The 57,671-nt window shown below is 38.4% G+C and carries 54 protein-coding genes and 1 tRNA gene (2 of these 55 running past the window's edge); 35 read left to right on the forward strand and 20 right to left on the reverse strand.

Annotated features, from left to right (window positions below; all coding sequences use genetic code 11):
• From BHR79_RS08335 to BHR79_RS08345, 3 genes are all read left to right on the forward strand, one after another.
• A protein-coding gene (locus BHR79_RS08335; RefSeq protein ID WP_072561895.1) for a PAS domain S-box protein crosses the window boundary here: on the forward strand, positions 1–973 show its end. Its footprint begins 3,140 nt before the window's first position; only the last 973 of its 4,113 coding nucleotides appear in the window; its start codon lies off the left edge, out of view; it ends in the stop codon at positions 971–973.
• A 289-nt stretch (positions 974–1,262) separates the two neighbouring features.
• Positions 1,263–4,028, forward strand: coding sequence for a PAS domain S-box protein (locus BHR79_RS08340; RefSeq protein WP_072561896.1), 2,766 nt, complete (start codon positions 1,263–1,265; stop codon positions 4,026–4,028).
• Positions 4,029–4,348: 320 nt separating this feature from the next.
• Complete coding sequence (locus tag BHR79_RS08345; protein WP_072561897.1) at positions 4,349–4,624, forward strand: hypothetical protein; 276 nt, start codon at positions 4,349–4,351, stop codon at positions 4,622–4,624.
• Positions 4,625–4,755: 131 nt separating this feature from the next.
• Here BHR79_RS08345 and BHR79_RS08350 read toward each other — a convergent pair whose 3' ends face one another.
• The 7 genes from BHR79_RS08350 to BHR79_RS10565 all read right to left on the reverse strand — a co-directional run bounded on the left by BHR79_RS08350 (position 4,756) and on the right by BHR79_RS10565 (position 10,247).
• Positions 4,756–5,424, reverse strand: a complete 669-nt coding sequence (locus tag BHR79_RS08350) for a VPXXXP-CTERM sorting domain-containing protein (RefSeq protein ID WP_072561898.1) — start codon at positions 5,422–5,424, stop codon at positions 4,756–4,758.
• A 964-nt stretch (positions 5,425–6,388) separates the two neighbouring features.
• Positions 6,389–7,975 carry a NosD domain-containing protein gene (locus tag BHR79_RS08355; protein WP_072561899.1) on the reverse strand — a complete coding sequence of 529 codons (1,587 nt, stop codon included), beginning with the start codon at positions 7,973–7,975 and terminating at the stop codon, positions 6,389–6,391.
• Positions 7,976–8,228: 253 nt separating this feature from the next.
• Positions 8,229–8,396: a hypothetical protein gene (locus BHR79_RS10560; protein WP_157198650.1), complete on the reverse strand. Its 168-nt coding sequence runs from the start codon at positions 8,394–8,396 to the stop codon at positions 8,229–8,231.
• Between the two features lie 174 nt (positions 8,397–8,570).
• Positions 8,571–9,392: a CRISPR-associated endonuclease Cas1 gene (cas1, locus tag BHR79_RS08360; protein ID WP_083433068.1), complete on the reverse strand. Its 822-nt coding sequence runs from the start codon at positions 9,390–9,392 to the stop codon at positions 8,571–8,573.
• The gene (locus BHR79_RS08365) at positions 9,389–9,751 is read right to left on the reverse strand and encodes a HepT-like ribonuclease domain-containing protein (RefSeq protein ID WP_240632182.1); all 363 of its coding nucleotides are present in this window, start codon (positions 9,749–9,751) and stop codon (positions 9,389–9,391) included. Before BHR79_RS08365 ends, cas1 (BHR79_RS08360) begins: the two co-directional genes overlap by 4 nt.
• Positions 9,738–10,037 carry a nucleotidyltransferase family protein gene (locus BHR79_RS08370; protein ID WP_072561900.1) on the reverse strand — a complete coding sequence of 100 codons (300 nt, stop codon included), beginning with the start codon at positions 10,035–10,037 and terminating at the stop codon, positions 9,738–9,740. Before BHR79_RS08370 ends, BHR79_RS08365 begins: the two co-directional genes overlap by 14 nt.
• A 51-nt stretch (positions 10,038–10,088) precedes the next feature.
• Entirely contained in the window at positions 10,089–10,247 is a 159-nt protein-coding gene (locus BHR79_RS10565; protein WP_157198651.1) for a hypothetical protein, read from the reverse strand.
• A gap of 188 nt (positions 10,248–10,435) precedes the next feature.
• On the opposite strand from BHR79_RS10565, the gene BHR79_RS08380 reads away from it, so the two are divergent.
• Both BHR79_RS08380 and BHR79_RS08385 read left to right on the forward strand, forming a co-directional pair.
• Entirely contained in the window at positions 10,436–11,083 is a 648-nt protein-coding gene (locus BHR79_RS08380) for a CRISPR-associated endonuclease Cas1 (RefSeq protein ID WP_083433069.1), read from the forward strand.
• A gap of 166 nt (positions 11,084–11,249) precedes the next feature.
• Positions 11,250–11,912, forward strand: coding sequence for a hypothetical protein (locus BHR79_RS08385; protein ID WP_072561902.1), 663 nt, complete (start codon positions 11,250–11,252; stop codon positions 11,910–11,912).
• Positions 11,913–12,007: 95 nt separating this feature from the next.
• On the opposite strand, the gene BHR79_RS08390 is transcribed toward BHR79_RS08385, so the two are convergent.
• On the reverse strand, positions 12,008–12,721 hold the full coding sequence (locus BHR79_RS08390) for a phospholipase D family protein (protein ID WP_072561903.1): 714 nt from the start codon (positions 12,719–12,721) through the stop codon (positions 12,008–12,010).
• Between the two features lie 630 nt (positions 12,722–13,351).
• Between BHR79_RS08390 and BHR79_RS08395 the strand changes: the two genes are divergently transcribed.
• The 3 genes from BHR79_RS08395 (at position 13,352) to BHR79_RS08405 (ending at position 15,210) form a co-directional block, all read left to right on the forward strand.
• The gene (locus BHR79_RS08395) at positions 13,352–14,254 is read left to right on the forward strand and encodes a hypothetical protein (protein ID WP_072561904.1); all 903 of its coding nucleotides are present in this window, start codon (positions 13,352–13,354) and stop codon (positions 14,252–14,254) included.
• Positions 14,255–14,372: 118 nt separating this feature from the next.
• Entirely contained in the window at positions 14,373–14,951 is a 579-nt protein-coding gene (locus tag BHR79_RS08400) for a hypothetical protein (RefSeq protein ID WP_123130992.1), read from the forward strand.
• Positions 14,929–15,210: a hypothetical protein gene (locus BHR79_RS08405; RefSeq protein ID WP_143743547.1), complete on the forward strand. Its 282-nt coding sequence runs from the start codon at positions 14,929–14,931 to the stop codon at positions 15,208–15,210. Before BHR79_RS08400 ends, BHR79_RS08405 begins: the two co-directional genes overlap by 23 nt.
• Before the next feature lie 75 nt (positions 15,211–15,285).
• On the opposite strand, the gene BHR79_RS08410 is transcribed toward BHR79_RS08405, so the two are convergent.
• On the reverse strand, positions 15,286–16,062 hold the full coding sequence (locus BHR79_RS08410; protein WP_072561907.1) for a DUF2971 domain-containing protein: 777 nt from the start codon (positions 16,060–16,062) through the stop codon (positions 15,286–15,288).
• A 273-nt stretch (positions 16,063–16,335) separates the two neighbouring features.
• A complete protein-coding gene (locus BHR79_RS10570; RefSeq protein WP_091828960.1) occupies positions 16,336–16,524 on the reverse strand; it encodes a hypothetical protein in 189 nt (62 codons plus the stop codon).
• A 265-nt stretch (positions 16,525–16,789) separates the two neighbouring features.
• On the opposite strand from BHR79_RS10570, the gene BHR79_RS08415 reads away from it, so the two are divergent.
• From BHR79_RS08415 to BHR79_RS08445, 7 genes are all read left to right on the forward strand, one after another.
• Positions 16,790–18,148, forward strand: a complete 1,359-nt coding sequence (locus tag BHR79_RS08415; RefSeq protein ID WP_072561908.1) for an FxLYD domain-containing protein — start codon at positions 16,790–16,792, stop codon at positions 18,146–18,148.
• 338 nt (positions 18,149–18,486) lie between these two features.
• Complete coding sequence (locus BHR79_RS08420; protein ID WP_072561909.1) at positions 18,487–20,283, forward strand: right-handed parallel beta-helix repeat-containing protein; 1,797 nt, start codon at positions 18,487–18,489, stop codon at positions 20,281–20,283.
• Between the two features lie 319 nt (positions 20,284–20,602).
• On the forward strand, positions 20,603–21,955 hold the full coding sequence (locus tag BHR79_RS08425) for a hypothetical protein (protein ID WP_072561910.1): 1,353 nt from the start codon (positions 20,603–20,605) through the stop codon (positions 21,953–21,955).
• 211 nt (positions 21,956–22,166) lie between these two features.
• On the forward strand, positions 22,167–24,527 hold the full coding sequence (locus BHR79_RS08430) for a DEAD/DEAH box helicase family protein (protein ID WP_072561911.1): 2,361 nt from the start codon (positions 22,167–22,169) through the stop codon (positions 24,525–24,527).
• A 96-nt stretch (positions 24,528–24,623) separates the two neighbouring features.
• Entirely contained in the window at positions 24,624–25,847 is a 1,224-nt protein-coding gene (locus BHR79_RS08435) for a restriction endonuclease subunit S (protein ID WP_072561912.1), read from the forward strand.
• 44 nt (positions 25,848–25,891) lie between these two features.
• Complete coding sequence (locus BHR79_RS08440; protein WP_244888350.1) at positions 25,892–27,394, forward strand: class I SAM-dependent DNA methyltransferase; 1,503 nt, start codon at positions 25,892–25,894, stop codon at positions 27,392–27,394.
• Positions 27,395–27,464: 70 nt separating this feature from the next.
• The gene (locus BHR79_RS08445; protein WP_072561913.1) at positions 27,465–27,785 is read left to right on the forward strand and encodes a hypothetical protein; all 321 of its coding nucleotides are present in this window, start codon (positions 27,465–27,467) and stop codon (positions 27,783–27,785) included.
• Positions 27,786–27,808: 23 nt separating this feature from the next.
• Here BHR79_RS08445 and cas1 (BHR79_RS08450) read toward each other — a convergent pair whose 3' ends face one another.
• Positions 27,809–28,513: a CRISPR-associated endonuclease Cas1 gene (gene cas1, locus BHR79_RS08450; protein WP_234970400.1), complete on the reverse strand. Its 705-nt coding sequence runs from the start codon at positions 28,511–28,513 to the stop codon at positions 27,809–27,811.
• 151 nt (positions 28,514–28,664) lie between these two features.
• Here cas1 (BHR79_RS08450) and BHR79_RS08455 point away from each other — a divergent pair, with 151 nt between their 5' ends.
• The 3 genes from BHR79_RS08455 to BHR79_RS08465 all read left to right on the forward strand — a co-directional run bounded on the left by BHR79_RS08455 (position 28,665) and on the right by BHR79_RS08465 (position 31,925).
• Positions 28,665–29,219, forward strand: coding sequence for a hypothetical protein (locus BHR79_RS08455; RefSeq protein WP_072561915.1), 555 nt, complete (start codon positions 28,665–28,667; stop codon positions 29,217–29,219).
• 277 nt (positions 29,220–29,496) lie between these two features.
• Positions 29,497–31,113: a hypothetical protein gene (locus BHR79_RS08460; protein WP_072561916.1), complete on the forward strand. Its 1,617-nt coding sequence runs from the start codon at positions 29,497–29,499 to the stop codon at positions 31,111–31,113.
• Between the two features lie 14 nt (positions 31,114–31,127).
• Positions 31,128–31,925, forward strand: a complete 798-nt coding sequence (locus BHR79_RS08465) for an S-layer protein domain-containing protein (protein WP_268765993.1) — start codon at positions 31,128–31,130, stop codon at positions 31,923–31,925.
• Between the two features lie 171 nt (positions 31,926–32,096).
• Here BHR79_RS08465 and BHR79_RS08470 read toward each other — a convergent pair.
• A tRNA-Leu gene (locus tag BHR79_RS08470) sits at positions 32,097–32,184 on the reverse strand.
• 99 nt (positions 32,185–32,283) lie between these two features.
• Between BHR79_RS08470 and BHR79_RS08475 the strand changes: the two genes are divergently transcribed.
• Complete coding sequence (locus tag BHR79_RS08475; RefSeq protein ID WP_083433072.1) at positions 32,284–33,045, forward strand: MBL fold metallo-hydrolase; 762 nt, start codon at positions 32,284–32,286, stop codon at positions 33,043–33,045.
• A gap of 3 nt (positions 33,046–33,048) precedes the next feature.
• Here BHR79_RS08475 and BHR79_RS08480 read toward each other — a convergent pair whose 3' ends face one another.
• Entirely contained in the window at positions 33,049–33,699 is a 651-nt protein-coding gene (locus BHR79_RS08480) for a metallophosphoesterase family protein (RefSeq protein ID WP_200796361.1), read from the reverse strand.
• 9 nt (positions 33,700–33,708) lie between these two features.
• Positions 33,709–34,467: a TIGR00266 family protein gene (locus BHR79_RS08485; protein ID WP_072561919.1), complete on the reverse strand. Its 759-nt coding sequence runs from the start codon at positions 34,465–34,467 to the stop codon at positions 33,709–33,711.
• A gap of 138 nt (positions 34,468–34,605) precedes the next feature.
• Between BHR79_RS08485 and trmY the strand changes: the two genes are divergently transcribed.
• The 12 genes from trmY (at position 34,606) to BHR79_RS08545 (ending at position 43,760) form a co-directional block, all read left to right on the forward strand.
• A complete protein-coding gene (gene trmY / locus BHR79_RS08490) occupies positions 34,606–35,208 on the forward strand; it encodes a tRNA (pseudouridine(54)-N(1))-methyltransferase TrmY (protein ID WP_072561920.1) in 603 nt (200 codons plus the stop codon).
• A 25-nt stretch (positions 35,209–35,233) separates the two neighbouring features.
• On the forward strand, positions 35,234–36,526 hold the full coding sequence (locus BHR79_RS08495) for a tRNA pseudouridine(54/55) synthase Pus10 (protein WP_072561921.1): 1,293 nt from the start codon (positions 35,234–35,236) through the stop codon (positions 36,524–36,526).
• 42 nt (positions 36,527–36,568) lie between these two features.
• Entirely contained in the window at positions 36,569–36,862 is a 294-nt protein-coding gene (locus BHR79_RS08500) for a 50S ribosomal protein L21e (protein WP_072561922.1), read from the forward strand.
• A gap of 135 nt (positions 36,863–36,997) precedes the next feature.
• The gene (locus BHR79_RS08505) at positions 36,998–37,351 is read left to right on the forward strand and encodes an RNA polymerase Rpb4 family protein (protein ID WP_072561923.1); all 354 of its coding nucleotides are present in this window, start codon (positions 36,998–37,000) and stop codon (positions 37,349–37,351) included.
• Positions 37,352–37,421: 70 nt separating this feature from the next.
• Entirely contained in the window at positions 37,422–38,018 is a 597-nt protein-coding gene (locus BHR79_RS08510) for a DUF655 domain-containing protein (protein WP_072561924.1), read from the forward strand.
• A gap of 11 nt (positions 38,019–38,029) precedes the next feature.
• Entirely contained in the window at positions 38,030–38,833 is an 804-nt protein-coding gene (gene rsmA, locus BHR79_RS08515) for a 16S rRNA (adenine(1518)-N(6)/adenine(1519)-N(6))-dimethyltransferase RsmA (RefSeq protein WP_072561925.1), read from the forward strand.
• On the forward strand, positions 38,833–39,426 hold the full coding sequence (locus tag BHR79_RS08520) for a HemK2/MTQ2 family protein methyltransferase (protein WP_072561926.1): 594 nt from the start codon (positions 38,833–38,835) through the stop codon (positions 39,424–39,426). The genes rsmA and BHR79_RS08520 overlap by 1 nt, the downstream gene beginning before the upstream one ends.
• A 191-nt stretch (positions 39,427–39,617) precedes the next feature.
• Positions 39,618–41,567, forward strand: coding sequence for a hydantoinase/oxoprolinase N-terminal domain-containing protein (locus BHR79_RS08525; protein ID WP_072561927.1), 1,950 nt, complete (start codon positions 39,618–39,620; stop codon positions 41,565–41,567).
• A 58-nt stretch (positions 41,568–41,625) separates the two neighbouring features.
• Positions 41,626–42,171, forward strand: a complete 546-nt coding sequence (locus BHR79_RS08530; protein ID WP_072561928.1) for a hypothetical protein — start codon at positions 41,626–41,628, stop codon at positions 42,169–42,171.
• Positions 42,172–42,189: 18 nt separating this feature from the next.
• Entirely contained in the window at positions 42,190–43,047 is an 858-nt protein-coding gene (locus tag BHR79_RS08535; RefSeq protein WP_072561929.1) for a shikimate kinase, read from the forward strand.
• Between the two features lie 21 nt (positions 43,048–43,068).
• On the forward strand, positions 43,069–43,353 hold the full coding sequence (locus BHR79_RS08540) for a chorismate mutase (protein WP_072561930.1): 285 nt from the start codon (positions 43,069–43,071) through the stop codon (positions 43,351–43,353).
• Between the two features lie 14 nt (positions 43,354–43,367).
• A complete protein-coding gene (locus tag BHR79_RS08545) occupies positions 43,368–43,760 on the forward strand; it encodes a 5-(carboxyamino)imidazole ribonucleotide mutase (RefSeq protein ID WP_072561931.1) in 393 nt (130 codons plus the stop codon).
• A 4-nt stretch (positions 43,761–43,764) separates the two neighbouring features.
• Here BHR79_RS08545 and BHR79_RS08550 read toward each other — a convergent pair whose 3' ends face one another.
• Together BHR79_RS08550 and BHR79_RS08555 are read right to left on the reverse strand one after the other, a co-directional pair.
• Positions 43,765–44,622 (reverse strand): methanogen output domain 1-containing protein, encoded by an 858-nt coding sequence (locus BHR79_RS08550; RefSeq protein WP_072561932.1) that lies wholly within the window; start codon positions 44,620–44,622, stop codon positions 43,765–43,767.
• 58 nt (positions 44,623–44,680) lie between these two features.
• Entirely contained in the window at positions 44,681–45,394 is a 714-nt protein-coding gene (locus tag BHR79_RS08555; RefSeq protein WP_072561933.1) for an ATPase domain-containing protein, read from the reverse strand.
• A 288-nt stretch (positions 45,395–45,682) separates the two neighbouring features.
• On the opposite strand from BHR79_RS08555, the gene lonB reads away from it, so the two are divergent.
• From lonB to BHR79_RS08575, 4 genes are all read left to right on the forward strand, one after another.
• A complete protein-coding gene (lonB, locus tag BHR79_RS08560) occupies positions 45,683–47,575 on the forward strand; it encodes an ATP-dependent protease LonB (RefSeq protein ID WP_072561934.1) in 1,893 nt (630 codons plus the stop codon).
• A gap of 25 nt (positions 47,576–47,600) precedes the next feature.
• Positions 47,601–48,935 carry a TldD/PmbA family protein gene (locus tag BHR79_RS08565; protein WP_072561935.1) on the forward strand — a complete coding sequence of 445 codons (1,335 nt, stop codon included), beginning with the start codon at positions 47,601–47,603 and terminating at the stop codon, positions 48,933–48,935.
• Entirely contained in the window at positions 48,935–50,251 is a 1,317-nt protein-coding gene (locus BHR79_RS08570) for a TldD/PmbA family protein (RefSeq protein WP_072561936.1), read from the forward strand. Before BHR79_RS08565 ends, BHR79_RS08570 begins: the two co-directional genes overlap by 1 nt.
• A gap of 132 nt (positions 50,252–50,383) precedes the next feature.
• Complete coding sequence (locus BHR79_RS08575) at positions 50,384–51,208, forward strand: ATP-binding response regulator (protein ID WP_072561937.1); 825 nt, start codon at positions 50,384–50,386, stop codon at positions 51,206–51,208.
• Positions 51,209–51,235: 27 nt separating this feature from the next.
• Here BHR79_RS08575 and BHR79_RS08580 read toward each other — a convergent pair whose 3' ends face one another.
• The 4 genes from BHR79_RS08580 to BHR79_RS08595 all read right to left on the reverse strand — a co-directional run.
• Complete coding sequence (locus BHR79_RS08580) at positions 51,236–54,940, reverse strand: S8 family serine peptidase (RefSeq protein ID WP_072561938.1); 3,705 nt, start codon at positions 54,938–54,940, stop codon at positions 51,236–51,238.
• 137 nt (positions 54,941–55,077) lie between these two features.
• Positions 55,078–55,494 (reverse strand): GNAT family N-acetyltransferase, encoded by a 417-nt coding sequence (locus tag BHR79_RS08585; RefSeq protein WP_169818162.1) that lies wholly within the window; start codon positions 55,492–55,494, stop codon positions 55,078–55,080.
• 206 nt (positions 55,495–55,700) lie between these two features.
• Positions 55,701–56,513 (reverse strand): hypothetical protein, encoded by an 813-nt coding sequence (locus BHR79_RS08590; RefSeq protein WP_072561940.1) that lies wholly within the window; start codon positions 56,511–56,513, stop codon positions 55,701–55,703.
• Positions 56,514–56,521: 8 nt separating this feature from the next.
• Positions 56,522–57,671, reverse strand: the 3' portion of a protein-coding gene (locus BHR79_RS08595) for a 2-oxoacid:acceptor oxidoreductase family protein (protein ID WP_072561941.1). 275 nt of this gene lie beyond the right edge of the window; 1,150 of the gene's 1,425 nt are visible here — the last part of the coding sequence; its start codon lies off the right edge, out of view — the gene reads right to left on this strand; the stop codon is at positions 56,522–56,524.

A 57,671-nucleotide genomic window follows, 5' to 3' on the forward strand; every position in this document is an offset into this window, starting at 1 on the left:
CACACCTTCAGAAAAATGTACTGCTTGTCTTGTGGAAGATAAATGTAAACAATCCATAAGATTTGTATCAAAGTTTGAATACGCCAATAAAACCTATGGTATTATTTCAGCTGCAGTGCCTTACAAATATGCTTATGATGAAGAAGTAATGAGTTTATTTAAAGAGGTTGTTGGAGATATATCATTTGCTTTGTATAGTCTCGAGCTGGAAGCAAATCGGCAAAAGGCAGAAGAAGCATTATTGGAGAGTAAAATTGTGGCTGAAGAGGCCAATCGTACTAAATCAGAATTCCTTGCTAATATGAGTCATGAATTACGTACTCCACTCAATTCGGTTCTTGGTTTTTCCCAGATATTGGAAAAGAATCCATCTAATCATCTGGATGATAATGAATTAAAATATATAGGAAATGTTTATAGAAGTGGGAAGCATTTGTTGGGTTTGATCAATAATATTCTTGATATTTCAAAAGTTGAATCCGGTAATATGGATTATGTACCTGAAAATGTAAATTTTGCAGGAATAATTGATGATACTGTAGTATTGATTGAACCGATGGCAAACAAAAAAGAGATTTATTTAAATTACAATAACGAGTCTGGTAATATAAATCTACAAATAGACAGAATGAAATTCAAGGAAATTCTGTATAATTTGCTGAGCAATGCAATTAAATTCACACCTGCAAAAGGTGAAGTATTCATTAAATCCAAAATTATAGATGACCATATTCAGGTCTCGGTTTCAGATACCGGAGTAGGTATACCGGAAGAAGAGTACCAGAGCATATTTGACCCCTTCAAACAGGCAGATTCTTCTTCAACACGAAAGTATGGCGGAACTGGCCTGGGGCTTGCTCTTGTGAAAAAATATGTGGAAATGCATGGTGGAGATATTTGGATTGAAAGTGAAGTTGGAAAGGGTAGTACCTTTACTTTTACAATCCCTCTAAAAGGAGATGAGCAGGAATAATCCTGCTTATTTTCATGTATTCAGTATTTTTTGATATAATCAACTGGTATCAACCAGATCTCCATTTGCATCATAAAGACTTGCAGTATCTCCATCTTTTAGTGTCTATCTGCAACTTCACGGCAATGAACACTACATTTATAAAATATTAAATTATATATAAGAGGTGTATAATAATTTATAGTGGCAATTACGTCCATTGATATGGTATAAATTATGCCTAATTTGGATAGATGTGGCTGTTATCGCTGGAACTACGAATCATGGTCAAAAAGAGTGATGATAAATTATGCCAAATACCGCAGATGAAACCTTTAAAGAATCACATTTTGGCTACGCCCGTCATAAAATCATCCTTGATGAAAACGGCAACGCGGTGAATTACCTGTTTCTGGATGTAAATGCTGCATTTGAGGATATGACCGGCCTGAAAAAAGAAAATATTATTAATAAAACAGTTACCGAAGTAATTCCAGAAATTGTTGAAGATGATTTTGACTGGATTTCACTTTATGGACATGTAGCATTAACAGGAGAAGATATAAGTTTCACTCATTATTCTCTAGCGTTAGGACAATGGTACCAGGTATATACTCAATCATCTGAAAAAGGATATTTTGTCACTCTTTTTTCAGTCCTGTCACAAAGTGAAGCCAAATTTTACGAGTTTGCAGAACGCTCTTCTGAACCAATCTATCGTTATGATCTTGTTCCCAAGCCCGGTTATACCTATGTAAACAAAGCTACAACTCAAATGGACGGATACACACCCGAAGAACATTATCTGGACCAACAACTGGCTATAAAAATAGTCCATCCTGATGATAAACAAATGTTTTTGGATTATTTTGAGGGTAAAATTCCAATAGACAAGCGCATCCAATTGCGTTGGGTCCATAAAAAGGGACAGACGATATGGTTTGAATTTGTGAATAAACCTGTCTATGACAGCAACGGCAACCTTGTTGCACTGGAAGGTATTGGCAGGGATATAACGGAAATGAAAAACGCACAGGAACGTGAACAGCATATCAAAGATGTTCTTCTTGCAATCCGGAATGTCAATCAGATGATTGTAAAAGAACATGATCCGTCCCGAGTCATCCAGAAAGCCTGCAACAATCTGACAGAAACACTGGGCTACTACAGTGCATGGATTGCACTTGTTGATGATGAGAAAAATGTTATATCAACAGCATTTTCTTATTCAGATTTTGCCAGTGGTTTTGAACCTTTGAAAGGACAATTAAAAGAAGGCATATTTCCACAATGTATGCAGCAAGTATTGGAAAAAGACGAATTTTTGATTATGGACAATCCTGCTGAAGAATGTCAGGAGTGTCCTCTTTCCTATACTTATTCCGACCGGGCATCTTTATGTTATCGACTGCAATATGCTTCCAAATTATATGGTATACTATCAGTTTCCCTTCCTCTGAAGTATGCCAACCTGGATGAAATACATGACCTTTTCAGAGAAGTTTCAGATGATCTGGGCTTTGCTCTCTATAAAATAGAAATGGAAAAAAAGAGAGACCAATATGAAACCCATCTGCGTCTGATGAACCGGAATATGAATGATGTTATAATTGAAGCCGACGTCGAAAGTCGCTATACATACATCTCTCCTTCTCATCAACGAATTCTTGGCAGGGGCAAAGAATTACTGGGTAAAAACTGTATGAAGGACCTGCATCCTGATGATATTGATTTTGTTGCAAGCATATTTAGAAAAATCGTTGAAACCGATGAGCAACATCATGCAGAATATAGGTATCTGCATCCTAATAAAGGATATATCTGGCTGGAATCCACTGCCACTTCTTATGTTGATGAAAATGGTCAAAAACGGGTACTGATCAATACCCGTGATGTTACTGAGCGTAAAGAAACTGAAAAAAAGTTTCTCCATTTCCACAATTTAATGCATTATATTATAGAGCATGTCAACGGTGGTGTGGCTGTGCATGATAAAGAATTGAATTATATTTATGTCAGTCAACGCTACCTTGATATTTACAAATTAAAAGAAAAAGATGTTATTGGTAAACATCATTATGATGTAATTCCGGATTTGCCCCGAAAATGGAGGGAAGTACATCAACGAGTATTAAAGGGTGAGTTTCTTAGTGGTGATCGAGATCCTTGCTATAAGGCAGATGGGAGTGTGGAATGGACACGCTGGTCGTGCATTCCTTGGTATGACAGAGATGATGCGATTGGTGGATTGATAGTTTATACTGAAATGATCACCGATCAAATAAAGAATGAGAAAAAACTGGAAGAAACTAATAAACAATTAGAAGATGCTGTTCTAAAAGCCAATGAAATGGCGGTTCAGGCCGAATATGCCAATAAAACCAAAAGTCAGTTTCTGGCCAACATGAGTCACGAGCTACGCACGCCTTTAAATTCAGTAATCGGATTTTCCGACATCTTGCTGAAAGAAACAAGGGGAGAACTCAATGATTCTCAGAAAAAATATGCATCAAATATATCCAAAGGTGGTAGACACCTGCTTGACCTTATAAATGATATTCTGGATCTTTCGAAGATAGAAGCCGGTAAAATGGAACTTGTTTGTGAAGATTTATATCTGGATTCTGTCTTTTCTGAGATCGAAGCCGTCATATCACCACAGGTACGAAAAAAATCCATTGACCTTGAAATAAGCAAACCCCTTAATATAGAAATCAATGCCGATAAAAGTAAGATTAAACAAGCCATTTACAATCTATTAAGCAACGCGATTAAATTCACTGATGAAAATGGCAAAATATCCATGTATGCCAGAAAGGTTGATAGAGATTTGGTGGAAATAGCGGTTATAGATACGGGGATTGGTATTCAGGAAGATAAATTAAACCAGATCTTTGATCCCTTCATGCAGGCGGATGTTTCCACATCCCGCAAGTACGGAGGAACCGGGCTGGGACTTCCCCTTGTCAAGGAATATGTGGAAATGCATGGCGGGGAGATTCGGGTTGAAAGTGAGGTAGGTAAAGGCAGTACTTTTACGTTCACGATACCAATGGAAAAAGATGAGCAGGAATAATCCTGCTGATTTTCATGTATTCAGTATTTTTTGATATAATCAACTGGTTGATACAAGTGACTAAATACAGCAACTAAAAGTTTCATCCATATTTACACTCAATAAAACAAGGATTATAAGTCGCAATGACTATCAGTAAAATTGAAACTGATAACTCTGCTTGTTGATAGAGGAGCAATGGATAAACAGGACTTCATCCGGCCAGAAACCTATGCGCTAAGGCTTAAGCCTGCAGGGCCAGAAAGGTTACTGAGGAAGTTAATCATTGGTTGAATAAACGTGCTCAATACAGGAATAAACAGCATACATGAAGTGCTATATTGCTCCTGAAGACAAGAGAACTGGCTCAACATCTTGTTGGCAAACGCAAAACTGTTGATTTCATGTTTCCTGTATATGAAATTGAAAGACAGGACAATATGGAAATCAGGCAGTTGATTCTTGACATTTCCTATGTTGAGTGGAAAAAACTGGGGTTTTCAAAGGGTACTTTGCACTACATAAAACAGAATGCCAAATATGGTAAACCGTTTGGTTTGAATGCTCATGTGAGGGAGAGGTTGGATGAGTGGGATAAATTGGGGTGCGCTCATTAATGAATAAAGTTTACTATTAATTGAATTTAGTAAAATGTTGTATATAGATTAAACCAGTATGCTCCGAAAGTACAATTGGTATAAAAAAGTAAAGAGGAAGCAAAGTTACTACCTCTATTATGAGTACTCAATTATTCATCTTCTCTTCTGAAAAACAACACTAGTGCAATACCCAGAATACCGACGGTCAACAACGGTGTTGCAGTAGGTACGTCAAAGTTAGGCTGTGGGTGTGGAACCGGTTGCTCTGGTGTTTCTTCTGGTATAACAGTGCATGTCATATTGGTATCTGGGTTTGACCATCTAGCCCAGTCATCAGGGAAATTTTGCTGTTCACTGCTTGAATGCTCGGGCCAAGTTGCTTCTACGTTAGCAGCCCAGCAAAAAGTTTCACCTTCACCACCCAATAAATCCTTGTCAACTGTTATTTCGTAATGTGTTGCATTTACTTCTCCAATAACATTCATACCATCAGGTAACCCAGATGGAGCTGACCATCCTCCGTTGTATTCCTTGTATACGATACCTTCAGCAGGACTGCGTCCAAGCATGAAAGTCTGTGAACTGTTGTTTATCACAATCTGGGCTCCTGTTGACCAGTGTCCATCAATTTCACTGAGGTTCACAGTCCATTTCATATTATCCCCATCACTTTCAAGTGTCAGGTCAACACCAAATTCCTGTGCTGAAAAATCACTTTCATTCCAGCTTTGTGCTGAAGTTATTCCAACCATTGCAACTATAAATATCAGAAATAAAGTTGCAAACATACCTATTTTTTTTACTGCTGTTTGATACACACAATAACCCCCTATTTAATTTTATATACCACAAGTTGGAGTATATATTACAATGTGTTTTTAGGAATAAAACTTTGAGAACGTATAGTTAGAACTATTAGTTAGAATAAAAGTAGTGTAGCATAAATCGTTACCACATACATAAGTTCCTATGCAAAAAAGACCTTCATAATAATTAAAATAACTTTTGCAAAAATAATTCAGAATAAATTTAAGAGTTCCGTTTTTAATAAATAGAAGTATTGAGAACAAAGGATTTTTCATCCAATGTTCTCAATACTGTACCACCACTCCCACTCAACAGCTACCACTAAACTGCTGAGTCATAGTGAGAGTTCCCAAACTCTCACCAATTGAAGCTTGAGTTTGCCTTCTATATAAGCTAAATGGATATTAATATTGCAATAACTTTTGAATTTTTGATACTATCAAAAGTTTAAATTGCCAAAAAAGAATGTTAGTTAATCCTATTCCCAGTCGATATATCCTAAATTAACTAAAAAAGTGACCATAAAGTGTATATACAATAACCATCTTTATTACAATTATTAAATGAGCGGGTAGTATCCAATATCTTTTTCTAGTACCCCCCACTCCCCACTACCCGCTCATATCACCCCACAGAAAAATAAGACGGGATTATTACTTTAGTACTAAGTCCATGTCTTATTCAAATATATACTCTTTGTTTCGAAGGATAAATAGGGTATAAAAAAACTAATTTCCGGAAATAAATTTTATGATTTGGAAGATTTAAAGACAATTCCAATGAATTGTAAGAGTTCCGTTTTTCAGAGATACCTATATCCCCGCACCTTTTTAAAGAGTTATAGGTAGGAGTGAAAAATGCAATCCTTCAGATAAATTCTGGAAGTAACCAGATTCTCAAGAAATCAACAACTTTATTAAAAATAACTGTTTATGATTTAGAAAAAAGGAAGAGAAAATGAATTTCCTTCCTCATTTAATCCTCTTCTCTCCTCAGCAACAATACAACAGCAAAACCCAGCATTCCAATAATTAACAAGGGATTTGCTGTCGGCACATCGAAATTGGGTTGTGGATGAATTACGGGCCCCGTTTCTTGTTCTACCAATGTCAATGGCAGGTAATCTGTATTATTTGCATCTATGTCAAATTGAGAATCACAGAATCCATCTAAATTTGTATCATTGCAAGTTTGGCTATGTCCTGTGCCATTGGGGTGTGCCCAATAGTTACCACCTATATTAGGGCCGTTTACGATGTTTGGACCAGACATTTTGGTTACATTCCAGATGTAATTTGTGCTACTGGCATCTATTCCAATATTGTTCGTATTGTTGAAGAAATTATTAAATATTGTATTGTTATCGCTATATGAAAATTGAATGCCAGATTTATTGTTATTACAGATAACATTACCTTTCAATATATTATTGTTAGAATAATATACTTCTATACCGTGATTGATATTATTTGACACATTATTATTAGTCAGTATGTTATTGTTACAGAAATAATCAATAAAGATACCATAAGTGTTGTCAAATACATTATTGTTATCCAGTATATTGTTGTTGGATTGTTCATACAGTTCAATACCGTCATCACCACTATTGAACACAGTATTGTAATTCAGTTTGTTATTGCAGGAATTATAAAGATAGATGCCACTATAGCTGTTGTTTGACACACTGTTGTTAGTCAGGATGTTATTGCTAGAATAATAAAGGGCGATTCCGTCATAATCGTTGTTGTATGATGCAATATTACCATCTAGCGTATTATTGTTGGATTCATAGAGTTCAATGCCATACTCCTTGTTGTTCGATGCATTGTTATTGATCAGTGTGTTATTGCTGGATCCATAAAGATCGATGCCAATATAGTAGTTGTTAAATGCTTTGTTGTTGATCAGCATATTGTTGTTGGATTGATCGAGTAAGATACCATCATAATCGGTGTAAGATGCAGTGTTATTATTTAGCATATTATTGTTGGAATAATAAATGTAGATTCCATAATAATTGTTGTAAAATGCGTTGTTGTTTATCAGTGTGTTATTGCTGGATCCATAAACTTCAATGCCATACTCATCGTTGTTTGATGCAGTATTGTTGATCAGTGTGTTATTATTGGAATAATAAAGATTGATGCCGTCATAGTTGCTCGATACTTCATTATCACTAATATTGTTATTCCGGACTTCATCAAGATATATTCCAATTTTATAGTTTGTAGCACCTGTTATATTGAAACCACTGATTGTCACGTTATCTCTGGTCACGTTAAATACGTGGTCGTCCGTAAAAGCAGCCTGAACTTTGGTATCATCAGGATTCCCGGATTCTGATATTATGGTTACTGATTTGTTAACGTCCACATTCTCGTTATATGTACCCGAATAGACAATAATCGTATCCGTATCGTTCGCAGCGTTTATAGCTGCCTGTATCGTGGTGTAGTTGCCAGATCCACCGCCACCAACATTGAGTGTAGCTGCTGTTCCTATTCCTGATAAAATTACAAACAATAATGTTGCTATTGCAAGATATTTTTCCACTCCCATTAGAATACCACCAAATTTTCCATTCGCGTACAGATGATTAGACTATTAATTACTTAATCTAATATTTAATAAATAGAAATAAGAACTAATGGTTATGAACATCAGTTCTAATTACAGGTCTGTATAAAGCAATCTATGATAGATTTTCTTCAATATTGGAATACAATACATCGATTTTCAATGCATTGTGTACATCCTCCATCTCTTAAAACAGCCTATTTATGAATAAAAAAAATAAGTAAGGAAGTAAATTTCACTTCAACGAGTAAATCCCCCCATCCCTTACAATCCTCTCAATATTACTATTTACAGCATCCAGCTTCCGTGATACTACATCAATTACTTCTTCATGCTTGGTAATCAACATTTCATTCTTCTCTTCAAGTTCACTTATCCTGTTTGCAAGCGAATCAAATTTCATATCTGAATATTCCGCACACGCATCTGGGCATGCTTCAGGGGGCTAAATAAGGAAAATGATCAAAGAAATTGGTGCAGAAAATCTCATTCCAATACATACTGAAAAACCAGAAATGCTTTTCGAGGAAAACTCATGAAGTACTCCATCCTAACAGCACTCAGCCTTCCCAACCAATTAATCCCACTGATTGAGTCTCTCCCTAACATGAGCATTCAAAGTAAACGGTTTTTCAGATTTGGCATTCTGTTTCATATAATGCAAAGTACCCTTTGAGAACCCCAATTTTTTCCACTCAACATAGGAAATATCAAGAATCAACTGCCTGATTTCCATATTATCCTGTATTTCAATCTCATATACAGGAGACATGAAATCAACGGTTTTGCATTTGCCAACAAGGTGTTGAGCCAGTTCTCTTGTCTTCAGAAGCAATATAGCACTCCATGTATGCTGTTTATTCCTGTATTGAGCACGTTTATTCAGCCATTGATTAACTTCCTCAGTGACCTTCCGAGCCCCTGCAGGCTTAAGCCTTAGCGCATAAGTTTCTGTTCGGATGAAATCCTGTTTTTCCATTGCTCCTTTCTCAACCAGTGAAAACACAGCCAGATCAACAATAAACCTGAACGGTTCCTGTAAATCATAAGCAAGACTGTTTTTGCTCGAACTCATCTCATGCAGAAACCCAACATGAGGATCTAGGCCAACCGAGTTTATGGCCCTCAGACATTCCGCCTCAAGCAGAGAATAGCCATAGTTGAGCATGACATTGACCTTATCACCTGCTGCAATAGGTCTTCTGTATTGGTCCGATCTGGCACAAAAATCATAATCTGCTGGTATGGATTTTGCAAATTCGTTCCAGTATTTCCAGGCAACTCCACCCTCAACCCCCATTAGACCTCTAATTGTACCTGCCTTGTTTAGTTTCTCAGCATCTTCCGAAAAATCAAACTTAATCCCAGGATATCTCTGGGTTAAATTTTTTCTGCTCAATCTATCTCAACTAGAATTGTCTGGATGGAATCCCTTAAACCAATCAGACGATTGCCAACAACATCCCACACAATCACATAATCGATTCCGAAATAACCATGAGCTAAGCGGTCCCGCATACCGACAATCACCCGCCAAGGAATGTCAGGATAACTTGCCTTTATCTCATCAGGCAAATTCTTAGCGGCTTCACCAATGATTTCAATATTCTTCACAACTGCCTTCTGGGTTTTCCTATCGTTGATAAATTCAGTGAAGTCCATCCCTGAAGTGAAATCTTCAATCTCATCAATCGCTTCAACGATGTCAGTTAAAAACAACCTGTACTCACGCATGAAAAACACCTCATGCATGCGCATAAACTACTTCTGAAAAAATCCTGCTTTTCAATTCATCCCTAACGGCACGTTTCGAGATGATATCTACCTTTGACTCGAACTCGTCTTCAAGAAAAATTCCAAGAGCTGCGAGATCAAAAAGATCCGCACCTTTCTCAAACTCAACAAGGAAGTCAATATCGCTGTCGGTTTTGTATTCATTCCTCACCACCGACCCAAAAAGGCCTATTTCCTTTACCTTATAGTTCTTTTTCAATTCCGGAAGCAGCTCATCCAGTCTTCCCAGAATAATATCCCTTTTGATCATATTAATTTCCTTATGAGATCTCTGATACACATTTTGGAGGGTCTTTTTATATTATTGCTTTGGTTGGCGTTGTCTGAACACTCCCATGAATTCATTAATTGGAGTTGCCAGTATTTCAACTATTAGTTTTCCACTAAAATAGGAAACATCAAGAATAAAGTGGCTGGTTTCCATGTTGTCCTGTCTTTCAATTTCATATAAAGAAGACATGAAATCAACGGTTTTCTTTTTACCAACAAGGTGGTTGAGCCAGTTCTCTTGTCTTCAGGAGCAATATAGCACTCCATTTATGCTGTTTATTCCTGTATTTAGCGCTTTTATTCAGCCATTGATTAACTTCCTCAGTAACCTTCCTAGTCCCCGTAGGCTTGAGCCTTAGCGCATAAGTTTCTGTCCGGATGACGTCCTGTTTATCCATTGCTTCTTTCTCAACCAGTGAAAATACAGCCAGATCAACATATTTTCAAAAAAGTTGCTATTCTGTACTAAAAAGAAAGAGACATTTTACTAGTGGTCTTGATGTTCATGTAGGTTTCTTACATGAAATGAATCCAAGTAAATACAGTTTAGCCTATGATCTACAAGAGCCTTTTAGATTCCTTGTGGAACTTACAGTTCTGAACCTGATTGAAAGAGATGTTATGGATAAACAGGATTTTATCAGAACTGAGAACTATGGTTTAAGGTTTAAACCGACTGGTGCTAGAAAATTAACCTCTGAGTTTAACGTTATGTTAAACAAAGGTTTAACGTATAAAGGTAAAAACTCATCATGGAGTTCAATCTTGTTGTTGAAAACAAGAGAACTGGCATTTTATCTTACTGGCAAAAGGAAGAAGTTGGAGTTTGTCAATCCAGTCTATAAGGTTGAAAGGGATGATTCTGAGGAGTTGAGGCAGAAGATTCTTGATATGTCTTATTCTGAATGGAAGAAAATGGGTTTTTCTAAGGGTACTTTGCATTATATGAAACAGAATGCTAAGTCTGTTAAGCCGTTTACTTTGAATTCTCATGTAAGGGAGAGGTTGAAAAATTTGGGATGCTAAGTAATGATTAAAATTTACTAAAATTTATTACCATTAAATTTATTAAAATTTAATGTATGCAGTAAATCAATATTTATAATTCTATAAATAAACATAAAAATGCTGAAAAGATTGGTGCGGGGAGAAGTACATTACATAAGATCAAATGGAATTTTAGGAGACAAATATGGAATGGAAAGTTGAATTAACAGGCGACAATAAAACTTTAGAGCGATTATCGTTGGTATTTAATGAGGAAATCGCGATATTTAAAGAGGATGAGACTTATTTATTGACCGCAAATCAAATTAATTCAACAAATGACCACATAATTGCTAAATCTGAAGTTCAAAAACTATTAGATAGAATTAACTCATTAGCAAAAATCTGTCTTAATATCTCTGAAAATGTAGATTACACTTTCATATATTATGTTGATGAAAAAGGACATAAACACTACTTTTCGAAACCTGTCGGTGTTACCTTAACATGTCGATATGATATACAAGAAGAAATAACTCGCTCTGATGGGACAATTGAGGTATACAATCCAGCGGTGAAAATCAAAGATTGGATTGATGTCGCAGATGGAGACGTTTGTGTTAAGAAAATACTTGGTCTTATACAGCACGATTTTAGTTCGTGGGAAGGCTTGTATAAAGTCGTAGAAGTGTTACAAAAAGACGACGAATATCCTCCAGTAACGAGAAATGGAAAGTACTATAAAGATATTAAGCTTTTTAATCATACGGCGAACTCATATCTAGCCCTCAAAGAAAAAGCAAGACATGCTAAGAATGACACAAATCCTCCAGAAAAGCCTATGGAATTAATCTACGCACAAAATTAGTAAAAAATATTCTTATTGAATGGCTGGATGAAAAAAGGAATAATATTTGATATTGAATCCTCATACAATGAAGAGATTCATTCTAAAAAGAAGAATCAAAGAGGTAAGTCTAGTTTTCCTTTATATTTTTTATAACAGTTATAGCAAATGGGTTTAAGTTTGCTGGATTTTGTCTCAATGCCACAAACATGACATACGTTCTCTTGATAATCTTCATTGCCGTATTTACTCCATGTCATAAAACAATCTTTGCAATATGGATGTAATGGATCTAGTTTTATTTTATTTTCGCACCTGATGCAAAAACCACTATCTGAAGACTTGTTTTTTTTGCTGTTTTCTTTTTTATCATCTTTACGAGCCACTTTTTCAACAGTCACTTTCACTTCTTCACTAATTCTAAACAAACGTTTAGCTTCTTCATTTATAGCATCATATAACTCTGGATCTGTCTCTTTGGAAACATATATCCCCATTTCATTGTTGTTTTGCTGAGAAAATTCATAGAGGTTCATGGAAGTTACCAATGCCTCTTTTTCATTTAAGTAGCATTTAGCATGTAAATTTTTACAGAAACCAGTTCTCACATAATCCAAATTTCTCAACCAATTATTCTCATCTGGTTGAAGCTCATTTTTTCCATAGATAACTTCAGTATTAATTTTAATCCGATTTTTATCTTCAATTAACTCCCTAATTCGTTCATTAATCTTTAAAAATGGACTAATCAAAATTAATTTCTCATCGGCACTTTTAATGATTTCTTCTAATTTGAAAGAAACTCCCGTTGTGGTTAAAAACTTAGGCATGTATTAAGATTTGAAATTCTATTATATAAAATATGTGAAGTTATAATAATGAATGGTCAATACAAAATTGGAATTACAAAAGAAATTGTTAGAGTTCCGTTTTTCAGAGATACCTATATCCCCGCACCAAATTCTTGGGTTATAGGTAGAATTGAAAAATGCAACCCTTGAAATTTTTGAACGCTGTTTGCCGTTAAAATATGTGTATTATTTAAAAATCATTGAATTTTAAATTATCTTCTACAAATAAATACTGCTGGATCTCTTCCCAACTTTGCAAGTCTAACTACTTTAATTTTCACATAATTATCTAAAAGGATAATCCCCTGAGTATTACTCACCACAAGAAAACGCAAAGGGGATTTGATTGTATTGGGACGTTGATTTGACGTTGACAACGGGATGATTTTGGAAGAACCTTTTATATTACGGCTTTGTAGAAATCCTCTATTATTTTTACTCGGAGCTATCGATGGAATCACGGAGGATTTCATCTGTCTTGAATAGGGGGGAATTGAGTTCATTGAAGGTTAATACCATGATTAGCACCTTTATTAGTGGAAGAATAAATTAATGTGAAAACAATTCAAATGTATTACGATGTATTAAGAGTTTCAATTTGGTGATGCAATGGATTCAGATGAAAATAAAACTACTACAAATGTAATTATGTTTGCCCCAAATACGTGGGGAGAAGTATTAAAGTTTAAACATTTTGCCCATCCAACCTATAATTTCTATCCATATGGTTTTTCAGAACTTGTTGGGGTTGATGGTCATTTTGAAAAATATACTGTTTTAATCGGTATTGCCAAACGCTTGGTACCAAGATTAGCTGAAGATGAAGAACAATTAACAAAAAACGGATATTCTACTGCTATTCATGCAAAAGAATTAACAGTAATTATTGAGGCTATTTTTTGCGAATTTTATTCTGTATTAGATTGCACTCGACAAGTAATCCATACTATCTATGGTAAATATCGAGGTGCCAATGTAAAAAAGACTTCAAGGCTATTCAAGAATGCAGCAGATGAGAAAATTGATGAACGGGTACCAGTGGAAATAAGAAAAGCGTTGGCTGAATCTTATGGAGATTGGTTTCCAAGATTAAGAGATATAAGAACTGCTATTGTACATTCTGGTATTGGTTTTTGCAGTGAGAGTAAAGATGGTAAAATATCCTATTTTCATGATGAGCTTGGAAGAAAAAACGGCAATGTCCTTGCAGTAAATGATATTTTTGAGGATATTTCAATATATGCAGAGAAAGTTAATATGTTTATAGGATGTGTTTTTCATACTTTAAATCAAACTCTGGATGACGTTGATACGATTCAAACTTGTGGGATATTTGGAAGCTTCATCTATCAAAGGTCGGTTTCTCCCTATGAAGCAAGAGATTTTCATAGCGGAAAATGCAAGTCATACGAATCTTTTGAAAAGGGGGCTATGCCAAGATGTCCTTTTGCAGGTACATGTGGAGCCTACAAAAGAGTGTTGGAACAAAGAAATAGTTCTAATGAAAAATGAATACATTAGTAGATATATTTTGTTCAGCTGTGACAGAAATAATAATGGTGATCCATAATTACTTTTATATGAATCTACATAGCATAAACTTTAATAGATTCAACATGGTGTTGGTGACATGAATAAGAAAATTAGAATGTTTATGTTTTTAATATTTTTAGTATCAGTAATTTTCGTTTCTGGTTGTGTATCTGATTCAGATGGAGATGGATATGCAGATGACAAAGACGCATTTCCTGAGGATGATAGGTACCATTCAGATTATGATAGAGATGGATATGCAGATGAAATAGATGAATACCCAACGGAATATTATTACCATATAAAATGCTCTAATTGTGGTGGAGATGGCATAGTAACAAAATTAACTACTAAAACTGTAAGGTTCAATATTGACGCAGCGAGTATGGAAAATACAGGATTTTTTAATCCGAACTATTTTTTCTATATAACAGTTACTAATATAGATTCACATGAAGGCACTTTTGATGTTATTGGCTATGCAGAAGACAATGGTGTAAAAATGTGGGAGGATAGTAAAGGTTTCTTTATAGGTTCTGGTGAAACCCATCAATTTATATTGAATTATGATGCAGACGAAGAGATGGATTCATTCGATTACGATGTAATAGCTCCTACATATGTACAAAAAGAAGAAGTAACATGTCCAAAATGTGGGGGTACAGGAAAGAGATAATATTTGTTTTTCCATGTATTTAATCAATCAGCCAGAGACCAAGTTTGAGGGCGATACTCGTATTCATAACAGGAAGTATATTGATATTGATGAGCAGGAGTTGGATGTTGTAAAGCCTCAAACATTTCTGGATGAGGAAGAAGTCAGACAATACATTCTTGATTTGACTCCTGAAGATGCTAAAAGGATTGGAATTAAACATAGGAGTGCTTTGGCATACTTGAAGAAAAAGGCAAAGGAAGGGGGAATTGAATTTTAGTGCTAGAAATGTGAAGAAGGTGATAAACTTCTTGAATTAAAGTTGAGATAAAATAGGTGAATCACTGTGAACTATTTATCTCAAAGACAGTATCTGTTTTGTTTCAATTAGCCCATTATAATCAATGGTACAATCTTTAAATGAAATTGTACCACCACTGTGATCATAATTTTCACAACTACTTATTAATTCATCTTTTAAATCTTCATATTTTTGTAGATTATTTGAGGCACTTTTAATTTCGGCTTTATTTTCAATATTATGATAAGGAGCACCAAAATAAACCTTGCTAACAGTGCCAATTTGATGAAGCCCTTCTTCTGCATTTTTCAAGAATCTATATTCATCTTCATGTGACCAGTTTTCCAATTTTCTTGTCATTATTTTTTCAACTGTGAGGTTATTTACACGAGTGAAATTTATATTATTATAGTCGACTTTTATTACTTTTCCACCTATATTCTTATCTTCATTGATTATGTTATCATTCTTATCAAGTTTTACCTCTGTTTCAATAGCTACCCCTTTAAACCCATTTGCATAATATCCCCACATTAGGGGACAACTTAAAGTTTCTTCTCCACTAAAAGAGCAAATAACAGTATTGTTTTTTTCGGAAAATATTTCATCCACTTTTTCAGGTCTATAAGTTGAAAATACTCCTTCCATTGGGTCATTTAAGTTCCACAGTTTTGAGCACCAAAATTCATTTTTTTTGAGTATATCTTGGATATATCCAAGCTCTACATCATTAGACAATGACCTGAATTTTAATAATCTTAGGGTTTCCATAAGAGTTTTCTTCCTTAAAACAAGTTTACTTTTTGAAAATGTATATTTTGTACTGTACATGGAGAAGTTCATAATATATAATTTATTTCATAGTTGTAACTTTATTTGTAAAAAAGCAAAAATCCTAGCGTACAAAAAATAGAAGATAACTATATCCCCGCACCAAATTCTTGGGTTATAGGTAGAATTGAAAAATGCAACCCTTGAAATTTGTTTTTGATCTCTAATTTTGTATTGACCATTCATTATTATAACTTCACATATTTTATATAATAGAATTTCAAATCTTAATACATGCCTAAATTTTTGACCACTACAGGAGTTTCTTTCAAATTAGAAGAAATCATTAAAAATGCAGATGAGAAATTTAAGTACTACAGTAATTTCATCGCCTTGCATAGATGTTGCTGGCAGATCTCTGCATACTACGGATTCTGCTGCAGCAGATGAAAGCATCGGTATTGTGACTGCTAACACCAAAAACATTATGCTGAGCATTCTTAAAGTATTGTTTCTTTTCATAATAAGTCCCCCCACATATAACCAAATTTGATAGAGATTTTTTACACACTATTCTAAGTTGCTCGTACTAATAGACTTTTGGAAAAAAGCATTCTGATTATTGTTTCTACTCTCTAGTTCCTATTAATTATTGGTACATGAAGAAGATATTAAATGATGAGTTTGTTGTTAATTGGTTGTGGGGAATATTATGAAAATTAGGAGTTGTTTTGTACTACTTTTTGTATTCTGTGTCTCTATTAGTTGTGCATATGGAAGCCCATTAATGGCACAATCAATCAATGAATCAAAAACAGATTATACAATACAATATAATAACTCGGTTTATAATCCATATGATTTAAATAACAATTACATTATAGAAATTTCAGAAATATCTGCAGCTGTGGATGACTTCCTTAATGGACAACTGTCTATTAGTGAAATTTCAGAACTTGTTGATTTTTTCCTATCAGGAGATGAATATGATATTCCTGTAGGTGAACCGGAAATACTGAGTAGCAGTTCATATATTGAATATGATGATTTTCATTTAGTTGGAGAAGTTCGAAATAATTTAGACCAAAATATTGAATATGTGAAAATTATTGGAACCTTCTACAATGAATATAATGAAGTAATTGGAACGGATTATACTTATACCGACATAGATATACTGAAACCTGGTCAAAAATCACCCTTTGAACTCACCACTTATCCAGACAGTTTTATTCCAGCTTCCTATAAACTGCAACTTTCCTATAGCACGACGTCTTCTGAACCCTATGAAAATGTAATCATAAAAAGTCATACCTCGGATAATGATGGTGATTATTTCGAGGTTGTAGGGGAAGTACAAAATGATGGTGAGGAAACCGTCGAATACGTAAAAATTATAGGTACTTTTTACAATGAAGATGACATCGTTATCGGAAAAGACTATTCATATACAACACTTGATATCATTACTTCCGGGGATACTTCACCATTTGAATTGAGTTCCTACCCTCAAACAATAAATCCTTCAAGATATGATCTTCAGGTTCGTGGAAGTGAAATTGAATATCAAGAACCGCTTCATGAACCGGAAATATTGAGTAGTAGTTCATATATTGAATATGATGATTTTCATTTAGTTGGAGAAGTACAAAATAATTTAGACCAAAATATTGAATATGTGAAAATTGTTGGAACCTTCTACAATGAACAAAATGAAGTAATTGGAATGGATTATACTTATACCGACATAGATATACTGAAACCTGGTCAAAAATCACCCTTTGAACTCAACACCTATCCAGACAGTTTTATTCCAGATTCCTATAAACTGCAACTTTCCTATAGCACGACGTCTTCTGAACCCTATGAAAATGTAATCATAAAAAGTCATACCTCGGATAATGATGGCGATTATTTCGAGGTTGTAGGGGAAGTACAAAATGATGGTGAGGAAACCGTCGAATACGTAAAAATTATAGGTACTTTTTACAATGAAGATGACATCGTTATCGGAAAAGACTATTCATATTCAACACTTGATATCATTACTTCCGGGGATACTTCACCATTTGAATTGAGTTCTTTCCCTCAGACTATAAATCCTTCGAGATATGACCTCCAGACGCAAGCACGTGTAGTGGATTGAGGATGTTTGTTAATAAACAGAATGTGTATTAAATGTTGTATTTCATTGTAATATTATAAATTTATGAAAAAACAACCATCTATCATCCATAACCAGTTTCTTTCTTTTTTTATTCATAAATAGGCTGTTTTAAGAGATGGAGGATGTACACAATGCATTGAAAATCGATGTATTGTATTCCAATATTGAAGAAAATCTATCATAGATTGCTTTATACAGACCTGTAATTAGAACTGATGTTCATAACCATTAGTTCTTATTTCTATTTATTAAATATTAGATTAAGTAATTAATAGTCTAATCATCTGTACGCGAATGGAAATTTTGGTGGTATTCTAATGGGAGTGGAAAAATATCTTGCAATAGCGACATTATTGTTTGTAATTTTATCAGGAATAGGAACAGCAGCTACACTCAATGTTGGTGGCGGTGGATCTGGCAACTACACAACGATACAGGCTGCTATAAACGCTGCGAACGATACGGATACAATCATTGTTTATCCAAGTGCATATAACGAGAATGTGGACGTTAACAAATCAGTAACCATAATATCAGAATCCGGGAATCCTGATGATACCAAAGTTCAGGCTGCTTCTACAAGTGACCATGTATTTGACGTGACCAGAGATAATGTGGCAATCAGTGGTTTCAATATAACAGGTGCCGCAAGTAGCTCTAAAGCTGGAATATACCTTGGTGGTGTACAGAATACTAATATCAATAATAATGAATTGTCGAATAATTCCCGTGGCATTTTTCTTGACGGTTCAAGATACAATAATCTGAATAACAACATTGCAAATTCTAACAAAGCTGAAGGTATTGAACTTTTGAATTCCAGTGATAATGATTTGATTGAAAATAATGCATCAAAAAACAATATTGATGGCATTTATATTCGCAAATCCAGCAATAACAACAATCTTATCAATAACACGGTATTGAATAACGGTTTCCGAGGGATCTATCTTGACAGTTCTAACAACAATATTTTGAACAATAATACAGTATTGGACACTGAAACCGAAGGAATATATCTTACTTCATCCAGTAATAATATTTTATCCAATAATAATGCATCTAATAACAAACGAGGAATCTATCTTGACAAGTCTAACGACAACAGCCTGAACAATAATAATGCATCAAACAACAATTTTCAAGGAATCTATCTTCGGAGGTTCAGCAATAATAACAAAATAACCAATAACAATGCATCTCACAACAATAAAGGCATCTATCTTGATGATTCTAGCAATAACACGCTGACTAATAACAATGTGTTAAACAGCAGCTTTGATGGAATTGAGTTTTCTTATTCCAACAATAACACATTGACCAACAACAATGTATTGTACACCGATGATGATGGCATCTATCTATCTAGATCCAACAATAATACGATAGACAACAACAATGCATCATACAACAGTTATGACGGCATCCGCCTTTTTGAATCCAGCAATAATACGATAGACAATAACAATGCATTTTACAACGGTGATGATGGTGGTTTTTATCTTTCTAGCTTCAGCAATAATAACACATTGACCAACAACAATGCATTGTACAACGATAAGAATGGCATTCGTCTTGCTCGTTCCAGCAATAACACACTGACCAATAACAATGCGTCTAACAACATTAATGATAATGGAATCTATATTTTTAGGTCTAACAATAATATATTGAAAGGTAATGTCATCTGTAACAATACTAAATATGGTATTGAATTGTCTAATGGTAATAACAACACGATATATAACAACTTCTTCAACAACACCAACAATATAGGGATAGATGACAGTACAGGAAACATTTGGAACGTTACCAAAACCCCAGGTCCAAATATCGTAAACGGCCCTAATATAGGCGGTAATTACTGGGCACACCCCAACGGTACAGGATATAGCCAAACTTGCATGGATTCTGATAATGATGGATTCTGCGATTCCCAATTTGACATAGATTCAAATAATACAGATTACCTGCCATTGACATTGGTAGAACAAGAAACTGGGCCCGTAATTCATCCACAACCCAATTTCGATGTGCCGACAGCAAATCCAATGTTAATTATAGGAATGCTAGGATTTGCGGTTGTACTGGTGCTGAGAAGGGAAGAGGATTAATTGAGGAAGGAAATTTATCTTCCTCTTCCTTATTTCTAAATTAAAAGCAATTATTTTTTAACAAAATAATTGATTTCTTGAGAATCTGATTACTTCCAGAATTTATCTTAAGGGTTGTATTTTTTACTTCTACCTATAACCCTAAGATTTGGTGCGGGGTTATAGGTATCCTAGAAAATAGATACTCAGAAATTTGGAAAGTTATATTTGATATTTTTGTTCATTTCATTTTTTATTTGAACAAGACTTATAATGTAGAAGTTTTAGACTTTCATTTTTTTAGGAAGCTTTATATTATATACCCCTATAAAATAAATCCATGTCTCATAATATTTTAGAAGATTTTCTTTCAAAGCTTTCTGAAAATAAAATAGACCATGAAATTGAACATAACGATGATGAATCACCAAAGATGCTTACTTTTCAAATAAAGGGTGGCAGAATGGATTATGATCTAAGATACCCTATTGATGATCATCTGTTAAATTTATTGAATGTTACCAATATTGAAAAAATTAACTTTATCCAAGATTATGAGGCAATTTGGTCATCTGATAGAAAAAATATAGAATGTGAAATTAATCTAATTAATGCCGATAATAGACCTGTTCCTACAAGTTTTTTGCTAAGACGACTTCAGATTTTTAGTGATGAAGATTTTGAAAAATCAAATGGTGAAGATTCAGAGAAATTGGATAGGATCTCATTTCCTTGCAAAGGAAATATAGATATTTCAATTGGAATTTGTTCTGATGAGTTCGCTATTTTACAATATGGTAAAAGAGATTCTTCACCGTTTTTATTTTCAAGAAAACGGGCAAATGGAGAGAATGTTGCATCTATAAGACATCCACTAACTTTGAAGTTATCAAATGTCGACGTAGAACAACATGATGATGCAGTAGATATTTTACGAAAGCTTGCAAACTCACTTTTTTTCCAAATTGATTTGTTGGTTGATGTTCCATTAAATTTAGTACCTCAAAGAGAAAATATGATTGAAAAACGTAAAAGAAGAATGAGACAACATTCACGTGTAAAAAATGATGCTAAAATAAACAAGTTGAAATATAAATATGATGACGAGCCCATCTCATCATATTGGAATGCAAAAGCTAATTCAAATATGCCTTTATTTCAATTTTTAGCATTTTATCAAGTTGTCGAGTTCTATTTTCCCATTTATTCAAAAATAGAAGTTCATAAGAAAATAAAAAATTGGATAAAAGATCCACGTTTTAATTCGAACTCAGATTCTGATCTCTCCAAAATAATTAACATAATAAAAATGTCAAAAATGTCTAATGCTTTTGGAAATGAAAAAGAGCAACTAAAATCAACTATTACTTATTGTGTAAGTGAAGATGAAATTAAAGATTTCTTAGAACTTGATGCAGCTCGAAAAAAATACTATGTAGATAGAAAAGGAAATAAAATATCTATGTGTCATTTTTCATATAGTAAAAAAACTCAAACTTTAATAGAAGAAAATCTCATAAATGAAGTAGCTGATAGAATTTATGGTATAAGGTGCAAGATTGTACATAGTAAATCAAATGAAAGCGAATATATTAATCCATTTTCCAAAGAAGTAAATCAATTGATTTATGATATAGAACTAGTTGAATTTTTAGCCAGAAAAGTTTTAATTGCAAGTTCTACATCCCTTTGAACACCAGTGAATATAAAATACTTTATTGTTAGTCATTTAAGACTGACTATTTCTTTGTGTATTTTATATCACTAATAATCATTTTTTACAATTTTAATATACTATTTTTGGTTTTTTCTAACACCATACACTATTTTGATATCAATTCTAACATAAGAATTTTATAATTTATTGCACAATTCTTACTGCACAATAATTTATCGATGGTAATATGGGTCACAACGAAGCAGACACCAGAGCGAAACTAATAGATCCAAAACTGCATGATATGGGTTGGAAAGAGGATCTTATCAGGCGTGAAACTACTGCTGGTGCTGTAGAAATAATAAATGGTGGACCCAGAAGAAAAAGTGGCAGAGCCGATTACCTTTTGTGTTTACCAGCGGAAAAAGGCCAAAATCCTTTACCTGTGGCCGTAATTGAGGCCAAAAAAGAAGATGAACATGCGGATATTGGTATTGATCAGGCCAAAGAATATGCCAGATATCTCAATATTCCTTTTGTTTTTTCAACCAATGGCCATCTGTTTGTTCAATATGATGATTTCAACAAGAGGGTTACTGATGTATTCCCTCTTGATAGTTTTCCGACTCCTGAATATCTCAAATCCTGCTATGAAAATGGTAAGGGTTTATCTCTTGAGGATGAATATGCTAAACCTTTGATAATTCCCTACAAGGGAGGACAAGCGGAAAGGCGTTATTATCAAGATGCAGCAATCAGAGCCGCTTTTGAAAAGATTGCTTCAAGGCAGGATAAATGGAATAGGGTTTTGCTATCCCTTGCTACAGGCACAGGTAAAACCAGAATTGCTTCTCAGATACTTTACAAACTGGCTGAAAGTGGGCATTTGAAAAGGGCCTTGTTTGTTTGCGATAGGAACGAGTTGAGAAGACAGGCTTATGGTAGGATGTATTCTGTTTTTGGAGACAATGTGGATTTTGTAGAAAACAAGAATCCTAAGAAAAATGCACGTATAATTGTCTCAACCTATCAGGCCCTTGGTATTGACGAAGAAGGAGATCAATCATTTTTCCTTGAAAACTTCCCACGAAATTATTTTAGCCATATCATCATTGATGAATGCCATAGAAGCGCATGGAATAAATGGAGTATTGTCCTGACAAATAATCCTGATGCTGTCCAGATTGGTTTAACTGCCACACCTAGGAAAATAGAAGAAAGCAATGCGGCTGGAAAGGGCAAGGATGAGGAAATCAGCCGTAACAATATAGAATATTTTGGTGAACCTGTATATGAATATCCATACCATAAAGGCCAAGAGGATGGATATCTGGCGGCCTGTGAGATTGTAAAGAGGCATCCTGACATTGATGATAGGATTCTCAGTGGACCGGAGATTGTTAATTTGGGTGCTCAGGATGCAAAAACTGGTAACCCATTAACCATCCATGATGCTAGAGATGCTTACGGAAAAAAGAATTTTGAAAGATCTATTATCTTGCCGGATCGAGTAAAGGCCATGTGTGAAGATTTGATGAAGATGTTTGAGCAGACCGGTGATGTCAGGCAAAAGACCATCATTTTTTGTGTGAATGATAAACATGCGGGTGATGTGGCAAATACCTTGAACAATCTCTATATTGAAAAAGGATTACCGGAGTGTGAAAAATTTGCTTTTAAGTGTACTCAAAAGGGTATTTCAGCAGGTACACTGGGAGAATCCCAGGAAATTTTAATCTCAAATATGAGGGGAAATAAGAATTCTCATTTTATTGCAACAACAGTGGACCTTCTGACCACAGGTGTGGATATTCCCTGTATTGAAAATATTGTTTTCTTTAATTATGTTAATTCACCCATCCAGTTTTATCAGATGGTAGGGCGTGGAACCAGAATTGATGAGGGTTTCAACAAATATATGTTCAGACTTTATGATTATACCAATGTCACAAACTTATTTGGTAAAGAGTTTATTTCAAGTCCTAAACCTGCTCCTTCCAAGCCTACTAAGAAAAAACAAGGAGAAAAACAAAAAATAGCCAGGGTACATGGCTATGATGTTGAGATCAAGGATGAAGGGACTTTTATCCTGATGCGTGATGATGTCACAGGTAAAGAAAAGCCTGTTACTGTTGAAGAATATAAAGAAAAACTGGCAGAGTCTCTTGTTGCTCAGGCCCAAGATATAGATCTCCTGAGGGAATTGTGGGTTAAGCCGGAGGACCGAAAACACCTGATATCAGCCCTGCCGGGTGGTACCCAGGGTGCTTATTTGCTGCGAAATTTGCTTGAATTGGATAATTGTGATATATTTGACCTATTCGCTGAGATTGGTTTTGGAGTTGCTGCCAAGACCAGAGATGAAAGGGTTGAGGCTTTTGGTTACAAAAATAGCGAATGGCTCATGTCTCTACCCTCTGACTCTTCAGAGGTGATAAGGGCGCTGGCAAACCAGTTCAAAGAAAACGGCATTGAAGAACTGGAAAGCAGGGATGTTTTCAGTGTGCCTGAGGTCAAAAATTCAGGTGGCATAAAGGCGCTTGGCAAAGTTGGGATCAAGGTGAATAACCTGATTACTGATGTAAAAGAACGTTTACTGGCTGCTTGAGCATGGAACTTAATCAGAAACTGTTTTATTCCTACTTGTTATATTGGTTCCAGACACACAAGGTTTTTAACATGAATTAACTGGAAGTTCTGGAAAATGGAAAAGGAAAAACTGCCTGTTGGATGGGAATGGAAGAAGATAAAAGACATTTGTAAAGTTGTTAGCGGCTCTACACCCAAAACTTCAGTTCCAGATTATTGGGGCGGAGATATACTTTGGATTACACCAAAAGACCTGAGTCAATTTGAAGGAAACACTATTTACAATACATCCCGTAAAATTACAAAAAAGGGATATGATTCATGTTCTACTACCTTATTACCGAAAGGTTCAGTTTTGATGTCAAGTCGGGCTCCAATTGGACTTTTAGCAATTGCTGGAAAAGAAATCTGCACAAATCAGGGGTTCAAAAGTTTTGTATGTTCTGATTCGATTTATAACAAATATTTATATTATTATCTAAAAGCAATAATGCCAAAAATAAAATATCAAGGATCAGGTGCAACCTTTTCAGAAATATCAAAAACCAAAGTTGAAAATATCAAAATCGTTATTCCCCCCCTCGCGACTCAGCAAGAAATTGTTGCTAAACTTGATAACCAAATGGCCGAAATTGAGAGGATAAAAAAAGAAGCTGAAAATGAACTAATCAATGCCAATAGCCTTTATAAATCTTATTTGATAAAGGTTTTTGAGAATAGTGGGAACTGGAATTTCATTAAAATAGGGGATATTTTCAGTACTAGATATGGTATATCAAAATCTTCTGTAAAAGATTCTTCTAAAACTTCAGCACTACGGATGAACAATATTACTTATGAAGGAAAATTAGTTACTGATAATATTACTTACTTGGACCTTACTGAAGATGAGTTTAATAAACATAAGCTAAAGAGACAAGATTTGCTATTTAACAGGACAAATAGTGCTGAATTAGTAGGTAAAACAACTGTTTTTGATAAAGATGAGGATTATGTTGCTGTTTCTTACTTAATCGTAGCAACTCCAAAAATAAAAGATATTAATTCTAAATTTATTTCTTATTATTTAAATACACCTTGTATGAAAAGATATTTTTTTGAAAATTGCAACCGAGCCATATCTCAAGCAAACTTTAATGCAACAAAGCTCTCCAACATAAAAGTTCCTGTTCCAGATTCAGAAACTCAAAATATAGTTGTCAATAAAATAGAAGGTATTAGCATTGAAATAGATAGATTAAAAGAATTTTTAACTAAACAAAATGAAACAATTAACCAACTACCTGCCTCCATCCTAAATGAAGTGTTCGGCAAATATGAAATCCCTGAAGAGGTGTGAATTTGGCTAAAAATAACAGTAGAAATATGTCTGATCAATCCAGCATGAATGGTTACATTAAGTCCATTTGTGATATTATGCGCAGGGATAATACAAAGGGTGCTATGGAGTATATTCCTGAACTTACCTGGATGATGTTCTTGCGGATTCTGGATGAAAAGGAAGAAGATGAACATCTTCAGAGTGAAGCCGTTGGGGAGATTTTTGAACCTTCTCTGAAATATCCTTATAGGTGGAGAGATTGGGGGAGTCCTGAAGGTAAGAAAAGGAAAGAACTTCAGGAAGGCCACATGGATGATTTCCTAAATTTTGTAAATGATGACTTAATCCCACATTTGAAGTCATTTGAAGAAAAAACAAATGCCACCAAAAGGCAAAAGATCATTTCCCAAATATTCAGAAACCTCACTCATACAAGGCTTGGAAGTGAAAAGAATCTGCTAGACGTTCTGGATAAAGTTGACCATCTAACGTCTGAAAACATAGATGATACTCACCAGTTCCCCTTATCTCAAATATATGAAGGATTACTGCTGAAAATGGGTGAAAAGAACAATGATGGTGGCCAGTTCTTCACACCAAGAGAAGTTATCAGGGCTATGATCAGAGCGGTCAAACCTGATGTCAAACACAATGGGGAATATGCAACATTTTATGACCCGGGCTGTGGCACAGGTGGCTTTCTTGCTGAAAATTACACATATCTAACCACTCCCGAAATTTCAGACCTGAAACTCAATGCTTCCGATTACAACCATCTCAAACATGATGGCTTTTGGGGTCTGGACAATAGTTTTACGGCTTTCCCTATAGCCCTTGCAAATCTTGTTTTGCATGGTATTGATCAGCCTCATATTGGTCTCAAAAACACCTTGAGTGGAAGAGAAACCTATATGGACCTGTTTGAAGGCGCTCCTTACAAATTTGACTATATCTTTACCAATCCTCCTTTTGGAGGTAAAGAGGGAGACGACTCAAAAGCCAACTTTGCTTTTAAGACAGGAAATACCCAGATCCTTTTCATCCAGCATATTATTGATCATCTGGCAGAAGACGGAACCTGTGCAATGGTCATTGATGAAGGAGTACTTTTCAGAACCAATGAAAATGCCTTTTTGCAGACCAAAAGAAAACTTCTGGATGAATGTAATCTTTGGTGTATCTTAAGCCTTCCACAAAATGTATTTGTAAATGCCGGTGCAGGGGTGAAAACTAATCTGTTATTCTTTACAAAAGGTGAAACTACTGAAAAAGTATGGTACTATGATATGTCTGATTTCAAAGTGCTTAAGAAAAATCCTCTGACAATCAATAAGTTTGATGATTTCCTCATGAGACTTCACTCTGATAAGGAAGAAGATAAGATCAGTGAGAAAAGTTGGTATGTAGATATTGATACTATCAAGAAAAAGGATTACGATATCAAAGCAGTTAATCCTAACATCAAAGAAAAAGAGATTCCCAAACCTGACGAATTAATAAAGATCATTGAGGAATCCCAGGTTAAGATCAATGAGAGTTTGCAGAAACTCAAGGAATTGACTTAACGTTTCCTTTTTCTTTAGTTCTTGCCACAACAGATAATACATATAGTTTCCATAGTTTTCTTTGATAAGTATGATTGTAACTTCTTGGAACAATGGTAAATTATCTGATTCAGGGGCTGGGTATGGTTTAAAGATAGATGAAAATGATAGGGATCAATATTTCAAAAAAGAGTGGGATAATGTAGAGTTGCAATTAATCAATTATCCACATATAGTTGAAGTTAATATTAATAAACAATCATTTTGGAGTGGAAATTGTAGGGAACTGATAAACAAAGATATTGGCATTTGGTTAATTGAAAATGGATTAGCTCCTTGGAAAAAAGGTCAGCCACCAAAATTAACGATGGAACCAATATCCAAAAATAGATTTTTAGTTAAACCTATTTAAAAAAATTCCAACATTGAAGACTATCAAATCTCCACTTTACTAACCAATTGAGCCCATTGATTGAGTCTCTCCTGTACATGTTTATTCAAAGTAAACGGTTTCCCAGATTTAGCATTCTGTTTCATATAATGTAGAGTACCCTTTGAGAAACCCAATTTTTTCCACTCAACGTAGGAAATATCAAGAATCAACTGTCTGATTTCCATGTTGTCCTGTCTTTCAATTTCATATACCGGAGACACGAAATCAACAGTTTTGTGTTTGCCAACAAGGTATTGAGCCAGTTCTCTTGTCTTCAGGAGCAATATAGCACTCCATGTATGCTGTTTATTCCTGTATTGAGAACGTTTATTTAACCATTGATTAACTTCCTCAGTAACCTTCCTGGCCCCTGTAGGCTTAACCCTTAGCGCATAGGTTTCTGTCCGGATAAAATCCTCTTTCTCCATTGCTCCCTTCTCAACCAGTGAAAATACAGCCAGATCAACAATAAACCTGAATAGTTCCTGTAAATCATAAGCAAGACTATTTTTGCTCGAATTCATCTCATGCAAAAACCCAACATGAGCATCTAAGCCAACTGAGTTTATGGCCCTCAGACATTCCGCCTCAAGCAGAGCATAGCCATAGTTGAGCATCACGTTGACCTTATCGCCTGCAGCAAAACGACTTCTGGCCAGATGTGTTCTTTGTTGACAGGAAAGCAGGAATATGTGGAATGTAACCAATAAGATTACAAATCCATATTATTCGATAATATGCTCGATATTCCAGAAATAGTCCTTTAATATTCCCAGAAATTCCCGGATATTCCTATTAAATTCTATAATATTCCAAGATATATTCAGTAAATAAACGAAAAATAAGAGAGGTTGTACTATGGAAGAATTCAAAAATTTGGTTTGTTCGGATTGTAAACATCAATTCAAATCGAACATTCAGACGAAAAAACCCAGGTGTTCTGCCTGTGGCTCGTATAGTGTCGTTGAAATGGATGGTGACATTCCTGCAATTGACATTTTGGACGAGTTGAAGAATGATATTGTAAAGGAAATGGAAGAGATTAATGACAGTATTGGAGAGGAATTACTGTCCGATCTGTCAGAGAACCTTGATCAGTTGAAAGAAGCTATCATTAAGGACGTGCATCGAACAAGTGATACTGACAGAAAGATACAAAATTACGAAATCGAGAATATGGTCAAGCAGGTTTATGGTGAACTTGTAGCTGAGATAAAGGGATTGCATGATGAATCTGGGAAACGGTCAGACATGAAACTTGATTCACTTGCAAACAGGATAAGTGAACTTGAAGAGAAGAATGATCTGTTGATTGCCAAGCATGAAGAGGTAATTGATGTTGTATCACGGAAACTGGATGCTCTGAACGGCAATATTGAGAAGATTGTAAGGGATGGGGGATTTACTCGATGAAGTGAAACTTACTTCCTTCCTTATTTTTTATTTACAAATTGGTTTTTTTAATAGATGGAGGATCAACTCTATGCATTGAAAATTCAAATTCGTAGAAGTATTTCTAACCACTCATTCCTACTATCATATTGCACAGTTTCTACAAACAAGATATGGATAGTCTAAATTGTTTTAGACGTAATTGGGGATGATATTCAAAAAAGATATTATTATCCATCTTTTTTATTATTTGGATGAAATATTATTTCTTGTCATTATACTATCGAGAGGAGTGGGGATGAAAAGTAAACAAAGAATGTCAATTTGTTTTGGAATAGCATTTGCTTTGATGATTGCAAGTATCACAATGATGATAGGCCCAGTATCTGCAACCACAAGTGATCAAGAGCATATATTTCCTGATAAAACACCATTACAAAATTCAATAATGGAAAACATGGGACAGAGTGAAAGTAGTAAGTATTCAATTATGAGCACTTCCAATACTTCATTCAATCCCAGTAATGTAGAATACAAAACAGAAGTATTGGAAAAGAGCAAAAATCATATTAAATTAAAAGGGACAACTATAATTCAGTTTGCTAATCCTATAGAAGCCGGTCATTCTGATAACAAGTGGCCTAAAATACAGATATCAGAAAATCCAGAATTTATAGAAGAAGGAACTGTAGTCCCGGGGGAGTATGATCAAGCTATAAAGGATTATATACTGTCCCAGATTCAAGAAATTGAAGATGAGGAGGAAAGAGAAGCAGCATTATCAGCATGGGAAAATTATGATTTTGAGTCTGGACCAAGGGAACACACGATTACGGAATATTATGAAATAACTTATCCAGAGGAGTCACAATCGGTTATGTACTATGCGGCAGCATCAGATTTTCCTGCAGCCACCAATGATGTTCTCATGGGTTTTACTTATGAAGCACCTAATATTGATTGGATTATTGAGGATAGGGTGACTATAATTGGATTTGAGATAGCTCACTACAAGGCAGGTATTGAATTCGATGCAGCTTTGGGATTGCGGTTGCCAGCAGAGGTGACAATAAATCACCCTAGTAAGATGTATGAGCCTGGATCACACATAATGTCTTCATCCATAAATGGAGTAGATTGGAATGCAGATCAATATATTGCAGCAAATGTACCAGCAGAGAATGGAAATGAATTCGTAGCTCGAATGGATGCTTTTGCAGGGATAATAGTTGAGATTCTTGGAAAAACGGTAGGTGATTCGGGAATTGATATAGACAAGGACTATGGTGACTCTTTTGAAACACCTTTTGGCCCCGATGAAGAGTTTCCACTTCAAAGTTTATCTTTAAGTCCTGATGATACAGGGCTTAAATGGGGTATTGATGCTGTCAGTTTAGGAATAGGTCTGACAATGGACCCCAACATTGGTTCAGAAACAATTAATGCTGACTGGACTGCCAGTGGTGATGCTACAGGAAAAGGAACAATCATTTACAGTCACCCCGATGAACTTTATAATTTCGGACCATTGATTGCAAATACTTCAGCTTCCTCTTCTAACTATGCAGACATACAGCTTTCTGATTTTGAATACCATTTCGATAAATGTAATTTTGATTTGTATGCAAACATCGATTTGGAGATATTGAGTATTGATTTCGATATTATCGAAATACCAATAATACACAAAGATGTAAGTGAGGTCACTGGCGGTTTATACGTTGGAGTACATGAGGGGACAAACGCAGATTCTGCTAATGTCATTATTCCTGTAATAGAAGAAAACAGTTATGTTAAAGGAATGGTGTATAGTGGTAAAGACCTTCATGATATCATCGGTGTCGATGGTGAATATATTCAAATGGATGGAAGAAACTTTGAAGGTTTCTTGTATGAATCTCATGAAAAATCTTAACAGAGACTTTCAGAATATTTGGTGGAACTAATGTCTCTGAAAGAACTATCGAAGAGGGTGGACTTACCTACATTTCCACCATCGAAGGAATCAGTTTTGAGTCTGATGCGTTTGAAGAGACCTACTATAATATCATTGGACTCTTTGGAGATGTGTATGTCCCTTTAAAGGGTAACACGCCAGACAAACTCGCCAGGTTGCTTTTGGACTGTTGTGAGGAATACAGACTGGTTACAGGGGAGACACTCGATCTTGGAAGCGGTTATGAACTAACTGTAAAGCAGATTTATGTGAAAGATGATGAAGTCTGGATGGAATTATCCAAAGAAGGTGTACTTATTGATGATGAAATAATAGATATTTCAGATGGTGGGACATGGATTCTGGATATGGATATTGAGGGTGAAAATGATGTTGTAGTATTCAGAACTCATGTTAATAATTTACTCAAAGATGGAAATCTTGTTGTGATTGATGGTCTCTGGATGATTGATTATGATGACGTTTTTGTCATCGAATCCGGTGATTCATTTGGTATACTTGAAATCGATACTATAGGTTCAACATGGCTGGCCATGTACAACAACGACACAATAAACCTGACTAGAGGTTCAATTCAGGAAATTGGAGGTGGTTTGAAGTTCATGGTAGCTGATTCCAATAATCTGGAATTTACCCTAATCAAAGAGCGTACAGAATATCCTAATTTGTGCCCAGTTCGTGAAGAAGAAGTACCAACATCTTCTCCCTTCATGACGGCGGGTGTGCTTGGGATTGCTCTTGTGCTTTTCCAGAGAAGAAAACAGAAATAATTGTGGAAAATGAATTTCATTTTCTCTTTTATTTTTATCAATTAACAATTATTTATTAATATAATACAGAATAAGTTAATTAATAAAATATATAAAGTAATAATGGGTGTTGAACTTTCGATACTTTTGTCAAGGGTTGCATTTTTCTAGCCTACCTATAACCCTAAGATTTGGTGCGAGGGGAGGGATTCGAACCCTCGAATTCCTTCGAAACCGGATCTTAAGTCCGGCGCCTTTGACCGGGCTGGGCAACCCTCGCAGGAAGAGTTTTAGAATTAGCCTTTGCCGGTTGGTTATGAATGGGGTTTATAAAGCCATTCGGAATCCATAATTAGAGTTAAGTTACTTAAACCTTATTATGGTAAGCATGAAAATACAATTCCTTGGTAGCGGTGTGGCAATTCCCCAACCCGGCAGGGTGCAGTCCGGGATTGCAGTTGAGACTGAAAACGACAATTTATTACTTTTTGACTGCGGGGCCGGTGTGCTGCAACGCCTCTATGAAAGTGGTCGCGATCCCAGGGATGTCGATGCAATCATCCTGACCCACCTTCATCTGGATCATGTGGCTGATGTCCTGCCCCTGCTCAAAAGCCGCTGGTTGTGCGAGAAAAGGGATTGTGTCATCTACGGGCCAGAGGGCACCCGGGACTGGCTGGACGGCCTGATCGGGCTGTATCCCTATTTACAGGGCAGGTTTGACCTCTCTGTCATCGAACTCAAACCCGGCCGGCAAATTGCACTTGACGGTAATGATTGCCGGCTCAGCTGTGCCCCAGGAATGCACAGCGTACCCTCCCTGGGTTACAGACTGGAAGATGGAGGGAAAATAATGGTATATAGCGGGGACACCCAACCCTGCGACTCCCTCATGGAACTGGCACAGGGAAGCGATGTCCTCATCCACGAATGTTCGTTCCCTCCGGGTTTTGAAGTCGACTTCCACACCACACCGGATATGCTGGAGCCCTATCTCGGAAAACTTGATACAGGCAAACTCTACCTGACCCATCTCTACCCTCAAATGCAGGGCCGTGAACAGGAATCACTCGAATATATGCGCAGCCGATTCAAAGGTGAGGTGCATATCGCCTCGGACCTGCTGGAAATCGATCCCTGAGTTTCAGACCTGCAGCATCTCGATATCCAGCTTCCCCGAATTCTCATCCAGTTCGATAAGGACAGCCGATCCTTCTGAAGCCATACCGGTGTTCACGACAGTTGTACCTGCCACTTCCATGACTCCCTTGTCCTCATGGATATGGCCACAGACGATCAGGTCCACCTTGCCCAGCATATCGGCTACAGCCTTGCAGCCCACATTACCGGCTTCGATGCGATCCAGTGTGCAGTAAGGGGGTGAATGGGACAGCAGCACCAGGTAATCTCCCTTTTGTCTTCCTTCAGCAGCCAGTTTGTCCAGGGTGGCTGCAATTTCCTCTTCCTCTATTTCGTAGGGAGTTTTGAAGGGTGTGGGGTTGGATCCGCCCATCCCTATGAAAGCCACATTATCCATGGTCCACAAACGCTCGTGGAGATTTATGGCCCTTGACTCATCCAGAATACTGCAGATACTTTGCAGGTCACAGTTGCCCGGAATGGCCAGGGTTGGTTTGTCAAACATTCCCATCATCTCCAGGGCCTGCTCATCCGGTCCGAAGTTGGTAATATCTCCTGCAACCATTATCAAATCCACATCCCCTGCCCTCTCAAGTATGGCAGGGATGCGGGTATAATTTCCGTGTGCATCGGACATTGCAAGTATACGCATCATTTATGCTCCTTAGAAGTTCTTATCGCCGCCGAGGATGCCGCTCAAGCCGCCGCCTTCGCCCCTGTTACTCTGGGAACCAAGGCCTGTTGCAGCCGATATCCTGTCAGCCAGCCTGGAGAATGGCAGGCTCTGCAGATACACCGTACCGGGCCCTGATACTGTAGCAAGGACCACTCCCTCTCCGCCAAAGAGTGCATTCTTAAATCCGCCTACCAATTTTATGTCATAGTTCACAGATTCAGAAAAAGCCACAAGACAGCCGGTATCCACACGCATGGTCTCTCCTGCACTCAGTTCTTTTTTGATTATCGTTCCACCGGCATGCACAAAAGCCAGCCCGTCTCCTTCAAGTCTCTGGAGAATGAAACCTTCTCCCCCGAAAAGCCCGGCACCGATTCTCTTGGAAAATGCAATACCCACCTCTATACCCTTGGCAGCACACAGGAAAGCATCTTTCTGGCACAGGAAACTTCCACCCTCTTCATTCAGGTCTATAGGAATAATCTTGCCCGGGTATGGTGCACCAAATGCGACCCTTTCCTTACCGTCTCCCTCATTGGTAAAGGAAGTGATGAAGAAACTTTCACCGGTAACCATTCTCTTGAGTCCCTTAAAAAGTCCGCCGCCTGTTGATGTCTGCATTTTGATGTCCTGGCCCATATACATCATGGCTCCGGCCTCTGCCCTCACACTTTCGGAAGGGTCAAGTTCGATCTCCACAAGCTGCATGTCATTCCCAATGATGTCGTAATCGATTTCGTCTGCCATTTGTGTGACTCCTGTTGGATTTACAATAATTTAATACTCCTTTAAATTTATAAACTTGGTGAATTAGCAAAATACATAATCAAATTTAAATAGTACTGCATATTTTATCGCCATCAGAACTTGAAAGGATAAAACACCATGAAACATTTTCTCATTATTGCCCATAAGGCGCATACCGCCGATGATTTTTCCCTGAATGACCTGCCTGGTTCTGCCGGTAGGATGGATATACTGTGCAGGTGCGTAAACTCAGCCCTTTTTCTATCCCATGACCTGCGCCGGGACGTACAGATCCACCTGCTGCTTCTGGGAGAACCCGACCCTGGCAGGGTTGTCAAATTCGATGGTGAGAATGTACGTTACCTGAATCCGGATGAAAGAAGCAGCGGCTCCCTTATCAAAAAGGCACTTGATAAGGATTCTTCTGACTTTGAGATTCGCTCTACCCCCGGTGTCACCGTGCGTGATGCAAGCCTATCCACCCTCCTTTCGGAATTCAAGCAGCAGGGTTGCTCCCTTTATTATCTACTTGAAGACGGAAAGGAAATCCGGGAAGAAACCCTTCCCAGAGGGGATATGGTCTTTATTCTGGGTGATCACAACGGTGTTACTGAAGAAGAAGAGGCACAGATAGAAAAAGCCGGTGCAATAAAACTTAATATAGGTCCGATCTCGCTCCATTCAGATCATTGCATTACAATTTTGCACAACGAACTCGACCGCAGGGAAAAAGAATATTAACCTTTTTGCTATTGGAAGTGAATACATGACCATAATGCAAACAGCAGCACGAATCATTGAGGAAGGCCCAATATGCGATAATTGTATGGGCAGGCAATTTGCCCGCTTGCTTACTGGCCTGACAAATGCTGAAAGAGGAGAGGCTATCAAACTAACCCTCTCTTTAGACGCTGCACGCCTGATGAAAGAAGAAGGCTATAAGGATTTATTGGAAAAACTTGCTCCTTCCAACTCTTACGCATGTAAGACACTGAATGCCTCCTGCGAGGAAGAGGAATGCTGGGTATGTATCGGGCTCTTTGATAATCTGGATGAATGGGTGGACAGAGCCATAAAGGCTCTTGAAGGACTTGAGTATTCCACTTTTGTAGTGGGTACAAAGGTTAGTGGACTGCTGGCTGAGAATGAAGAGATCCTCTGGGCTGAATGCGGGGCTGACTATGCCGAGCAATTGAAAACCGAACTTAACAGGGAGATCGGAAAACGCCTGGCAGCCCGCAGCGGCAAGGAAGTAAACATCAAAATGCCCGATGTTGTTGTTATGCTTGACATAGCAGAAGAAAATATCATACTGGAAATCCGCTCGGTTTACGTGGAAGGTCGCTATCGCAAACTTGTGCGCGGTATACCCCAGACCCGGTGGCCCTGCCGCAAATGCAAGGGCAGGGGATGTCAGAGCTGTGATGATACAGGAAAACAATATCCTGAATCCGTGGACGAATTGGTTAGTGAACCTGTAATTGAAGCATTTGGCAGTGATGATACTAAATTCCACGGTGCTGGAAGGGAAGACATCGACGCCTTAATGCTTGGTGCAGGTCGCCCCTTTGTAATCGAAGCTCTTAGTCCGGGTAGGCGTGACTACGATCTTTCAGACCTGGAAGAACAAATAAACAACAAAGCTGACGGGAAAATTGAAGTTGAAAGTCTCAAATTTGCGGACAAGGCCAGAGTTCAGACCCTTAAGAACTCTACGGCGGATAAAGTTTATAAGCTTAAAGTTACATTCAGTGCCCCTGTTACGGAAGATGCCATCAGGTCTGCTCTTGACAAACTCAAGGGTAATCTTATCGAACAGCGCACACCGCAAAGGGTGTCGCATCGAAGGGCTGATATTGTAAGGAAACGACAGGTGCATTCGATAGAACTCCTCGAATATCATCAGGATTATGCAATAATCAGGGTTGACTGTGAAGGCGGGCTTTACGTGAAAGAGCTTATATCCAGTGACGAGGGACGTACGACACCGAGCCTCACCGGCCTGCTTGGAATTGATGCAATGGTTGAAGAACTCGATGTGGTCGATGTGAAGATCTAATTAACCGAATTATAATTTATATATCATCAACGGAGGAACATTATGCCAAAATCAAATGGTGAAAGATACTGTACAAGATACAAGCTTAAAAAGTCAATCAGGGAAAGAGGTCTCTCTCCTGTGAGCAGGGCAATCCAGAGTTTCAGTGAAGGACAGAGAGTTCATATCGATATTGACCCAAGTGTCCAGAAAGGAATGCCAAATCCCAGATATCAGGGTAAAACCGGTAAGGTACTTTCTCAGCGCGGGCGTGCCTACATCCTTGAAGTACGTGAAGGAAATGCAAATAAGCAGGTAATCGTCCTGCCACAACACCTTAAACCCCAGAAATACTGATTTCTGGTTAGAAATGTAAATATCAAAGGCCTGCAGAAATAGCTATATCTGCTTTGCCTCTGATAGTTTAGTCTGTTGCATTATTCCTGCCTTAATGGCAGGTCAACTTAAGGCAGAAAGGATGAGTGCTTTCCAATGATAGTTAAAAAAGTTCTTGATGAAGAATTACTTACGTTACCCGAGGTCAGGGGAATTCTCCACCAGATTCTGGAAGAACGTGTCAATAACGAAGAAGAGCTTGGATATGAGCTGCGTAAAGCCATAAACCATGCAGACATGTTCTCAAGGACAAGTGCTGAAAAAGCACGCGAGTTTGTCAACAAATTGCTTGAAGTGGAGAAAATGAAACCGGAGATTGCAATTCGGATAGTGGACACAATGCCACTTTCCAGGGATGAACTCCGTACACTTTACGCTAAAGAGAGATATACTCTCACAGATGAAGAGCTTGACACCATCCTTGAACTCGTAATGGATTATATGGAATAAATTTATATTCCATATACGACTTTTTCTTTTAGATAATATCAATAGTCTTACTTGCACCGTGGAGGATATAATGAATACAAAGGGGAAACAAACTGAAAGAGAAGAGTACGCATGGGTTCTGGATTATCTTCCTTATGGAAATCCTAATGATCCGCGTCCCACATACCAGAAAATACCCTTAGTTCAGGCAGTGGGTGATTCTAAATTCGTACTCATGGAACTTGTCCCCAAGGAAAAAGTCACTCCTCAGATACAGTCCAGGGTTTATATTGGAGAGGGTGACAGGGAAGAAATTGATCATGTCAAGCATCGGATTCATTACAGTGATCTTACAAGTGGTGCACAACTTGAGCTTCCATATGTACTGGAGCAATCGGTAAAACATCATGAGGAGCGTTTTGTAAAATTCTTCAATGAAGCTCATCCAATAACTACTCGCCAGCACATGCTAGAGCTTTTACCCGGTATTGGCAAAAAACTCATGTGGGCGATAATTGATGAACGTAAAAAGGGTGAGTTCAAAAGTCTTGAAGAACTCCATGAACGTGTGGGTGGAGTACATACGCCCCAAAAGGCTATTGTCAATCGTATCATGGAAGAACTGAAAGACGATAATATCAAGTACAGACTCTTCACAAGACCACATCGCCGCCCCCATAATGAATAAAGGGTGTAGGTGTGGTATACTCTATTCTTAAAAAATATGGGATCAGGGGTGGCTTCCTTGACCAACATTTTTTGGTAAATGAACCGATACTGGACTCAATAACAGAAGCTGCAGACCTGCAAGATGATGATGTTGTGCTTGAGATAGGCGGTGGTATCGGAAATCTGACAGAGCGTCTGGTCGCCAGGGCAGGCAGGATTATTGTGATTGAAAGGGACCCCCGTCTGGTGGCAGTGCTGCAGGATCGGTTCCACGAAGTATCCAATATTGATATAATTGAAGGGGATGCAATGAAAGTTGAACTCCCTGCCTTCAATAAAGTGGTAGCAAATTTACCTTATTCGATTTCCTCTCCCATAACTTTCCGCCTTCTTAACCACGGTTTTGAAAAAGGGATTTTAATGTATCAGTACGAGTTTGCCAGAAGAATGGTGGAAGTGCCAGGCTCAAAGATTTATGGTCGCCTTTCGGTGGATACACAGTATTTTGCTGATGTCAGGCTACTTCGCAAAATTTCTCCCTCTGCTTTTACTCCAGCTCCAAAAGTCTGGTCTGCAGTAGTCGAAGTGATACCCAGGCCACCGGTCTTTGAGGTTAAGGATGAGCAACTATTTTTCAGGGTTGTTGAGGCGGCCTTTGGCCAGAGGCGCAAGAAAATGAAAAATGCCCTTACGAAATGCAATCCACCCCTGGCAAATCAGGAAGATATTCTTCGATTAATTCCTGAAGATTTCCTGGGAAAACGTGCCGAGCAGCTTTTTCCAGAGGATTTTGCAACCATATCCAATATTATCTATGAAGCAAGGGATAACTAATGGCTCCCATCTCATATCGCAATGCTTATGTTAGCATTGAAAAAGATGTGTATGAACCTGCAGAGGATTCTTTCTTACTTGCAGATGTTGCTGTAGACCGTATTAGTGATGGTATGAATGTGCTGGAAATGGGTGTGGGCAGTGGCTTTGTTTCTGCAGTGATTGCCGCTAATAAGAACGTAGAACCCATAGGCTGTGACATAAATCCTGATGCTCTTGAATGCGCATATAAGAACGGAATTCAGGTTTTCCGCAGTAACCTTTTTGCAGGGCTTACGAAAAAAGGATATTTTGATATTATACTTTTTAATCCTCCCTATCTTCCGACATCCGAAGACGAAAAGGTAGAGGGTTGGCTCAATTATGCTTTTGATGGAGGAGTTGAGGGAAGGGATACTATAGCAACCTTTTTTGCTGAAGTATCTGGCTATCTCAAACCCGGCGGGAGTGTTCTGTTATTCATTTCTTCCCTTACAGGTAAGAGGGAAGTATTTGATATCATAAAGCGAGAGAGGTTCAGTGGCTATGTGGTAGCTGAGACCCGTTCGTTTTTTGAAAAATTGATGGTTATTGAATGTAAACACAACTGCTGAAATACAGGTGTATTTTTCAGTATTTAATTATTTTTAAATAATAAAAAAGAAAAACCACCTTTATTAAGCGAAAGGAAAACGAAAGGTTTATCGTTGTACAGGTTGACGGTATTGTTGCATAAGAGAAATTAAAATTTCAATCTTAAATTAAATATAATATTTCCTACTTAAAAATTGCCAGAGGGTTACAAATGAAATACAGTCTTGGTATAGATGCCGGTGGAACATATACAGATGCCGTAATCCTGCGGGATTCGGATGGGAAGATTATTGATCATGGAAAGGCCCGCACGACCTATCCTGATTTACTGGATGGAATTCAGGAAGTGCTTGACGGCCTGGACCAGGCATATCTGGAAAAAGTATCTCTGGTATCGGTCTCTACTACTCTTGCAACCAATACTATTCTGGAAGGTACAGGTTATCCAGTAGCTCTTATCATGATAGGGGAAGAGGTTCCAAACGATTCATCAATCAAATATTCAATATCTGTACAGGGGGGCCATTCTTCCGGAGGGAACGAAAAATATCCCCTTGACATGGATTCTATAAAAGAATTTGTAGGAGAAGTTCAGGATAAGGTATCGGCATTTGCGGTTTCTTCTTATTTCAGTGTAAGAAACCCGGATCATGAATTGAAGGCAAGGGAAGTTATAGATGCAATGACCGGTTTGCCTGTGATTTGTGGTCATGAACTTTCCCAGTCTCTGGGAGCATATGAAAGAGGTGTTACAGCCTATCTAAACGCCCAGCTTTTGCCCATATCTACCCGGTTTATGGAAACAGTTGCATCTGAGATAGATCGAAGGGGAATCGATGCAAAACTTATGATGCTCAAATGTGATGGTTCCATAGTGGGTATGAAAGAAGCTCTCAAACACCCGATCGAATCAATATTTACCGGTCCTGCAGCAAGTCTTGTTGGTGCTTCGTATCTTGCCAAAAGCAAGGATTGCCTGGTCATTGATGTCGGAGGTACAAGTACCGATGTTGCTATGGTTATTGATAATCTCCCTGAAATAACCGATGAAGGGGCAACTGTTGGTGGTTGGCCAACCAAGGTGGAAGCCATCAGAATGGAAACCTCTGCAATGGGGGGGGACAGTCATGTGTGGGTCAAGAATCATAATGTTTTCATAGGCCCACGCCGAGTCGTTCCTCTCTGTGTGGCTGCCAGTAAATATCCCGCAATCACTACAAAACTCAAGAAAGGACAGAGTATCCTGAAAAGCCAGCTAGGGGAAAATATCCAGCCCACAAAATTCTTCATCAGAACCAAACAGGAACCCATTGAACTTACAGAGCGCGAAGAAGATCTTCTTTCCCGCATAAAGGATGAACCCCTGACAGTTAGTGACATCTACTGGGACAGTAAAGCATTGCCATCGCCTATGGTCATGGCAAGCCTGATCCAGAAACGTCTGGTGCAGGCCATTGGTTTTACTCCAACGGACGCCCTTCATGTTCTTGGGGAATATGATGAGTGGGACAGTGAAGCTGCCAGAGTCGGTGCAGAAATACTTGGATATTTCGCAGATCTGGATGCTGATGAAATTGCCGGTAAAGTTAAAGATGAAGTTGCAAAGAACATGGCACAGAACCTTCTTTCATATGTCTTTCATGATCTCGAGGATTCACAGATCAATAAAGTTGTCCGTGGCAATCATTATGGTGGATTTCATGTGGATGTTCCCGTGGTACTTCTTGGAGGTCCTGTACAGGCCTATGTAAATGATATGCAAAGGTTAGTAGATGCGGAAATAATCCTGCCTGAATATGCCGAGGTTGGTAATGCGGTAGGGGCTCTTGCAGGTAAGGGGATAAAGCGTATTGAAGTGCTAATTCGTCCGAATTTTGGTGAATCTAAATATAATCTACGTCCTTCTTCTGTATCATTGTTCTATCCCGGCGGGAATGAAAATTTCAAGTCCCATGAAGAAGCTGTGCAGGCTGCACGTGAGATCGGTCATAGATTGATAATGGATTACATGCATGAAGCCGAACTGGACGAAGGTGAAATAACTATAGATGTTGACCGCAAGGATGTTCAGGTGCATGGGGTCGGTATTCCAATGGAAACAAGGTTTACTTTCCTGGGGGTTGGGGACATCAAAATGGGGAAGAAAGATATAAGGATATAATTTTCCTTTTTTTCTTCCCTTGATCAATTTTAAATAAAAGGTAGCTTTATTTCCATCTATGCTGGAATTTAGAAAACAAGAGCCTTACAGTCTGCGTACCAGACCCGATATTGTAGAATCTGAATACGATTTTCGACAAAATCTGGACATTTCGGATGTAAATGGTGTATTGTTCAATGTTCTGGCTTCCCGCAATTCATCCACTCTTGCAGAATATGATGCTGTCTGGTGGAGGGAAAACAGGGTCTGTTTTCTGGAATATAAAGATTCAACTGCTGCCTATCGGCGTATGAATGCAAAACGGGCACAACAGGTTCAGGACACATCCAGGAACCTGGCTCGTACATATGGTTTCCTGGAATTCAATTATTCACTTGTAGTTAAAGGACTGGAGGAAAAGACTACAAAGGGAAGTGTTGCAGTAATACCACTTGAAGATTTGTCTTCATACAGGCCGGAATTTACTTCTGCTCATGTTGAACTTGATTTTATTGACAAGTTGACGGATAAATACAGCAGGGAGAAAAATCCCGTTGAATTAGAGCGGGATACAATTATTGCTGATATTAGTAAACTTAAAGAAATGTTTGAACAGCAACTCTGATAGAAGGAGAGATTTTTCATGACTGTAACAGGATATGGGCAAGCGTTGGGTGCAGGCACCATCCTCAATGCAATTTCTACCTGGAAAGGTGCAGCTTTTGGATTGGACCTCAAGACATTTGCCAGGGTTGAATTATCACAGGGTGATGGTCCTATAGAAGGCATCATTGAAGAAAATGGGGATATGGATACCACTCTGATCGAGAATGCAGTTGGTATAACTCTTGACCTGTTTAATTTGAAAATGCAGGGCACGGTACAAACAAGAAGTGAAATTCCTCATGCAAGCGGACTAAAAAGCAGCAGTGCTGCTGCTAACGCTGTTATTATTGCTACTCTGGATGCCATAAAAGAATCAATGGAACCCCTGGATATGGTAAAATTAGGGGTCGAAGCTGCTAAAAAATCCGGAGTGACAATCACAGGGGCTTTCGATGATGCCTGTGCATCTTTTTTTGGTGGTGTGGTAGTAACTGATAACAAAGAAGATATTCTTTTCAAACGCATCAAGAAAAACAGTGAAGTACTTGTTTTTGTTCCTCCTCAAAAGGCATATAGTTCGGAGACTGACGTAACAGGATCAAAATTAATTGGACCCTGGATAGACATGGCTTATGACCTTGTTATCCATCGGGAATTTGAGAAAGCAATGACATTAAATGGTTTTCTCTACTGTGGTGCTTTGGGTTTTGATACCAAACCAATGATGGTAGCCCTTGAAAGTGGCATTGAAGGTGTCACCCTTTCTGGTACCGGTCCTGCATATGTGGCAATGGGAGATAGCTCTGCTTTGGACAAACTTGCAAAAGCCTGGAAAAAAAATAGTACGGGCGGAAATGTGATAAGGACAAAGATCAATAATGAAGGGGCAATTTAAACCAGGTAACTGTTGGTTTTTATGACAATCGAAAATGTAAGACAGGAGATCGAGAATATTGATAGGGAACTGGTGGAACTCATTGCAAAAAGAGTTGAATTTGCAGATGATATCTTAAAATACAAACACCAGGCCAATCTTCCTATCAATGACGACACACAAAATGATGTGGTAATAGAAAGAGCTGTGTATATTGCTACTGAAAAAGGTTTAGACTCCACTGTGGTAAAACAGATTTTCAATCTCCTTATACAGATGAATATAGAAAGGCAACATGAATTAAGCGGCGAAGGTAATCTTCCCTGAAAAGAGGTACAAAAATGGTAGATATTGCAATAGTAATGGGATCTGAATCGGACCGGGCAATTTCGAATCGTGTAACCAATGTATTGGACAACACAGATTACAGTTATGATGTACAGGTAATTTCTGCTCACCGCAATCCCGATGAACTGGATGAATATGTAGGTAAGGACGAAGCTTTCGTTTACATTGCGATAGCCGGACTTTCCGCCGCACTTCCCGGCGTGATAGCATCAAAGACTGGCAAACCTGTAATCGGGGTGCCTGTGGGTGCCAAGCTTGGGGGACTGGATGCATTATTATCCACAGCACAGATGCCACCGGGTGTACCGGTTGCGACTGTTGGTATTGATAACGGGGCAAATGCAGCTCATATGGCAATTCGTATCCTGGAACTCAAAGGAGAATGAGTTATCATTCTCTTTCTATACAGATATCAAAACAACAATGGTCGTCCCCATTGCCCATTGTTTTATTTACGTTAACTTCGCCGTCGGTGACTCCGTTAACCATTTTTGAGAAAACTCCGGTAGTGAGGTTACACATTATGGGGTTTATTTTACTTTCTTCTCCCCATGGGCACTTGTGTGCTTTTATGATCGAACACCCGTTTTTGTCACCGTCACCGTCCACAAAATAACTGGCTCCCAGTTGATTCATAGCCTTACAGCAAATTTCGGCTACATCTTGTGAGTCTGTAGTTTCTCCTTCACAACCAGTGCATGAACTACGTACAATATCTTCCACCATATCAACCATTTGACGAATGATTATTTTCTTCTGTTCGGGTGGGGCACTACTTAGTAGTGAGGGAATAATTGAGGTCAAAACCTTACGAATGTGGTTTTGCATTTTAAGATGTTCTTTTTCAGTCACCAGCTCATCATGAAGACTTTTGATGCGCAACAATGACTTTACACGGGTTAGAAGCTCCACCCGATTTACAGGTTTTGTAAGAAAATCATCTGCACCAACTTCAATACCTTTAATGCGGTCCTCTTTTTCAGACAATGCAGTTACCATTATGATCGGGATATGGCGTGTACTTTGTGATTCTTTTAGAGATTTAGCAACATCATAGCCACTCATGCCCGGCATCATAATGTCAAGAAGAATAAGATCGATTTCCTTTTCTTTCACTTTTTGGAGGCATTCCTCTCCACTTTTAGCCAGAGTAAGTTCGTATAATTGAGAGAGGTATGCTTCCATTAAATCCAGATTTTGTGGTTCATCATCCACTATGAGTATTTTGGGTGTGATTTCGCTTTCCATATTTTCTGTGTTACGTTAGGAATACTTGGCTAATAAATCTTTTTAACAAAAAGGGCTATCAAGTATCTTTTTTGCCCTTTATATCTATGCCTTTTGATGTAATATCAAACGGAATAGGGTCAAGGGAAATGGCTGTATTTCTCATCTTTGGTGTGAAAATAAAACGCTCCATTTTCCCAGTGTAGGGATTTTCCTTTACCAGTAACTTAATGTTTCCAAAAGTCGAGTAATCTGCGACCTCATGGGTCATCTGGTGGGCAGCTTCATCCATCACAAACAGTGTTGTTGCATCTTTTTGTGAAAGTAAAAGGTTTAATGTATCAAACTGATCACGAAATTCCCGTGTTGTTAAACCAATTGCGAAAACTCCGATATTATCTATTACTATTACTTCGGCATCATAAGGTATCATTTCAGGCAGACTTATGAGGTCAACCTCTTTTAAACTCAATCCATCTATCATTTCAGCAGCTTTAGTTACGTTCCGACTTCTCATTTCCAGTATTTTTACAACTTCAAGTAAACCGTTTTTTATATATTCGTCAAAAGGAAAATCAAACATTTTTGCCTGTTCGGTAATATCCTCTTCAGTCTCTTCTGTTGCCATTATAACAGATTTTTTCCCATATTCGCATGCCTGGTTTATTGCGTGCATTGCAAAAATAGTTTTACCAGATCCGGGGGCACCGGTGATAAGAATCCCTTTTTTTCCCGGATATCCATCACCAATCTTTTTGTCAAGACCTTGAATTCCTGTAGATAACCTTTCCATTGGCACACCGCTGATTACTATACAAGTCTTTATATATAGAGTGTTTCTTCCTTTTAACAAATTTCCTGCACTTTATGTTTATTGTAATCATGTTATGAGCCTGAAAATAGGTAAATATAATTGTCACAACATGCCAGACAAATTTTCCCGAAAAGGACAGGTTGAACGGTTAAATATATTTATCAGGAATGAGTTTATTTCATGCATTATACCAATCTACTGATTATATACTTTTGATAGACTCTAGAAATTGTGAACTTTTAATATTGATTTAAACGTGAGTAAACTATGGCGGAAGAAATGGCTTCTAAAGATGAGGAATTGGAAGAATCATTTGACACCACCAGTTCCATCGAAGTGCCTAAACTATTGATCGACCAGATCATTGGTCAGGATCATGCGGTGGAGGTTGTCAAGAAAGCTGCAAGTCAGAGGAGACATGTGATGATGATCGGTACTCCTGGTACCGGTAAATCCATGCTTGCAAAGGCAATGGCTGAATTGCTTCCAAAGGAGGAACTGCAGGATATCCTTGCATATCCCAATGTTGAAGACAACAACAATCCACGTATTCGTACCGTTCCTGCCGGAAAAGGTAGGGAGATTGTTATGGCTCATAAAATGGAGGCCAGAAAGAAATCCCAATCAAGGAACATGTTGATGATGTTCCTTATTTTTGGTATTGTGATGTATTCTTTCTATGTGGGTCAACTTCTCTGGGGTATCATTGCAGCTATAATGATGCTTATTCTTAGCAGGCAATTTATGCCAAAAGAAGAAATGATGATCCCAAAGATGCTGGTTTCAAATTATGAACAGGATAATGCTCCGTATATTGATGCCACCGGTACCCATGCAGGAGCCCTTCTCGGAGATGTCAGGCATGACCCATTCCAGTCAGGTGGACTGGAAACCCCGTCTCATGACAGGGTGGAGAGTGGAGATATTCACAAGTCCCACAAAGGTGTACTCTTCATTGATGAGATCAACACCCTCAGGATTGAATCCCAGCAAAGCCTGCTTACGGCAATCCAGGAGAAAGAATATCCGATTACAGGTCAGTCAGAGCGCAGTTCCGGCGCCCTTGTGAAAACAGAACCGGTTCCATGTGACTTTATAATGGTAGCTGCAGGTAATCTGGATGCTGTGGAAAAAATGCATCCTGCACTCAGGTCACGTATAAAGGGTTATGGATATGAGCTCTACATGCGTGAATCCATGGAAGACACTGCTGATAACCGCAAGTATCTTGTTCGGTTCGTGGCACAGGAAGTTAAGCGGGACGGACATATACCTGATTTTGATCAGTCAGCAGTTGATGAAGTCATTCAGGAAGCTCGAAGGCGGGCCGGAAGAAAAGGCCATCTAACTTTGAAATTGCGTGATCTTGGAGGACTTGTGAGAGTAGCAGGAGATATTGCACATGCTGAAGACACAAAGATCACCTCTGCAAAACATGTACTTGCAGCCAAGAAAATGGCACGCTCCATAGAACAACAACTTGCTGACAGTTATCTGGAAAGAAGAAAAGATTACCAGTTGTTTTCCAAGAAAGGTGCTGCTGTCGGTAAGGTCAATGGGCTTGCTGTAATGGGAGGAGATTCCGGAATAGTCTTGCCTATTATGGCAGAAGTAACTCCTCCACAATCACATGCTGAAGGCAAAGTAATTGCCACCGGTATGCTCAAGGATATTGCTAAGGAAGCTGTTCTTAATGTGTCAGCTGTGATCAAAAAGGTGACAGGCCAGGATATAATGAATAGGGATATTCATATCCAGTTTGTCGGTACCTATGAAGGAGTTGAGGGAGACAGTGCTTCTGTGTCCATTGCAACGGCCGTAATTTCGGCCATTGAAGGTATACCTATTGATCAGAGTGTTGCGATGACAGGTTCCCTGTCTGTAAGAGGCGATGTATTGCCGGTGGGCGGTGTAACCTACAAGATCGAAGCCGCAGCCCAGGGTGGAATTAAAAAAGTTATTATACCCTGGACTAATAAGGATGATGTGTTGATTGAAGAAGCTTACAAGGATCAGGTTGAAATAATTCCTGTCAAAACAATATCCGAAGTTATAGAGCACAGTCTTGTGGGCACCAAAAAGGAAGGAATTCGGGATAAACTCAAGGAGCTGACAGATATGAAAGTTGATCTGGAAATTCCTGAATCCGTGCCCAGTTAAACAATACTTACAGGGAATCCAGTAAATGAGAGAATCAGAATTTCATGATGTGAGGTGGATAGAGGGAGAATCAACTTCTATCCTTCTCGACAACGGGAAAGTAGAGGACATAAATACCAACTATGGTAATGGTTGTGGGGTACGTGCTCTTTGTGGCGGTTCCTGGGGTTATACTTCATCTGAAGGGGTCGATGGTATTGATGCTGCAATAAAAGCAGCTATAGAGTTGGCTTCTGATGTGAATAAACACAGTCCAAGAGAAAAAGTAACTCTTGCATCTTACTGTGAACCCAATGTTGACAATCTGCCGTCTATAAAGGAAAATCCCCGGGATGTTGCGGTTGAAGAAAAGGTTGAGTTGTTGAAAGACCTTTCCAATAATGCTTCATGCAAAGGAATTAGCAGTACATCTGCATCATACTCTGAATCTACCTTTAAGGTTCATTATACAAATTCTGAAGGTGCGGATTGCGAATATGAACTTACTAGAGTAGGGTTTGCAATTTCAGCCATTGCTTCAGACGGTGCAGCCTATCAGGTAGGAAGAGAAAGCAACTTTGACGTATGCGGTTATGAAATGTTCCGTGACCCTGGAATTCTGGAAAAGGCACAATCTGCCGGAAAGACAGCTGTGGATTTGCTGGGTGCCCGCCAGGCAAAAGGAGGCAAAGGTCCTGTAATTCTTGACCCGGAACTTGCCGGGGTATTTGCCCATGAAGCGGTTGGACATGCTTCAGAAGCCGATCTGGTGCTGGAAGGAAGTTCAATTCTAGCAGATAGAATAGGTGAAGAAATCGCTTCACCACTTGTTAATATCATAGATGACCCTACACTTCATAAGTTCGGTTACTATCCCTTTGATGCAGAGGGAATGAAAGCTCATAAAACAGATATTATCACGGATGGAGTATTAAATTCATATCTACATTCCAGGGAAACCGCAGGTAAACTCGGTGGCGCATCAGGTAACAGTCGCAGTCAGGGATACTCTGCACCTGTTGTCAGAATGAGTAATACATATGTTGACAACGGAAATTCAAATCTTGATGAAATGCTGGAAGAACTGGGTGACGGAATATACCTTGCGGGTACCCGTGGAGGACAGGTTAATACAGGTGAAGGAATCTTCCAGTTCAATGCCGAGAAAGGCTATATTGTGGAAAATGGGGAAATCGGAGATCTTGTGCGCGATGTGTCCCTGTCTGGCAATACTCTGGAAATCCTGAAAAATGTTTTACTGGTAGGAAATGATCTTAAAATGCATTCGGGTAGATGTGGCAAAAGCGGTCAGGCAATTCCGGTATCGGACGGTTCCCCCCATCTTCTCATTTCTGATGCCCTTGTGGGAGGTGTCCAGTAATGCAGAATTACGATATTGGCAACCAAGTCCTTGAATTTGCCAACAAATATGGAGCAGATGAGGCTGAGGTCTTCATCTCAGCAAACCAAGTGACTTCTGCAAGTGTCCGTCGCAGCCTTATTGAAAGTGCCAGGAATCAACAAAGCCAGGGATTGGGGATAAGGGTTGTTAAAGATGGTGCAGTGGGATTTGCAAGTACTAACATTTTCAATCGGCTTGAGGAAACTGTGAAAAGTGCGATTGCAATGGCAAAGGTACGCGATTCAGATGAAGATTGGAAAAACCTGCCTTCAAATGGTAAATATCCTGCTGTAAATGGCATTTTCAGTAAAAAGGTAAATGAACTTGAGCTTGAAGATTGCATCTCCCTGACAAAAGAAATGATTGACGGTGTTTGTTCTTTTAGCGATATAATAGCCCCTTCAGGTTCTTTTTCTCGTATGATTTCCAACCAGCTTATCATGAACACTAACGGTGTTGAAGTTGAGGAAAAGGGCACTGCAGTATCGGGTTTTATTGATGTGATCACAACTTCCGATATTCCATCTACTGCATACGATTTCCGTATATCCCGGGATATGGATATTGATTTTTATGGAATCGGGAAAGAAGCCGCAAACCTGGCCAATTCCTGCAAAAATGGTGTTTCTGTGGAAAGTGGACAGAAGGATGTCGTATTTCATCCCTTTGCCTTTTCGGACATAATGGAATCTTCATTCTTATCTTCAATAGAAGCGGATAATATACAGAAAGGCAGATCCAGCCTAACAGGAAAATTGAACACCGATATTGCAGCCAGAGGTCTTACAATAACTGATGATGGTATCCTGAATGGAGGGATTGCATCTTCGATTTCTGATGATGAGGGTACTCCTTCACAATCCACCGGTATAATCAAAGATGGCTTACTCAAATCTTACATCTATGATTCCTATACTGCTGGTAAGGAAGAACGGTCCAGTACCGGCAATGCTGTAAGAGGTTCCTATTCTTCCACTCCAAGCGTTGGTACCCGCAATGTTGTTTTTGAACATCCAGCTTCTGACATAATTTCTGAGATAAAAGATGGAGTATTTGTTACAAATGTAATAGGTGCACATACTGCAAACCCGATCTCCGGAGATTTTTCAGTGGAAGCTCGTAATGCTTTTGTGATTAAGGATGGCCAGATAGAAAAACCGATCAAGTCCCTTATGGTGTCTGGCAATATTTTTGAGTTGCTCAGAAATGTGAAAGGCGCCGGAGATGATGTCCGGATTGTTGGTAGTATTATTACCCCTTCAATATGGGTATCTAATATGAATGTAATAGGCTGACTGCTGATTTTAATCAGTAATCATTATATATAACCCTCCCTAACTATGTATATACAAAATCAAATACCAAAAGTTTTTCAAATTCACTTGATAAATACTGTTCAGACGGAACTATAATAACCAGGTGTCAATATGACAGATGAGGGGATAAGGACAAAAATTCTTGTAGTCGACGATGAGCCTGATAATGTCGAATTACTTACGGCTTATCTATTGAATGATTATGACATTATTCCTGCTTACAGTGGTAGTGAAGCACTGGACATACTGAAATCCTGTGAGGATGACCTGCCGGATCTTATACTCATGGATATAATGCTCAAAGATGGTATGGATGGTGTAGAAGCTGCCCATTTCATAAAAATCAATTATGATATTCCTTTAGTTTATATTACGGCTTATGCCGATGATAATATAATGCGAAGGGCCAAACTCACGGAGCCTTTTGGTTATATCCTCAAGCCATTTGAAGAGTCCGAATTACGTACAAACATAGAAATTGCGTTATACAAATATGAAATGGAACGCAGGCTCAAAGAAAGCAAGAAATGGCTTACTGCTGTGCTCAATAGTATCGGGGATGCAGTAATTGCAACAGACGAAGAGGGCCTGGTCAAATTCATTAACCCATTTGCAGAAGCTCTAACCGGTTGGGATCAGGATGAAGCAATTGGTTTGCCTTTGTCAGAAGTATTTGTGGTTGAGAATGAAGTTCCTGGTGAAAAGGCCGATGATCCAATCCAGAAAGTCATGAAGGAAGGTATGTTTTACGGCCTTGGAAGTCATACAGTGCTTGTTACTAAAAGCAAAACCCAGATTCCTGTAGATGTAATTGGCTCTCCCATTCGTAATGAAGCAGGTAAACTACTGGGTACTTTGGTGTTGTTCTATGATATCTCTGAACGCAAACGTGTTGAGAATATGATTTATTACCAGAATAGTCAGAAGGATATGTGATCTTATTAAATAACGGGTTCGTATTCTTTATTCAATTTTTCTTCTTACAATAAAAGCTATTATCAAAATCCATGCAGGAAGCATTTTGTCCATTATTTTTTCTGGACCCAATGCATTTTTCTCTGCTTTTCCTGATACATTATTGACACTTTCATTTGTGTCTGTTTTTTGTGTATTCAAGTTATTAGTTTCAGCAATCACATTCTCATTTTTGGTATTGGATTTTAATATCTTTTTGCTTCCTGCAATTACAAATGGTGAATTGAGGTATTTATCGGTAGCAGTTTTGAAATGTACATAATTGCCAGCCTGATCGATATATTCTGTTGGCAGTGCAATCCATTGACCGTCTTCAAAGACTTCCAGATGAATGTTCTCTATGTCGATATTCTCTTGCGTAATCCATTCCTTTTCCACCTTGAAAGTTACTGAAGAATTCCTGATGTGATTTTCAAATCCACTACTGCCTACCCAAATATTGAAATTCATGTATACTGTATCAATTGGTGCCTTATTTGCTAGTGTTGAAGTGTTTTTCAGAATTTCGATGATTAATTTGACCTGCCCGCTATTTCTAGATGATATAAGGTCAATATTGCCAACAAGATTTCCTTTTTCTTCGAAATTATATATGGTGGGTATTTCGGCTTTGACTGATCTAATGGAAAAATCCTTGTATTTTATGTTTGAATAGTCTTCACCTGTTGCAGAACCTCCGCCTCCTCCACTACTTCCTTTTTCGTCATTGGAATCACTTGGTTTGTCCTGAGCGTCATAGATGGTAGAATTATTCCAGGCTGTATTTCCAGAAGCATCAGTAGCCGAAATATTTACGGTATTGGTACCAGAATTTGCGATTAGTGTACCGGTATAGTTGTCGCCTGTATCCAGAGTCAGTTCTATAGGAGAAGACATTGAACCGTTGTAAGCGGTGACATTCATAATACCGATGTTATCACTTGTGTTGACCTTTATTATTACCGGATCATCAACAAAAGGAGTCGGAGCGTCAATGCTTATATTATTGATAACGGGTTTTTCATCATCTCCTGCAATGTAAAAAGTATCATTATACCAGCCAGTGTTACCGGAGTTATCGGTAGCTGAGACATTTACTGTATTGAGGCCTGTTTTTGAGATTAGTATACCGGTATAGTTGCCATTGTCATTCGATGTAAGTTCTACAGGAGAAGACATCGAACCGTTGTAAGCGGTGACATTCATAATACCGATGTTGTCGCTGACATTGACTTTCAAAGCAATATCTTCCCCAATATCAAGGATGTAATTATCAAGAATTACCGAAGCGATAATAGGGGTGGTGACATCTTTCCCTTCATAAGAAGTACTGTTATCCCAGTGAGTGTTGGAGGCATTATCTGTCACAGAAATATTTACACTGTGCTGGCCATATTCAGCATTGAAGGTAGCAGTATAATTTCCGGAGGTGGTGTTGTAATCCAGGGGAATTGACGGTGCCGTTCCATCCGTAAAAGCGGTGACATTTCCTATACCACTTTCTGCATCAGTGGCGTTGACATTCAAGGTGACCGTTTCATCGATAGCCGGTGTATAATTGTTCAGGGATGCGGAGTAAACCACGGGAAGCAGGGTATCTTCTTTTGTAGTAGCAGTATCATTTTGCCAGGTTGTGTTGATGTTACCATTCACATCAACCGTTTGTGTGGCGATTTCATAGGTGGTATTTGGATACAGGCCAGTAGCATTGTAAAATTCATTGGATACATTTTCTTTTAATTCACCATCAAGATATATCATTGTGTGATTGAAATCAGTATCATCCGGATTTGTCCAGGTCCAGTTGATCCATGTAACGCCATCGGCGGTCTCATTAAGGTTACTGACGCTTGTGGGAGCTGTACTATCAATAATTGCGGAAAACACTAGTGAAAATGCCTGAGGGCCTTGATTGACACTTGTCCCATTGACACATACTCTATAGGTTCCTTTTTCAGGAGATTCTATCAGAACTTGTTCAACATTGTTGATTCGATCTGCCCCTTCCCCACCATTTCCATACAGGACAGTACCATTGGAATTCATAATCGTCAAATCCAGATCATTCACAAGTGCCTGATCCGCACCAATGGCTCCTGGATGATCTGTCCACACAAGAGTTGCCTTAAAAGGTGTCTGGTTTGATTTAACATATTTTTCTGTCTGCCATGTTTCACCGGTATTAAGGGATATATTATCATAATATGTCACCTCAGCAGGTGCTGGTGGAAAAAGAGACGCAGTGAGATTGATCCGTCCCCATCCCTGTGTTGTTCGATTGTAACCAAGATCATCAGCGCCATTGATAAGGGTTGCTTTGAGCAATGCAGCGGTTGGGTTTATGGATAGGTTCTCCATATAATACTGCCTTACAAGAGCAACCGTACCGGCAGCAAGCGGTGTTGCCATGCTGGTACCACCCATGTAGGCATAACTGTCATTGAGTGGTTCCCAGAAAATAGAATCATTATTAGTTTTGCTGGAACGGGTGGAGATTATCCAGGTACCCGCAGCCACAAGGTCGGGCTTGATCCTTCCATCAGCGGTAGGTCCCCGGCTACTGAAAGAAGCAATCTCATCTGGATCATCCCCCAAGTCTCCTTTTTCAGGTCTCAGATTTTCCGTGGCACCTATTGCGAGGATATTCTTGGCGGTGGCCGGCGAACCCACAGTGTAATTTCCATTTTCACCATCATTGCCAGCGGCAAACAATACCAACATGTCCGAATGGTTCCACATGAATTCATCTGCAACCTGTGAATAGGAAGTATAGGAATTTTCTTCACTTCCCCAGCTGTTACTGTGAATTCTTGCATCTTTGGTATAGGCAAAACTGAGTAGTTCAAATAAGTCTTCTGAGGTACTGAGGCCAGTGAGATTGCCGTTTTCATCTCCGATTGCCTGGAAAACCAACTTTGCTGCAGGGGCTGTACCGCTATATTTTCCTCCAGAAAGGAAACCGTTGCCCAGTGCAGAACCTGCAACATGGGTACCATGACCATGGGTATCCGAGGCATCTTCATCTCCCCACGAGGAGATATTGATGATACGTCCCTCTATATCATCGTGCATTGATTCATCGTTAATACCGGTGTCCAATCCAGTGTCTGAGATTCCTATTATCTGTCCTGATCCGGTAAGGCTATAGTTTTGGTGAATGGTTGTTACATTCATTATTTTGGAGGCATTATTGTTTAAGATGACAGGAGGATGATGCTTTTCTATCCACTCAACATTTTCTAAAGCAGCAATAGAATCAATAAGTGAGGAATTAATATGTACTTGCAATAATCTGGAATTGCCGGATTGCACAATTCCTCCCATTTTTTTGATATTTTTCGTTGTATACAGGGCCTTATCATTTCTGTAAAATTTGATATTGAGTGTGATATTTCCCTTTATTTTCCTTATTCCGGGTTCAATTTTATATCCAGGCTTTATTTCACCCATCCATTTGAAATAGGGAAGTGCCTTTATGTGACTGGCTTTTGTATCATTAAGATAGAGAACATAAGCATTTTCAGGGATATAACCATAAATGCGACTGATGTTTTGGATTTCCTCTTGCCATTTTGGTTGGATTATTCCCTTAAATTGCACTATAAAATATCCTTTTTCGAAAGGAGCGACTGATTGGGTATGGAAAGTAGAACCTGCTTCATCTGTATTTATATGGGAATTCTTGAGCAATATCCAGTCACTATGATTCTGCATTTGCTCTGGATTTTGATCTGCACTACCCAATGGAATCAATAAAATGATGATACTTACTAAAAGCAATAATCGAAAATGCATGCGACACGTTCTATATTTTCAATATTATTTATTTGTTTGTTATTTTGATTGCTATTCTACCATACAAATGCGCATCCAATATGAGCAATTCCTGCATCATAATGTATTCCCTCATATTCGCAGAAGCCAAATTTTTTGTAAAACCCCATCGCCCGAATCCGGGAACTTAAGTGCATCTCAATTGCACCTTCATGTTTTCCTTTCTTGATCAATTCTTTCATTACCAATCTCCCAAATCCCCGGTCTCTGGAATTGGAAATCACACATACCCTGCCTATGTAAAACATATCATTTTTTTTAAACAACCTGCCGATTGCAATTGGTTTATTTTTATCAAAAATCGTTATGTGTGTGGCGATTGGATCAATTTCAAGTTCTTCAGGGATGTCCTGCTCGCCGATGAATACCTCTTTGCGTACCTGATAAACTTCATCAAAACCATCAAGGCCTTCTGTCCAGCGTATTTTGACCAATTCCATTCTCCTTACGTATGCTTTATTTGAAGGTAAACCAGAACTATGATTGCTGCAACCAAACCTGCAGGTATTCCCAGAAGAAGAGAAAAATAAACCGTATCTGCAAAAAATTCAGTTATCGTGATCCCAATTGTCAAAAATACCAGAAGGGATGTGAGAATATTTCTGATTATTTTGATTGGATAATTGAAACCAATTGCTCCTCATTTTATTTTTTGTATTATATAATATACAGTTGATCCACCAATTGCTGTCCATAGGGGAAAAATTGAAATAAATGAATTTAGCCCTCCAAATAATGTCAGCAAGCCAGCTAAAAGCGCAATCATACGGGTGGCAATTATTCTTTCTTTTGACAATGGTTTTGATTTTACATCAGATAAAGTCCGGGGAATTCCAGTGTTTATAATCTTTACAATGGAAAACACAATTAATAGCAGTAAAATAAAAATCTGGTATTGTGATGGAAAAAGGATTTCGATATTACTTCTGTAAAGTACAAAAAGGCTGATAATAAGGCAAATAAAAGCAAAAATGAAATGTCTTTTTATGGGTTCATTTAGTCTGGTATCCATAAAAAAAGCAAAACTCATCAACAACCCTTGTATCCAGTTTCCTGTATATATTAGGTATGTGCCTGTAAGAAGGATCAGTATACTGTCAAACAGCGTAGGTATTATTCCAGAGATCCGGTTTGTAATTCTAAAAAGGAATAAGAGCAATACAAGGGGTAATATAAATGGACTCTCTAGAAATAGCAGGCAACAAACGCACAGGCCAGCAGCAATTAATGCTGCATGTGGGTTATCAGGATCAATCTCTTTTGTAATTGCCCAGGCAAAAAAGATAGAAAGAGCGGACCTACCAGCCCATATAATCGCTTCATTCAGACGTTCTCCTGAAAGAATCTGATATGAGATAGATGCAATAAATATCACAGTAGAAAGATAAATGATTATCCGGTTGTCCGGATAATCCATATCAATGGGTCGTGAAAGGGCTGATCTAATTTCCATGTGTGATATCAGAGGTTCTCAGAAGCCCATTTTGCTCCTTCTTTCAATATTTGCTGGTTGAGAGGTATGAGTTTTTGCTTTGCTGCAAAAGTCTCCTCAATGGCTTCCATATAGTCCTCAACATCAAGACCTGTTACCCCAAGCTGCATCAATACACCTATTATTGCAGTATTGGCAGCCCTTTCAGAGCCTCCTTCCTTTGCAATTTGGGTGGCAGGTACCTTGATTGCCCTTACACCTTCAGGTGCCTCGAAGTCACCGACAGTGGCATCATAAAGGATAATTCCGCCCTGTTTGACATCAGAGGCAAATTTTTCCAGTGACGGCAGGTTCATGGCCACCAGGATATCCGATTCATACACTACAGGGGAGCCGATTTCCTCTCCTGAAATGACCACAGAACAATTTGAAGTACCTCCCCTCTGCTCCGGGCCATAGGAAGGATACCAGGAAGTGAATCTTTTGGCACGACATCCTGCACGGGCCAGTATCAGGCCCATACTGAGTACTCCCTGGCCTCCAAACCCTGCAATCTTGGCAAGTATACGTGTAAATTCAGGATCCTCCACAGCGTCAGGGGATGCGGAATCGTCGATCTTGTAAATATGATCGATATTTTCCTTTGAAAAGTTACTTTCCGGGCAGGGAAGTGGTTCTCTCTCTTCAGCCAGGTCCCTGAGGTTACCCAGCGGGAATTCCTTCTCCATTTCCTCATTAATGAATTTAGTACTCTGCTCGGCATTCTGTTTCAGGTTTGTCGGACAGGCAGCAAGTACTTCCACAAATGCATAACCTCTGCCTTCCTTCTGGATCTCAAGAGCCCTTTTGACCGCCTTTCTTGCCTTGCGTATATGGGAGATGTCTGACACCGATACCCTCTCAATAAAGACAGGCCCATCCAGGTTATTGAGAAGTTCACACATATGCAATGGGTATCCTGCAAACCTGGGATCCCTGCCTGTGGGACATGTCACTGTTTTTTCACCGATGAGTGTGGTAGGTGCCATCTGGCCTCCGGTCATCCCGAAAACGGTATTGTTAACGAAGAAGACCGCCATCTTTTCTCCGCGGTTGGCAGCCTGGATTGTTTCATTCATGCCGATGGATGCCAGATCACCGTCACCCTGGTATGCAATGACAACTGCATCTCCTTCTGAT

Origin of the sequence: Methanohalophilus halophilus (genome assembly GCF_001889405.1) — an archaeon.
In the GTDB taxonomy this organism is placed as follows: Archaea; Halobacteriota; Methanosarcinia; order Methanosarcinales; family Methanosarcinaceae; genus Methanohalophilus; species Methanohalophilus halophilus.

Coding starts and splice junctions, on each gene's coding strand:
- BHR79_RS08495 (WP_072561921.1), top strand. CDS start 35,234: ATGACCATAATGCAAACAGCAGCACGAATCATTGAGGAAGGCCCAATA.
- BHR79_RS10570 (WP_091828960.1), bottom strand. CDS start 16,524: ATGAAAAGAAACAATACTTTAAGAATGCTCAGCATAATGTTTTTGGTG.
- BHR79_RS08575 (WP_072561937.1), top strand. CDS start 50,384: ATGACAGATGAGGGGATAAGGACAAAAATTCTTGTAGTCGACGATGAG.
- BHR79_RS08370 (WP_072561900.1), bottom strand. CDS start 10,037: ATGATCAAAAGGGATATTATTCTGGGAAGACTGGATGAGCTGCTTCCG.
- BHR79_RS08565 (WP_072561935.1), top strand. CDS start 47,601: ATGAGAGAATCAGAATTTCATGATGTGAGGTGGATAGAGGGAGAATCA.
- BHR79_RS08545 (WP_072561931.1), top strand. CDS start 43,368: ATGGTAGATATTGCAATAGTAATGGGATCTGAATCGGACCGGGCAATT.
- BHR79_RS08505 (WP_072561923.1), top strand. CDS start 36,998: ATGATAGTTAAAAAAGTTCTTGATGAAGAATTACTTACGTTACCCGAG.
- BHR79_RS08590 (WP_072561940.1), bottom strand. CDS start 56,513: ATGGAAATTAGATCAGCCCTTTCACGACCCATTGATATGGATTATCCG.
- BHR79_RS08530 (WP_072561928.1), top strand. CDS start 41,626: ATGCTGGAATTTAGAAAACAAGAGCCTTACAGTCTGCGTACCAGACCC.
- lonB (WP_072561934.1), top strand. CDS start 45,683: ATGGCGGAAGAAATGGCTTCTAAAGATGAGGAATTGGAAGAATCATTT.
- BHR79_RS08535 (WP_072561929.1), top strand. CDS start 42,190: ATGACTGTAACAGGATATGGGCAAGCGTTGGGTGCAGGCACCATCCTC.
- BHR79_RS08540 (WP_072561930.1), top strand. CDS start 43,069: ATGACAATCGAAAATGTAAGACAGGAGATCGAGAATATTGATAGGGAA.
- BHR79_RS08480 (WP_200796361.1), bottom strand. CDS start 33,699: ATGATGCGTATACTTGCAATGTCCGATGCACACGGAAATTATACCCGC.
- BHR79_RS08400 (WP_123130992.1), top strand. CDS start 14,373: ATGAATAAGAAAATTAGAATGTTTATGTTTTTAATATTTTTAGTATCA.
- BHR79_RS08395 (WP_072561904.1), top strand. CDS start 13,352: ATGGATTCAGATGAAAATAAAACTACTACAAATGTAATTATGTTTGCC.
- BHR79_RS08410 (WP_072561907.1), bottom strand. CDS start 16,062: ATGTACAGTACAAAATATACATTTTCAAAAAGTAAACTTGTTTTAAGG.
- BHR79_RS08435 (WP_072561912.1), top strand. CDS start 24,624: ATGGAAAAGGAAAAACTGCCTGTTGGATGGGAATGGAAGAAGATAAAA.
- BHR79_RS08340 (WP_072561896.1), top strand. CDS start 1,263: ATGCCAAATACCGCAGATGAAACCTTTAAAGAATCACATTTTGGCTAC.
- BHR79_RS10560 (WP_157198650.1), bottom strand. CDS start 8,396: ATGAAATTTGATTCGCTTGCAAACAGGATAAGTGAACTTGAAGAGAAG.
- BHR79_RS08570 (WP_072561936.1), top strand. CDS start 48,935: ATGCAGAATTACGATATTGGCAACCAAGTCCTTGAATTTGCCAACAAA.
- BHR79_RS08510 (WP_072561924.1), top strand. CDS start 37,422: ATGAATACAAAGGGGAAACAAACTGAAAGAGAAGAGTACGCATGGGTT.
- BHR79_RS08475 (WP_083433072.1), top strand. CDS start 32,284: ATGGTAAGCATGAAAATACAATTCCTTGGTAGCGGTGTGGCAATTCCC.
- BHR79_RS08520 (WP_072561926.1), top strand. CDS start 38,833: ATGGCTCCCATCTCATATCGCAATGCTTATGTTAGCATTGAAAAAGAT.
- BHR79_RS08385 (WP_072561902.1), top strand. CDS start 11,250: ATGGAATGGAAAGTTGAATTAACAGGCGACAATAAAACTTTAGAGCGA.
- BHR79_RS08380 (WP_083433069.1), top strand. CDS start 10,436: ATGACGTCCTGTTTATCCATTGCTTCTTTCTCAACCAGTGAAAATACA.
- BHR79_RS08500 (WP_072561922.1), top strand. CDS start 36,569: ATGCCAAAATCAAATGGTGAAAGATACTGTACAAGATACAAGCTTAAA.
- BHR79_RS08430 (WP_072561911.1), top strand. CDS start 22,167: ATGGGTCACAACGAAGCAGACACCAGAGCGAAACTAATAGATCCAAAA.
- BHR79_RS08555 (WP_072561933.1), bottom strand. CDS start 45,394: ATGGAAAGGTTATCTACAGGAATTCAAGGTCTTGACAAAAAGATTGGT.
- BHR79_RS08425 (WP_072561910.1), top strand. CDS start 20,603: ATGTCTCATAATATTTTAGAAGATTTTCTTTCAAAGCTTTCTGAAAAT.
- BHR79_RS08415 (WP_072561908.1), top strand. CDS start 16,790: ATGGCACAATCAATCAATGAATCAAAAACAGATTATACAATACAATAT.
- BHR79_RS08390 (WP_072561903.1), bottom strand. CDS start 12,721: ATGCCTAAGTTTTTAACCACAACGGGAGTTTCTTTCAAATTAGAAGAA.
- BHR79_RS08460 (WP_072561916.1), top strand. CDS start 29,497: ATGAAAAGTAAACAAAGAATGTCAATTTGTTTTGGAATAGCATTTGCT.
- BHR79_RS08355 (WP_072561899.1), bottom strand. CDS start 7,975: ATGGGAGTGGAAAAATATCTTGCAATAGCAACATTATTGTTTGTAATT.
- BHR79_RS10565 (WP_157198651.1), bottom strand. CDS start 10,247: ATGTCTTCTTTATATGAAATTGAAAGACAGGACAACATGGAAACCAGC.
- BHR79_RS08420 (WP_072561909.1), top strand. CDS start 18,487: ATGGGAGTGGAAAAATATCTTGCAATAGCGACATTATTGTTTGTAATT.
- BHR79_RS08550 (WP_072561932.1), bottom strand. CDS start 44,622: ATGGAAAGCGAAATCACACCCAAAATACTCATAGTGGATGATGAACCA.
- BHR79_RS08580 (WP_072561938.1), bottom strand. CDS start 54,940: ATGCAGAATCATAGTGACTGGATATTGCTCAAGAATTCCCATATAAAT.
- BHR79_RS08440 (WP_244888350.1), top strand. CDS start 25,892: ATGAATGGTTACATTAAGTCCATTTGTGATATTATGCGCAGGGATAAT.
- BHR79_RS08455 (WP_072561915.1), top strand. CDS start 28,665: ATGGAAGAATTCAAAAATTTGGTTTGTTCGGATTGTAAACATCAATTC.
- BHR79_RS08445 (WP_072561913.1), top strand. CDS start 27,465: ATGATTGTAACTTCTTGGAACAATGGTAAATTATCTGATTCAGGGGCT.
- trmY (WP_072561920.1), top strand. CDS start 34,606: ATGAAACATTTTCTCATTATTGCCCATAAGGCGCATACCGCCGATGAT.
- BHR79_RS08365 (WP_240632182.1), bottom strand. CDS start 9,751: ATGCGCATGCATGAGGTGTTTTTCATGCGTGAGTACAGGTTGTTTTTA.
- BHR79_RS08485 (WP_072561919.1), bottom strand. CDS start 34,467: ATGGCAGACGAAATCGATTACGACATCATTGGGAATGACATGCAGCTT.
- BHR79_RS08525 (WP_072561927.1), top strand. CDS start 39,618: ATGAAATACAGTCTTGGTATAGATGCCGGTGGAACATATACAGATGCC.